General features: G+C 60.0%; 51 protein-coding genes (2 of these 51 only partly in view). 23 read left to right on the forward strand and 28 right to left on the reverse strand.

Features of this window, described 5'->3' with window-relative positions:
• Positions 1 to 605, reverse strand: the 5' portion of a protein-coding gene (locus AC5I5B_RS04920; RefSeq protein WP_129565100.1) for an aldo/keto reductase. Its footprint begins 229 nt before the window's first position; 605 of the gene's 834 nt are visible here — the first part of the coding sequence; it begins with the start codon at positions 603 to 605; its stop codon lies off the left edge, out of view.
• 62 nt (positions 606 to 667) lie between these two features.
• Entirely contained in the window at positions 668 to 1,849 is a 1,182-nt protein-coding gene (locus tag AC5I5B_RS04925) for an MFS transporter (RefSeq protein ID WP_129565101.1), read from the reverse strand.
• A gap of 191 nt (positions 1,850 to 2,040) precedes the next feature.
• Here AC5I5B_RS04925 and AC5I5B_RS04930 point away from each other — a divergent pair, with 191 nt between their 5' ends.
• Positions 2,041 to 2,940, forward strand: a complete 900-nt coding sequence (locus tag AC5I5B_RS04930) for a LysR family transcriptional regulator (protein WP_020808778.1) — start codon at positions 2,041 to 2,043, stop codon at positions 2,938 to 2,940.
• 25 nt (positions 2,941 to 2,965) lie between these two features.
• Here AC5I5B_RS04930 and AC5I5B_RS04935 read toward each other — a convergent pair whose 3' ends face one another.
• The gene (locus tag AC5I5B_RS04935) at positions 2,966 to 3,865 is read right to left on the reverse strand and encodes a LysR family transcriptional regulator (protein ID WP_003504061.1); all 900 of its coding nucleotides are present in this window, start codon (positions 3,863 to 3,865) and stop codon (positions 2,966 to 2,968) included.
• Positions 3,866 to 4,012: 147 nt separating this feature from the next.
• Between AC5I5B_RS04935 and AC5I5B_RS04940 the strand changes: the two genes are divergently transcribed.
• From AC5I5B_RS04940 to AC5I5B_RS04955, 4 genes are all read left to right on the forward strand, one after another.
• On the forward strand, positions 4,013 to 4,822 hold the full coding sequence (locus AC5I5B_RS04940; RefSeq protein WP_020011674.1) for an alpha/beta hydrolase fold domain-containing protein: 810 nt from the start codon (positions 4,013 to 4,015) through the stop codon (positions 4,820 to 4,822).
• A gap of 55 nt (positions 4,823 to 4,877) precedes the next feature.
• The gene (locus AC5I5B_RS04945) at positions 4,878 to 6,068 is read left to right on the forward strand and encodes an efflux RND transporter periplasmic adaptor subunit (RefSeq protein WP_080864148.1); all 1,191 of its coding nucleotides are present in this window, start codon (positions 4,878 to 4,880) and stop codon (positions 6,066 to 6,068) included.
• 136 nt (positions 6,069 to 6,204) lie between these two features.
• Complete coding sequence (locus tag AC5I5B_RS04950; protein WP_003504054.1) at positions 6,205 to 9,399, forward strand: efflux RND transporter permease subunit; 3,195 nt, start codon at positions 6,205 to 6,207, stop codon at positions 9,397 to 9,399.
• 292 nt (positions 9,400 to 9,691) lie between these two features.
• The gene (locus AC5I5B_RS04955) at positions 9,692 to 9,895 is read left to right on the forward strand and encodes a hypothetical protein (protein WP_162692635.1); all 204 of its coding nucleotides are present in this window, start codon (positions 9,692 to 9,694) and stop codon (positions 9,893 to 9,895) included.
• Between the two features lie 50 nt (positions 9,896 to 9,945).
• On the opposite strand, the gene AC5I5B_RS04960 is transcribed toward AC5I5B_RS04955, so the two are convergent.
• On the reverse strand, positions 9,946 to 10,791 hold the full coding sequence (locus tag AC5I5B_RS04960) for an endonuclease/exonuclease/phosphatase family protein (protein WP_111835092.1): 846 nt from the start codon (positions 10,789 to 10,791) through the stop codon (positions 9,946 to 9,948).
• Positions 10,792 to 10,840: 49 nt separating this feature from the next.
• Positions 10,841 to 12,301: a phospholipase D-like domain-containing protein gene (locus tag AC5I5B_RS04965; protein ID WP_111835093.1), complete on the reverse strand. Its 1,461-nt coding sequence runs from the start codon at positions 12,299 to 12,301 to the stop codon at positions 10,841 to 10,843.
• 224 nt (positions 12,302 to 12,525) lie between these two features.
• On the opposite strand from AC5I5B_RS04965, the gene pdxY reads away from it, so the two are divergent.
• Together pdxY and AC5I5B_RS04975 are read left to right on the forward strand one after the other, a co-directional pair.
• Positions 12,526 to 13,401, forward strand: a complete 876-nt coding sequence (gene pdxY / locus AC5I5B_RS04970; protein WP_003504045.1) for a pyridoxal kinase PdxY — start codon at positions 12,526 to 12,528, stop codon at positions 13,399 to 13,401.
• 174 nt (positions 13,402 to 13,575) lie between these two features.
• Positions 13,576 to 14,217, forward strand: a complete 642-nt coding sequence (locus AC5I5B_RS04975; RefSeq protein ID WP_003504043.1) for a carbonic anhydrase — start codon at positions 13,576 to 13,578, stop codon at positions 14,215 to 14,217.
• A 196-nt stretch (positions 14,218 to 14,413) separates the two neighbouring features.
• On the opposite strand, the gene AC5I5B_RS04980 is transcribed toward AC5I5B_RS04975, so the two are convergent.
• From AC5I5B_RS04980 to AC5I5B_RS04990, 3 genes are all read right to left on the reverse strand, one after another.
• Positions 14,414 to 15,229: a lytic murein transglycosylase gene (locus AC5I5B_RS04980; RefSeq protein WP_003504041.1), complete on the reverse strand. Its 816-nt coding sequence runs from the start codon at positions 15,227 to 15,229 to the stop codon at positions 14,414 to 14,416.
• A gap of 221 nt (positions 15,230 to 15,450) precedes the next feature.
• Entirely contained in the window at positions 15,451 to 16,485 is a 1,035-nt protein-coding gene (locus AC5I5B_RS04985) for an aspartate-semialdehyde dehydrogenase (protein ID WP_003504038.1), read from the reverse strand.
• Between the two features lie 110 nt (positions 16,486 to 16,595).
• On the reverse strand, positions 16,596 to 16,826 hold the full coding sequence (locus AC5I5B_RS04990) for a hypothetical protein (protein WP_003504036.1): 231 nt from the start codon (positions 16,824 to 16,826) through the stop codon (positions 16,596 to 16,598).
• Between the two features lie 167 nt (positions 16,827 to 16,993).
• On the opposite strand from AC5I5B_RS04990, the gene AC5I5B_RS04995 reads away from it, so the two are divergent.
• The 3 genes from AC5I5B_RS04995 to AC5I5B_RS05005 all read left to right on the forward strand — a co-directional run bounded on the left by AC5I5B_RS04995 (position 16,994) and on the right by AC5I5B_RS05005 (position 22,102).
• Positions 16,994 to 18,877: an MFS transporter gene (locus tag AC5I5B_RS04995; RefSeq protein WP_003504034.1), complete on the forward strand. Its 1,884-nt coding sequence runs from the start codon at positions 16,994 to 16,996 to the stop codon at positions 18,875 to 18,877.
• A 197-nt stretch (positions 18,878 to 19,074) separates the two neighbouring features.
• Positions 19,075 to 20,649 carry a Re/Si-specific NAD(P)(+) transhydrogenase subunit alpha gene (locus tag AC5I5B_RS05000; RefSeq protein WP_111834176.1) on the forward strand — a complete coding sequence of 525 codons (1,575 nt, stop codon included), beginning with the start codon at positions 19,075 to 19,077 and terminating at the stop codon, positions 20,647 to 20,649.
• A gap of 19 nt (positions 20,650 to 20,668) precedes the next feature.
• Positions 20,669 to 22,102 carry an NAD(P)(+) transhydrogenase (Re/Si-specific) subunit beta gene (locus AC5I5B_RS05005; RefSeq protein WP_111785240.1) on the forward strand — a complete coding sequence of 478 codons (1,434 nt, stop codon included), beginning with the start codon at positions 20,669 to 20,671 and terminating at the stop codon, positions 22,100 to 22,102.
• Between the two features lie 179 nt (positions 22,103 to 22,281).
• Here the strand turns inward: AC5I5B_RS05005 and rutF are convergent, their stop codons facing one another.
• The 7 genes from rutF to AC5I5B_RS05040 all read right to left on the reverse strand — a co-directional run bounded on the left by rutF (position 22,282) and on the right by AC5I5B_RS05040 (position 27,505).
• The gene (gene rutF, locus AC5I5B_RS05010; protein ID WP_111792391.1) at positions 22,282 to 22,806 is read right to left on the reverse strand and encodes an NADH-dependent FMN reductase RutF; all 525 of its coding nucleotides are present in this window, start codon (positions 22,804 to 22,806) and stop codon (positions 22,282 to 22,284) included.
• A gap of 26 nt (positions 22,807 to 22,832) precedes the next feature.
• Positions 22,833 to 23,423, reverse strand: a complete 591-nt coding sequence (locus tag AC5I5B_RS05015; RefSeq protein ID WP_107675966.1) for a malonic semialdehyde reductase — start codon at positions 23,421 to 23,423, stop codon at positions 22,833 to 22,835.
• Between the two features lie 16 nt (positions 23,424 to 23,439).
• The gene (gene rutD, locus AC5I5B_RS05020; protein WP_162695502.1) at positions 23,440 to 24,231 is read right to left on the reverse strand and encodes a pyrimidine utilization protein D; all 792 of its coding nucleotides are present in this window, start codon (positions 24,229 to 24,231) and stop codon (positions 23,440 to 23,442) included.
• Between the two features lie 13 nt (positions 24,232 to 24,244).
• On the reverse strand, positions 24,245 to 24,631 hold the full coding sequence (gene rutC / locus AC5I5B_RS05025) for a pyrimidine utilization protein C (RefSeq protein ID WP_111792390.1): 387 nt from the start codon (positions 24,629 to 24,631) through the stop codon (positions 24,245 to 24,247).
• Between the two features lie 26 nt (positions 24,632 to 24,657).
• Entirely contained in the window at positions 24,658 to 25,398 is a 741-nt protein-coding gene (gene rutB / locus AC5I5B_RS05030) for a pyrimidine utilization protein B (protein WP_060723695.1), read from the reverse strand.
• On the reverse strand, positions 25,395 to 26,486 hold the full coding sequence (gene rutA / locus AC5I5B_RS05035; protein ID WP_111781986.1) for a pyrimidine utilization protein A: 1,092 nt from the start codon (positions 26,484 to 26,486) through the stop codon (positions 25,395 to 25,397). Before rutA ends, rutB begins: the two co-directional genes overlap by 4 nt.
• Positions 26,487 to 26,893: 407 nt before the next feature.
• Positions 26,894 to 27,505: a biliverdin-producing heme oxygenase gene (locus AC5I5B_RS05040; RefSeq protein WP_060723697.1), complete on the reverse strand. Its 612-nt coding sequence runs from the start codon at positions 27,503 to 27,505 to the stop codon at positions 26,894 to 26,896.
• 282 nt (positions 27,506 to 27,787) lie between these two features.
• On the opposite strand from AC5I5B_RS05040, the gene AC5I5B_RS05045 reads away from it, so the two are divergent.
• The 9 genes from AC5I5B_RS05045 (at position 27,788) to AC5I5B_RS05085 (ending at position 36,752) form a co-directional block, all read left to right on the forward strand.
• Positions 27,788 to 28,672: a dihydrodipicolinate synthase family protein gene (locus AC5I5B_RS05045; RefSeq protein ID WP_003504010.1), complete on the forward strand. Its 885-nt coding sequence runs from the start codon at positions 27,788 to 27,790 to the stop codon at positions 28,670 to 28,672.
• A gap of 21 nt (positions 28,673 to 28,693) precedes the next feature.
• Positions 28,694 to 29,350, forward strand: coding sequence for a GntR family transcriptional regulator (locus AC5I5B_RS05050; RefSeq protein ID WP_495752376.1), 657 nt, complete (start codon positions 28,694 to 28,696; stop codon positions 29,348 to 29,350).
• Positions 29,351 to 29,454: 104 nt separating this feature from the next.
• Positions 29,455 to 30,786, forward strand: coding sequence for an ABC transporter substrate-binding protein (locus AC5I5B_RS05055; protein ID WP_111792387.1), 1,332 nt, complete (start codon positions 29,455 to 29,457; stop codon positions 30,784 to 30,786).
• Positions 30,786 to 31,724, forward strand: coding sequence for a carbohydrate ABC transporter permease (locus AC5I5B_RS05060; protein WP_065662131.1), 939 nt, complete (start codon positions 30,786 to 30,788; stop codon positions 31,722 to 31,724). The genes AC5I5B_RS05055 and AC5I5B_RS05060 overlap by 1 nt, the downstream gene beginning before the upstream one ends.
• Positions 31,724 to 32,560, forward strand: a complete 837-nt coding sequence (locus AC5I5B_RS05065) for a carbohydrate ABC transporter permease (protein ID WP_003504003.1) — start codon at positions 31,724 to 31,726, stop codon at positions 32,558 to 32,560. The genes AC5I5B_RS05060 and AC5I5B_RS05065 overlap by 1 nt, the downstream gene beginning before the upstream one ends.
• 32 nt (positions 32,561 to 32,592) lie before the next feature.
• Positions 32,593 to 33,651 carry an ABC transporter ATP-binding protein gene (locus AC5I5B_RS05070; protein WP_013636780.1) on the forward strand — a complete coding sequence of 353 codons (1,059 nt, stop codon included), beginning with the start codon at positions 32,593 to 32,595 and terminating at the stop codon, positions 33,649 to 33,651.
• Between the two features lie 49 nt (positions 33,652 to 33,700).
• Positions 33,701 to 34,663, forward strand: coding sequence for a sugar kinase (locus tag AC5I5B_RS05075; RefSeq protein ID WP_111834175.1), 963 nt, complete (start codon positions 33,701 to 33,703; stop codon positions 34,661 to 34,663).
• A 143-nt stretch (positions 34,664 to 34,806) separates the two neighbouring features.
• A complete protein-coding gene (locus tag AC5I5B_RS05080; RefSeq protein ID WP_111834174.1) occupies positions 34,807 to 35,865 on the forward strand; it encodes a P1 family peptidase in 1,059 nt (352 codons plus the stop codon).
• A gap of 20 nt (positions 35,866 to 35,885) precedes the next feature.
• Complete coding sequence (locus tag AC5I5B_RS05085; RefSeq protein ID WP_111834173.1) at positions 35,886 to 36,752, forward strand: D-amino-acid transaminase; 867 nt, start codon at positions 35,886 to 35,888, stop codon at positions 36,750 to 36,752.
• Positions 36,753 to 36,817: 65 nt separating this feature from the next.
• Here AC5I5B_RS05085 and AC5I5B_RS05090 read toward each other — a convergent pair whose 3' ends face one another.
• From AC5I5B_RS05090 to AC5I5B_RS05120, 7 genes are all read right to left on the reverse strand, one after another.
• Positions 36,818 to 37,714, reverse strand: a complete 897-nt coding sequence (locus AC5I5B_RS05090; protein WP_111834172.1) for a LysR substrate-binding domain-containing protein — start codon at positions 37,712 to 37,714, stop codon at positions 36,818 to 36,820.
• Between the two features lie 128 nt (positions 37,715 to 37,842).
• A complete protein-coding gene (locus AC5I5B_RS05095; RefSeq protein ID WP_111834171.1) occupies positions 37,843 to 39,354 on the reverse strand; it encodes a serine hydrolase domain-containing protein in 1,512 nt (503 codons plus the stop codon).
• A 171-nt stretch (positions 39,355 to 39,525) separates the two neighbouring features.
• On the reverse strand, positions 39,526 to 40,266 hold the full coding sequence (locus tag AC5I5B_RS05100) for an ABC transporter ATP-binding protein (RefSeq protein ID WP_111834170.1): 741 nt from the start codon (positions 40,264 to 40,266) through the stop codon (positions 39,526 to 39,528).
• Entirely contained in the window at positions 40,263 to 41,093 is an 831-nt protein-coding gene (locus tag AC5I5B_RS05105) for an ABC transporter ATP-binding protein (RefSeq protein ID WP_111834169.1), read from the reverse strand. Before AC5I5B_RS05105 ends, AC5I5B_RS05100 begins: the two co-directional genes overlap by 4 nt.
• Positions 41,094 to 41,096: 3 nt before the next feature.
• Entirely contained in the window at positions 41,097 to 41,999 is a 903-nt protein-coding gene (gene nikC, locus AC5I5B_RS05110; protein ID WP_099085871.1) for a nickel transporter permease, read from the reverse strand.
• Entirely contained in the window at positions 41,996 to 43,009 is a 1,014-nt protein-coding gene (locus AC5I5B_RS05115) for an ABC transporter permease (protein ID WP_003503982.1), read from the reverse strand. The genes nikC and AC5I5B_RS05115 overlap by 4 nt, the downstream gene beginning before the upstream one ends.
• 2 nt (positions 43,010 to 43,011) lie before the next feature.
• A complete protein-coding gene (locus AC5I5B_RS05120) occupies positions 43,012 to 44,607 on the reverse strand; it encodes an ABC transporter substrate-binding protein (RefSeq protein ID WP_111834168.1) in 1,596 nt (531 codons plus the stop codon).
• Between the two features lie 236 nt (positions 44,608 to 44,843).
• On the opposite strand from AC5I5B_RS05120, the gene AC5I5B_RS05125 reads away from it, so the two are divergent.
• Positions 44,844 to 45,884, forward strand: coding sequence for a dipeptidase (locus AC5I5B_RS05125; RefSeq protein WP_111834180.1), 1,041 nt, complete (start codon positions 44,844 to 44,846; stop codon positions 45,882 to 45,884).
• 58 nt (positions 45,885 to 45,942) lie between these two features.
• On the opposite strand, the gene AC5I5B_RS05130 is transcribed toward AC5I5B_RS05125, so the two are convergent.
• Positions 45,943 to 46,236 carry a hypothetical protein gene (locus tag AC5I5B_RS05130; protein WP_003503976.1) on the reverse strand — a complete coding sequence of 98 codons (294 nt, stop codon included), beginning with the start codon at positions 46,234 to 46,236 and terminating at the stop codon, positions 45,943 to 45,945.
• Between the two features lie 275 nt (positions 46,237 to 46,511).
• Between AC5I5B_RS05130 and mprF the strand changes: the two genes are divergently transcribed.
• The 3 genes from mprF (at position 46,512) to telA (ending at position 52,105) form a co-directional block, all read left to right on the forward strand.
• Positions 46,512 to 49,112, forward strand: coding sequence for a bifunctional lysylphosphatidylglycerol flippase/synthetase MprF (gene mprF / locus AC5I5B_RS05135; RefSeq protein ID WP_111834167.1), 2,601 nt, complete (start codon positions 46,512 to 46,514; stop codon positions 49,110 to 49,112).
• A complete protein-coding gene (locus AC5I5B_RS05140) occupies positions 49,109 to 50,479 on the forward strand; it encodes a virulence factor (RefSeq protein WP_111834166.1) in 1,371 nt (456 codons plus the stop codon). Before mprF ends, AC5I5B_RS05140 begins: the two co-directional genes overlap by 4 nt.
• 297 nt (positions 50,480 to 50,776) lie before the next feature.
• Positions 50,777 to 52,105, forward strand: coding sequence for a telomere resolvase TelA (telA, locus tag AC5I5B_RS05145; protein ID WP_111794756.1), 1,329 nt, complete (start codon positions 50,777 to 50,779; stop codon positions 52,103 to 52,105).
• 106 nt (positions 52,106 to 52,211) lie between these two features.
• Here telA and AC5I5B_RS05150 read toward each other — a convergent pair whose 3' ends face one another.
• From AC5I5B_RS05150 to tsdA, 5 genes are all read right to left on the reverse strand, one after another.
• On the reverse strand, positions 52,212 to 53,498 hold the full coding sequence (locus AC5I5B_RS05150; protein WP_162695501.1) for an MFS transporter: 1,287 nt from the start codon (positions 53,496 to 53,498) through the stop codon (positions 52,212 to 52,214).
• 218 nt (positions 53,499 to 53,716) lie between these two features.
• A complete protein-coding gene (locus AC5I5B_RS05155) occupies positions 53,717 to 54,055 on the reverse strand; it encodes a YciI family protein (RefSeq protein ID WP_020011713.1) in 339 nt (112 codons plus the stop codon).
• Positions 54,052 to 54,939, reverse strand: a complete 888-nt coding sequence (graB, locus tag AC5I5B_RS05160) for a hydroxyquinol 1,2-dioxygenase (protein WP_495752377.1) — start codon at positions 54,937 to 54,939, stop codon at positions 54,052 to 54,054. The genes AC5I5B_RS05155 and graB overlap by 4 nt, the downstream gene beginning before the upstream one ends.
• Before the next feature lie 12 nt (positions 54,940 to 54,951).
• A complete protein-coding gene (gene graC, locus AC5I5B_RS05165) occupies positions 54,952 to 56,007 on the reverse strand; it encodes a maleylacetate reductase (RefSeq protein ID WP_111834164.1) in 1,056 nt (351 codons plus the stop codon).
• Between the two features lie 3 nt (positions 56,008 to 56,010).
• Positions 56,011 to 56,978, reverse strand: partial view of a gamma-resorcylate decarboxylase gene (gene tsdA / locus AC5I5B_RS05170; RefSeq protein WP_111834163.1) — the 3' portion only. It continues 16 nt past the right edge of the window; 968 of the gene's 984 nt are visible here — the last part of the coding sequence; its start codon lies off the right edge, out of view; it ends in the stop codon at positions 56,011 to 56,013.

Raw genomic sequence — 56,978 nt, forward strand, 5'->3', positions numbered from 1 at the left:
GCGGCGATCTCCTTCAGCACCGGGTCGGCAAACACCTTGCCATCGGCCATGCCGTAATAGCCCGTTACCGACATGCCGGCAGCCTTGGCGGCAGCGATAACCACGTCCTGATCGATATAGGGGTGGTATTCGATCTGGTTGGTCACGATCGGAGCCTTGGAAAGCTTCACCGCCTCGGCCATCAGCGCCGTATTGAAGTTGGAGACGCCGATATGGCGCACCTTGCCGGCTTGCCTCACCTCGTTCAGCGCTCCGATCTGTTCGGCAAGCGAGACCGCGTCGTTCGGCCAATGCAGCAGCAGCAGGTCGACATAATCGGTCTTCAGCTTTTTCAGGCTCTCGTCGACGGAGGCGAGGAAGGCCTCGTGCTTGTAGTTCTCGACCCAGACCTTGGTGGTGAGAAACACCTCGCCGCGTGCAATGCCCGAAGCAGCAATGGCTTCGCCGACCTCGGCTTCGTTGCCATAGATCTGGGCGGTATCGATATGACGGAAACCGGCCTTCAGCGCATGCGGAACGATGCGCAGGACATCGGGGCCGGGAATGCGGAAGGTGCCGAAGCCGAGCGCCGGGATCGAAGCGCCATTTGCGGTGACATCAAACATATATTTTCTCCTTTGAGGTTGCCCGGCCAGCCTGGGACATGGCCGGGAATTTTGCGAAAAGCTCAGGCGGTTTTCAGCGTCAGCGCGGCACGGCGGTCGAGCGCGCTGCTCCAGAGGGTCAAAAGCAGGGCGATGGCGACGAGGATGGCGCCGACCCAGGGCGTTGCAGCAAGGCCCATCGGCGATTCCACCACCAGACCGCCGAGCCATGCGCCAATCGCGATGCCGAGATTGAAGGCGGCGATATTGAGCGCCGAGGCGACATCGACCGCGCCGGGACGGTGTTCCTTGGCAAGCTGCACGACATAAAGCTGCAGGCCGGGAACATTGGCGAAGGACAGGAAACCGAGCGCGGCAAGCGTGATAAGCGTCAACACCGGCGAAACGGCCGTAAAGGAGAAGACGAGCAGCACGATGGCTTGCGCGAGGAAGAGACCGATCAGCGCCTTGGCCGGGTTATGGTTGGCGATCCTGCCGCCGCCAATATTGCCGGCCGCAATGGCGATGCCATAGAGCACGAGGATCAGGCTGACGCTCTTTTCCGAAAAGCCGGTCACATCCTGCAGGATCGGCGCAAGGAAGGTGAAGGCGACGAAGGTGCCGCCGTAACCGAGCGCGGTCATGGCGAAAACGATGAGCAGGCGGCCGGAACCGAGAACGCAGACCTGATCGAAGAGGCTTGCCGGCGGCGCTTTCTTGAGCGTGTTCGGCAGAAGCGTGGCGATGCCCAGGAAGGCAATCACGCCAAGGGCGGCAACAGCCCAGAAGGTTGCGCGCCAGCCGAAGACCTGCCCGATATAGGTGCCGAGCGGAACCCCGGTGACGATGGCGACCGTCAGCCCCATGAACATCATGGCGATGGCCGAGGCGCGGCGGTTTTCCGGCACGAGATCGGCGGCGATGGTGGAGCCGACCGAGAAGAAGACGCCATGGGCGAAGGCGGCAATGACCCGGGCGACGAGCAGCATCTCATAGCTCGGCGACAGGGCCGCAGCGCTGTTGCCGACGATGAACAGGGCCATGAGGCCGAGCAGCAGCGGCTTTCTTTCGATCCGGCCGGTCAGCGCTGTCAGGATCGGCGCGCCGAAGGTGACGCCAAGCGCGTAGACGCTGACGATGAGACCGGCCAGCGGCAGGGTGATGTGAAGATCGTTGGCAACCGTCGGCAGCAGGCCGACGATGACAAATTCCGTTGTTCCGATCGCATAGGCCGCGATCGTCAGGGCAAATATGGCCAATGGCATGATGACTACCTCTCCGCCCGGAGCGGGATCGCGGGCGTTCTGGACAGCAGGACTGTCGGTTTGGATCATTTGGACAGCGGCGCTGTCCGGTTGGATCAAATCTATGGATGCAATATGGGCGAAGGGGACTTGCATGATAATCGGCAAGATCGGATAAACGCCTTTGAATTGATTTCACAGATGGTGAGGCGATGGACAACAGGGCCGGAGAAATGGAAGTCTTCGTGGCAGCGGCGGAACTCGGCAGCTTTTCCGCGGCCGGGCGCAGGCTGAAGCTTTCTCCCTCGGCGGTGAGCAAGCTTGTCACACGCATCGAAGACCGCCTCGGCACGCGACTGCTGGCCCGCTCCACCCGGCTTGTCACGCTCACACCGGAGGGCGAAGTCTATCTGGCGCGGGCAAGGCGCATTCTCGCCGACATCACTGAAACGGAGCAGATCGTGGCGAGCGGCGGCAAGGTGGTGCCGCGCGGCCTGCTGCGCGTCAATGCGACGCTGGGCTTCGGGGAACGTTATCTCCTGCCGCTTGCACCGGAATTTCTGTCGCTTTATCCGGAGATCGAGCTGGATATCTCGCTGACCGATGGCGTCATCAGCCTGATCGAGGAACGCACCGATATTGCGATCCGCTCCGGCGCCATGGGCGATTCATCCCTGAAGGCAAGAAAGCTGAAAGAAGTCCGCCGCGTCATCGTCGCCTCCCCTGCCTATATCGAAAAACACGGCATGCCGGAAAAACCGCAGGATCTGGCGCAGCACAATTGCCTGAGCTTCAATTTCAGCCGCAGCCTCAACGAATGGCCCTTCCGCGATCCCGGATCGACGGAGGTGTATCGCTTCCCCATCACCGGCAATGCATCGGTCAATAGCGGCATGGCGATGCGCAGGCTCTGCCTCACGGGTCTCGGACTAGGAAGGGTCGGGGAATTTCATATCGAACCCGATATCAAGGCCGGCCTGCTCATCCCTGTCCTTGAGGACTATAATGCCGAGGACATGGAGGTAATCCACGCGGTTTATGCCGGCCACGAGCATCTCGCCGCCCGCGTGCGCGCCTTCATCGATTTCCTCGCCACAAGGGTCGGGCGCTGATTGGGCCGGAAGGTGATTGGCCGCCTCACACCAGGCCGTGAACGAGCTTTGCCAGCCAGTCGACGAAAACGCGGACCTTGTTGGTCACATGCCGGGTTTGTGGATAGACCACATAGATCGGCATGGCTTCGCGCCGCCATTCGGAAAGCACCGGCACCAGTTCACCCCGCGAAAGCGCATCCCTCACCATGAAGACGGGAAGCTGCACGATGCCCATGCCGGCCAGTGCCGCGTTGAGATAGGTACGGCTGTCATTGACCGAGACGACATAGTTCGGGGTCAGTTCAACGCTGCGCACACCATTGTCGAAGGAGGCCGGCATGATCTGGCCGGTGGTGGCATTGAGGTAGCCCACCGAATAATGATCCTTCTCCAGATCCTCCGGTTCTCGCGGCATGCCGAAGTTTTCGATGTAGGATGGCGAGGCGAATGTTTCGAACCGGAGTTCGCCCACTTTTCGGGCAATCAGCGACTGATCGCGCAGCACGCCGACCCGGAGTGCGCAGTCGACATTCTCCGCGATGTAATCGACCAGACGGTCGCCGACACCGAGATCGAGACGGATATGCGGATAACGCTGGTAAAATTCGCAAAGATGTGGGATAACCACCAGGTCCGCGAAGACACCGGCCATTTCCACCCGCAACCGGCCGGATGGCTGCACTTGTGCGCTGGACATGCTGCCGTCAAGTTCTTCGATTTCCGATAAAATCTGTGAGGCCCGCTCATAATAGAGAGCGCCGTCCGTTGTCAGCATCACCCGGCGCGTGGTGCGGTTGAGAAGTGTGGTGTGCAAATGCGCCTCAAGCGCCTGCACCATGTTGGTGACAGTGGTTTTCGGCATGTTCAGCGCGGTGGCGGCGCGGCTGAAATTGCCGGTTTCCACAACTCGCGTAAAAACCCGCATGGCGGAGAGCTGATCCATTCACTGCCTCGGAGATATGATTATCCGTGATTTCGGAATAGTGTTTTCAAATTTGCATGCTTGATCGTTTCGATCCGAACAATAATATGGATTTCAGATTTTGCAATACGATCCGCCTATTGGTGGCGGCGCAAAGGATCTGGAGTCATGAACGCGCATTGGGAAAACATCGGCAGCAGCGAAGCGTCCGCGCCGAAGCTCTCCGTGCGCCGTTATGAAGGTTCCTGCCTCTGCAGCCATCCGCCTGTCGTGCTTTATCTGCGCGGCGGATCCTTTCTGGAACCCGGCCTCGAGCCGGGCGGCAATTGCCCCGAGCTTCCGGTGGCCCGCGCGCTTGCGGAAAGCGGTGCAGTGGTCGTGGAAGCCGATTACAGCAAGCCGTCCGGCAACGAGTTTCCGATGGTGATCGACTGCGCCTATGAGGCGCTCGATCATCTGAGCCGGGATCGCAAGCACTATGGCGGCGCGAAATCGCTGCTGTTTGTGGCCGGCGAAGAAGCAGGCGGCAATGTGGCGGCGGGGCTTGCCTTGAAGGCCCGTGACCGCATGCCGGGCAAGCTCGCAGGCCAGATTCTTCTGTCGCCCATGATCGACCCGATGATGACGACGGAATCCTTCCGCGACGCGGACAGGATCGGCATGCGCCAGCGTTGGGCCGATGGCTGGAGCCATTACCTTGCCAAGGCGTGCGGGTTCTTCCACCCCTATGCCGCGCCCTGCCAGTGCACGCGGCTGAACCGGGTGGCGCCGGCGCTGATCTTTACGGCCGAGGACGACCCTCTGCGCGACGAAACGGTCAATTATGCAGACCGCCTCATCGCCTCAGGCGTCAGCGTCCGGCAGCATGTTTTTCCCGCCGGCGTCGGCTGGACGGGGCTCTATCAAGGAGAGGGCGGCGGATGGGTCTCATCCGTCTGTTCGGAATTCAAGACCTTCGTTGACCAGTTGAAACACTGAATACCGCATTTATTGAGAAACTGACCGGCTCCTGATCCGAGCCAAGGAGAAACCCATGACGCTGAACACCAAGCGCCGGGCCCTGACGGGTGCCGGTATCGGGCTGGCTATGTCCGTTGCAGCCGCAGCATTGTTTTTCGACCTCCCCACCAGCCGCGATGCAACGGCCGCTTCCACCCCGGCTGAAACACCAGCGATCCCGGTTACCGTCGCCAAGGTGGAAAGCCGTGACGTGATGCGCTGGGAAGAATTTTCCGGCCGTCTCGAAGCCGTTGACCGGGTGCAGATCCGCTCCCGCGTCGCCGGCCAGATCAAGGCCGTGCATTTCCGCGAAGGCGCGCTGGTGAAGGAAGGCGATCCCCTCTTCACCATCGATCCGGCCCCCTATCAGGCTGCCGTTGCAGGCGCTGAAGGACAGGTCGCTTCCGCCGAAGCCAAGGTCAGCCTGGCGAAGACGGAACTCGACCGTGGCCGCAGGCTTTCCGACAACCGCACCATCTCCCAGAGCGATCTCGACCAGCGCCAGAGCTCGTTTGCGGATGCCGAAGCCCAGCTTCGCGCCGCCCGCGCAGCACTGACCACGGCCCAGCTTGATCTCGGTTATACCGAAATCATCGCACCGGTTTCCGGCAGGGTCGGCCGCATCGAAATCACCGCCGGCAACCTCGTCGCCGCCGGCTCGACCTCGCCTGCACTGACGACGCTGGTATCGGTCAACCCGATCTATGCCAGCTTCAACGCCAGCGAAGGCACGGTTGCGAAGGCGCTTGCCGAACTGCCGAAAACCGATGGCGCCCTGCCCGCTCTCGAACAGATCCCTGTCGAAATCGGCACGCTTTCGGATGAGGGCACGCCGATCAAGGGCACCCTGCACCTGATCGACAACCAGGTGGATTCGGCAAGCGGCACCATCGGTGTCCGCGCCATCTTCGACAATCCGGACGGCAGGCTCATTCCGGGCCAGTTCGTGCGGGTGCGCATGGGCGAACCGAAGCCGGAAAACCGCATCGTCATCAGCGACCGCGCCATCGGCACGGATCAGGACAAGCGTTTCGTCTTCGTGGTCGATGCCGAAAACAAGGTGAGCTACCGCCAGATCAAGCCGGGTGCACCGGCTGATGGCCAGCGCATCATCGACAGCGGCCTTGCCGCCGGTGATACGATCGTCGTCAACGGCCTGCAGCGCATTCGCCCCGGTGCAACCATCGCACCACAGGCGGAGGACAAGGTTGCTGCCTCGCAGTAAGTAACCGCCTTTTTGATCAATAAGCGTCCCGCCCTCCCGCGAGACGCCCCTTCAGACAGAACCGGCCTTCACCGGCGGCAGAAAAGCCGCCGGAACGGCCTTTGCATTCCAAAATATACCCGGAGAGGGACTGGATATGAATATTTCCAGATTTTTTGTCGACAGGCCGGTATTCGCCGGCGTTCTGTCGATCCTGATTGTGGTGGCAGGCCTTCTTGGCATGCGCGCCCTGCCGATTTCCGAATATCCGGAAGTCGTTCCGCCATCCGTCGTCGTCCGCGCCACCTATCCGGGTGCGAACCCGGCCGTTATCGCTGAAACCGTCGCCACGCCGCTTGAAGAACAGATCAACGGTGTCGAAGGCATGCTCTATATGGGCAGTCAGGCGACATCCGACGGCGTGCTGACGCTGACCGTGACCTTCAAGCTCGGTACCGACCCCGACAAGGCGCAGCAGCTGGTGCAGAACCGCGTTTCGCAGGCCGAACCGCGCCTGCCGGCGGAAGTCCGCGCACTCGGCATCACGACGGTCAAGAGCTCACCCGACTTCATCATGGTCGTCAATCTGGTGTCGAAAACCGACGCCTATGACATCACCTACCTGCGTAACTACGCAACGCTGAACGTCAAGGATCGCCTCGCCCGCATCGAAGGCGTGGGCCAGGTGCAGGTCTTCGGCGCAGGTGACTATTCCATGCGCGTCTGGCTCGATCCGCAGAAGGTCGCCGAACACGATCTGGCTGCCAGCGACGTCTCCGACGCCATCCGCCAGCAGAACGTACAGGCGGCAGCCGGTGTCATCGGCGCTTCGCCGAGCCCCAACGGCGTCGACCTGCAGCTCAACGTCAATGCCCAGGGCCGTCTGACGACGCCGGAAGAATTCGGCAACATCATCGTCAAGAGCGGCGCCAACGGCGAAATCACCCGCCTGCGCGATGTCGCCCGCATTGAACTCGGTGCTGCCGATTACACGCTGCGCTCGCTGCTCGACGGTGAACCCGCCGTGGCTGTGGCAGTTCTCCAGGCCCCCGGCTCCAACGCCATCGAAATCGCCGACAATGTCCGCGCCACGATGGACAATCTGCAGCTGGCAATGCCTGACGGCGTGAAATACGAGATCGTCTACGACACGACGAAATTCGTGCGCTCCTCCATCGAAAAGGTCGTTGATACACTCCTCGAGGCCGTTGGCCTCGTGGTGCTGGTCGTCATCCTCTTCCTGCAGACATGGCGCGCATCGATCATTCCGCTGATCGCCGTTCCGGTCTCGATCATCGGCACCTTCGCCGTCATGTATGCTTTCGGGTTTTCCATCAACGCGCTAACGCTGTTCGGGCTGGTGCTCGCCATCGGCATCGTGGTGGATGACGCGATCGTGGTCGTCGAAAACGTCGAACGAAACATCGAAAACGGGCTCTCGCCGCGTGACGCCACCTATAAGGCGATGCGTGAAGTGTCCGGACCAATCATCGCAATCGCGCTGGTTCTGGTTGCGGTCTTCGTGCCTCTTGCCTTTATCTCCGGCCTCTCAGGCCAGTTCTACCGGCAGTTCGCACTGACCATCGCCATCTCCACCGTCATTTCGGCGATCAATTCGCTGACGCTGTCACCCGCTCTCGCGGCACTGCTGCTCAAAGAGCACGGTGCACCGAAAGACTGGCTGACCCGCTTCATGGACCGGATTTTCGGCTGGTTCTTCCGCGGCTTCAACCGCGCCTTCGGCGCCGCCTCAAACGGCTATGGCAAGACCGTGGGCGGGCTGGTGACGCGCAAGAGCCTGGTGATGCTGGTCTATATGGCGCTGGTGGCTGCAACCTACGGCATGTTCACGACCGTTCCGAGCGGCTTCGTGCCGGCGCAGGACAAGCAGTACCTGATCGGCTTTGCCCAGCTTCCTGATGGCGCAACACTCGACCGGACGGAAAGCGTCATCAAGCGGATGAGCGATATCGCCATGGAAACGCCCGGCGTCAGCCACGCCATCGCCTTCCCGGGCCTGTCGATCAACGGCTTCACCATCGGCTCCAACTCCGGCATCGTCTTCGCGATTCTCGATGACTTCGAAAAGCGCAAGACGCCGGAACTGTCCGGCGGCGCCATCGCCATGCAGCTGAACCAGAAATATGCGGGCATTCAGGATGCCTTCATCGCCATGTTCCCGCCGCCGCCGGTCAACGGTCTCGGCCAGACGGGCGGCTTCAAGCTGCAGATCGAGGACCGCGCCGGTTACGGCTACCAGACGCTTGACGAAGCGGCGAAAGCCGTGATCGCCAAGGCATACCAGACGCCGGAGCTGGCGGGCATCTTCTCCAGCTTCCAGATCAACGTGCCGCAGCTCTTCGCCGATCTCGATCGCGCCAAGGCCGAGCAGCTGGGCGTTTCGGTCAGCGACGTCTTCCAGACGCTGCAGATCTATCTGGGTTCGCTCTATGTCAACGACTTCAACGCCTTCGGGCGGACATACAGCGTGCGTGTGCAGGCGGATGCGCAGTTCCGCGCCCATGCGGAAGATATCGGCCGCCTGAAGGTTCGCTCCGCAACGGGTCAGATGATCCCGCTTTCGACGCTGCTGAAGGTGGATGCGACGACGGGACCGGAACGCACCAACCGTTATAACGGCTTCCTTGCAGCCGATATCAACGGCGGTCCGGCACCGGGCTATTCCTCTGGACAGGCGCAGGCGGCGATGGAGAAAATCCTCGCGGAGAACCTGCCGGCCGGGATTGACTACGAATGGACGGACCTGACCTACCAGCAGATTCTGGCCGGCAACTCCAGCATCGTGGTCTTCCCGCTGGCGCTGCTCTTGGTTTACCTCGTGCTGGCTGCGCAATATGAAAGCCTCACATTGCCGATCGCGATCATTCTGATCGTGCCACTCGGTGTGCTCGCGGCCCTGACCGGCGTCTGGCTGACGGGAGGGGATAACAACATCTTTACGCAGATCGGCCTTGTCGTCCTTGTGGGCTTGTCGGCGAAGAACGCGATCCTGATCGTGGAATTCGCCCGCGAGCTGGAATTCGAGGGACGAACGCCGCTTCAGGCGGCGGTCGAGGCAAGCCGGCTTCGCCTTCGCCCGATCCTGATGACCTCGCTCGCCTTCATCATGGGCGTGGTGCCGCTGGTCGTCTCGACAGGTGCGGGTGCCGAAATGCGCGCGGCCATGGGTGTCGCTGTCTTCTCCGGCATGATCGGCGTGACGTTCTTCGGCATCTTCATGACACCGGTCTTCTACGTGCTGGTGCGCAAGCTGTCGGGCAACCGCCCGCTCATCCAGCACAAGCAGGAAGAACCGGCCAATTCGGACTACAAGCTCGAAAAGGCCGGCTGAGACCATACTCCCATCCACCGCCACCTTCGACGCAAGCCCGCCGCGCATCCCCCCGGATGCGCGGCGTTTTTCATGGGCGGGAACGTCTATGCAACCATCCTGAAATAGAATCAGATTCAAATGCTTAAGTGACAAATACGCCTATATTGTCCCACTTTAAAACCGTCAAAAATCAATATAGCGCCATCACACGAAGAGAACCGCAAGAAACAGCGCTATTTTATGCTTTGTATTTTGTGGTAATTTCCAAGAACAGGGTGATTCGGACTAAATGATTTAGTTCAGGGGCTACATGATGGAGCAGGACTACGAAAGCTGGGCAACGACCGTTGCCTATTCGATAGTGATGCATGAGGGTCTTGATCTCGCGCTTTCCGCGCAAAATCTCGACAGAGGCAAGACCAGAAACAATCGCGAGCGGTTGATGGAAGCCATTCGCACATCCTTGCTGGAAGCGCGCTCGCGTAGCCACTTGACGGCGGTGCAGCGGATTTAACGCCGGCCTGGCTCCGGACTTTGCCTGCGGCATAGCTTGCCGTGGCAAGATCAGATCGGAAGCAAGTCGGTCCGAACCGCGGCCTTCAGCGGCAGATGGTCCGAGGCGATACGCGCCAGCGCGCTGTCATGCGCCTCCACCTGCTCGATCAGCCCTTTTCGATTGGCGATGATCCTGTCGAGCGCCAACACCGGCAGGTTGGACGGAAAACTCGGCACCGCCGGAGGCAGGGCGCCGAAAGCATCCCGGAACGTATTGAGCGACGAACCGTTGCCGAGACGCCATTCATTCAGGTCTCCCATGAGAATGGTCGCGCATTCGTTGCGCGCTTCCAGAAGGCCGATCAGCGCTTTCGCCTGCTGGGCGCGGGAATGCCTGAGAAGGCCGAAATGGGCGGCGATGACCCGCAGCGTGCCGCCGCTTTTCAGATCCAGTTCCACGACGAGCGCGCCGCGCGGCTCCAGCCCCGGCAATTTCAGCGTATGCACATCCCTGACGGCGCCTTCCTTGAACAGGACGACATTGCCGTGCCAGCCATGGGCCTTCACACCGGCCAGCACCGGCACTGGGATGAGGCCGCTTTCCCGCTCCAGCCGGGCGAGATCAAGCAGGCCGGTGCGTTCGCCGAAACGGCTATCCGCCTCCTGAAGCGCGATGATGTCAGCACCGATTTCCTGAATGACGCGGCTGGTGCGATCGGGATCGAACTTGCGGTCACGGCCAACGCATTTATGCACATTGTAGGAGGCGATCACCGGAAAGGAGTGATCTTTCGTCGCCGGTGCCGCACTCTGCCGCTGACGGCGGTCGCGCAGCGACTGCATGACGAAAGCGGACAGGCTGGTGTTTTTCGTCAAAGCCGTTTTTTCATCCTCCAGCAAACCGTTCTTTTTCACGCGTTTATGCCTCCGGTCTCGCGCTGCGCCCTGTCGGACGCACCGCACTCTAAAGATAAGGCGAAGCGAGCCACAGGACACGCTCCACAAAACGGACAACGAATGGCCGCGCATTCAGTTCGCTGAGCCGCACGGGCAAGGCGGTCGCACGTGCATCCCGGATGCGCTTCCCGATCGTTGCTGCGAATTCCTCATCCATAACTTCGAGATCGATCTCAAAGTTCAACCGCAAAGAACGCGGATCGAGATTGGAAGAACCGATGTAGCTCCAGCGCCCGTCGATCACCAGAAGCTTGGAATGGTTGAAAGCCCCCGTCGCCCGCCAGATGCGGCAATAATTCTTCAGCATCTGGTCGAATTGCGCCGTCATCGCCCTGTCCACAAGCACCAGATTGTTGCTTTTCGGCACGATGATATCCACCACGACCCCCCGCCTCGCTGCGGTAATGAGCGCCGAAATAAGCTCCCGATCGGGGAGAAAATAGGGCGACATGATGAGAATGGAGGAACGGGCGACGGAAAATGCCCCCATCAGCATCTTGTGACTGGTCTCGATGCTCCTGTCCGGCCCCGAGGAGCAGACGCGGGCGACGATCTGCGAGCCCGGCACGCCGTCGGGAATGGCGATATCCCAGACCGGCGCATCCAGAAGCTCCTTTGTCGTGAAGCGCCAGTCCTCCGCCGCGATGGAGAAAAAATCCGATACCACCGGTCCGGTGATCTTGAAATGCGTGTCGTGCGACTGGCTTTCGCCGCCAAATTCCAGCGTGAACCCCTCGCGGATATTCATGCCGCCGCTAAATGCAATGCGCCCGTCCACCACGAGGATTTTGCGGTGGGTGCGCAGATTGGCATAGGGCAGCCGCAGCCCCATGATGACATTGCCGTTGAAGACATCGCAGACGATGCCCTTTTCCCTGAGCGTCGGCAGGATGCTCGGCACGGAATAACGCGCGCCCACCGCATCCACCAGCACACGCACCTCCACGCCGCGAAACTTCGCTCTTTCGAGCGCCGCGACAAAACGGGCGCCGATCCGGTCATTGTCGAAAATATATGTTTCGAGAATGATCGACCGCTTCGCCTCCCCGATCGCCTCCAGCATGGCGGCATAGGCCGCGTCTCCGGTCACAAGCGGCTCGATACCGTTGCCGGTCGTCAACGCATGGCGCGTCACCCGGTCGCCCAGCGTCTTCATAGCCTCGAAACGCCGTCCGAAGCGCGCGGCGATCATGTCCCCGCTCGCATCCAGACGCGCCACGCGATCCATGATCTCGTCCAGCATGAAGGACCGCTTCTGCGTGATATTGGACCGGCGGATGCGGTTGATGCCGGCAATCGCATAGATGACCGCGCCGACGATGGGCGACAGCACGATAACACCGACCCAGCCAAGCGCGGAGCGGACCTCCTCCTTCGTCATCGTGGCATGCACGGCCGCCACGGTTCCCATCAAAATCGAGAGAACGGCAAGGATATGCGGCCAATAGGCAATGACGAGATCAAGCATGGTACAACTATAGAGTACTTCGGCAATCCCGCAATGACACGCAGGTGACGCTGGCAGAGACAAAGAACCTGACCGCGCCATGCTTTTGCGGGACAGACCCTTGCGGGATTAACGGTGGAAACCGGGCTTGCGATATGTCATGAGAGCGCATCTTGATCTTTGGCAGTGGCAGGGCGAGGTGCACTTGCGGGCTTTCTGCCTCGTTTGAAAGCAAGAAGGCCGTGATGCAGGAAAATACACAGGGCGCTGTCATCGTCATTTCCAGCCATGTCATGCGTGGCTCCGTCGGCAACCGCGCGGCGGTCTTTGCGCTTGAGACGCTGGGTTATCCGGTCTGGGCGGTGCCCACCATCGTCATGCCCTGGCATCCCGGCCACGGCCCGTCCACCCGCATGCGCTTTCAGGACGACGATTTCGACAAGGCAATGACCGACCTCGAAAACGCCAAATGGATCGGCGAGGTCAAGGCTGTCCTGACCGGTTATTTCGGCAGCGCGGCGCAGGTGCGCTCCGTCGCAAGGCTGATCCGCAATCTGAAGGAAAAGAACCCGTCGCTGATTTATGCCTGTGACCCGGTCATGGGCGATCTGGGCGGGCTTTACATTCCCCTTGAGACTGCCGAAGCCATCCGTGATCACCTCATCCCGCTTGCCACGGTCGCCACGCCAAACCGTTATGAACTGGCCTGGATGAGCGGCGCCGAGCTTGAGACCAACAATGCCATCATGGATGCCGCACTTTCCCTCGGCCCGCCGAAAATGCTGGTCACCTCAGCCGTGCCGATGATGACGGGCGGCACCGGCAACCTCTACCTCAGCGGCCGCCACGCACTGCTTGCCGAACATCGCGCCATCGAAAATGCGCCGAACGGTCTCGGCGACCTGATGTCGGCGCTGTTCCTCGCCCGCCTGCTGGAAGGTCTCGATGATGAAAAGGCGCTGCAGCTGGCAACCGCCAGCGTCTTCGAAATTCTGGCCCGCACCAAAAAACGCGACATGAACGAACTGACGCTGGAGACCGACTCTTCAAGTCTCTCCACACCCATGGCCATGGTGCAGATGCGTCATCTCTTGCATCCTTCGCGCAGCAAGCGCAAATAGCGACTAGAGCATTTCCAGGAAAAGTGGCCCCCGGTTTTCCGGCTGGAAATGCGGAAACAAGGAGTTGGAGCGGCTTCGCGGTTCGAAGAAAAGCGAAAATGCTCCAAAGGATTGGTCTTCAACGCACCGAGTTCTTCTCTTGATCTTGGTCCAAGCACAACGGTACTGCGATAGATGAAAGATTTTCCGGAAAACCTTCTCAACGGCTACAAGAACTTCATGAGCGGTCGTTATGTCGACGAACGCGAAAGATATCGCGTTCTGGCCGAGACCGGACAGAAACCGCAGACCCTGTTCATTGCCTGTTGTGACTCCCGTTCGGCGCCGGAAACCATTTTCGACTGCGGACCGGGAGAGCTTTTCGTCATGCGGAACGTCGCCAACATGGTGCCGCCCTATGAGCCGGATGGACAGTACCACGCCACCTCCGCCGCCATCGAATATGCCGTGCAGGTTCTGAAGGTGAAGGACATCGTCGTCATGGGCCACGGCCGCTGCGGCGGCATTCAGGCAGCACTCGATCCCAATCTCGAGCCACTGTCACCCGGCGATTTCATCGGTAAATGGATGAACATGGTCAAGTCGGCGGCCGAACAGATCCAGAGCAACGACATCATGACCGCCTCCGAGCGTCAGACGGCACTGGAGCGCGTTTCCATCCGCAACTCCATCGCCAATCTGCGCGGCTTCCCCTTCGTCAAGGCGCAGGAAACCGCCGGCAAGGTGAAGCTGCACGGCGCATGGTTCGATATTTCGACCGGAGAATTGTGGGTGATGGACAGCAAAACGGGCGACTTTCGCCGCCCGGACCTGTGATTGAAGCGGATTGAGAGAGCGAGACGTCCTGGGTGGCCATTAATCTGCCCGGCAATCAAACCTCTCCTTCGTCATCCTCGGGCTTGACCCGAGGATGACGTCGGTTATGCGGGAAACCTCTGTCGGACGCTACGTCGCCGGATGCCGGATCAAGTCCGGCATGACGAAAGCGAAATTTTAGTCCGCAGAAACAGCCTTATTGGCCGTCGATCGCCTTGCCGATGAACGCAATGGCCTGCTGGTAGACGCTTGCAGCGTTCCAGCCCTGAATGGCGGCATAGTTCGCCTGACCCTGCTGATAGCCCGCACCACGCTGCCAGCCATGGCCGACGAGGAAGTTCGCGGTGGAAGCCAGCGCATCGGCGCGCGAGCCGACGAGATCGATACGGCCGTCGCGGTCGAAATCCACGCCATAGCGCACGACGTTCAGCGGCAGGAACTGCGTCTGGCCGATTTCACCATGGGCAGCGCCCTTGGCGTTGACGTTCAGCGAGCCGCTGCCAACGAGCTTCAGCGCCGCATAAAGCTGCTCGGTGAAATAATCCGAACGACGGCAGTCGAAGGAAAGCGTCGCAACGGCGGAAAGCGTATGCTGGTTGCCCATGAAGCCGCCAAAACCGGTTTCCATGCCCCAGATGGCGAGCAGCGGACCAGCCGGCACGCCGTAAGCGCGTTCGATGGACGCAAACAGAGCTGCATTGTTCTTCTTCATGGTCTTGCCGCGTGAAATGATCGTCTGACCACCGCGCTTCTGCATGAACTGTTCGAAGGACAGCTTGAAGCTGTGCTGACCGCGATCGGCGCGGATCGTCGCCTGGTTGTAGGAGACGCCGGAGAAGGCACGGTCAAGCACCGAGGCGCTGACGCCGCGGCCCGCGGCTTCCTGCTTGAAGGCGCCGACCCAGGCATCAAAGCCCGCCGAGGTGTTGCTGCATTGTGCAGCCATAACCGGCGTCGCTGCCAGAACCGAAACCATGGCCACACCAGCCAGAATTACCTTCATTGCCCGCATCAAAATCTGCCTTCGATATCCTTTGGGGAATTTTTCCCGAGAACCAAACCGTCAATACTGTATGATTCAGGTGCCAAAACTGTCTTTTGGCGGCCTAAATTGCCTTTCGACAGCAAGGCCTGCAAATAAACTGGCCGTGATCTCGCCAATTATAAAACCCGCCTGCCCCACACAGAACAGACGGGTTATACTTAACGAACCTTAAAAAATCGTATCGTAGATCAGGCAGCCGCCTTGCGGGGCTTGATGAGACCACGATTGACCAGGAGTTCGGCGATCTGGATGGCATTGAGGGCAGCGCCCTTGCGCAGATTGTCCGAAACAACCCAGATGTTGAGGCCGTTTTCAACCGTCGCATCTTCGCGGATACGCGAGATGTAGGTTGCGTCCTCACCGGCGGATTCGACCGGGGTGATGTAGCCGCCATCTTCATGCTTGTCGATGACGAGGCAACCCGGCGCTTCGCGCAGGATGTCACGCGCCTGATCGGCGGTGATCTCGTTTTCGAACTCGATGTTGACAGATTCCGAATGACCGATGAAGACCGGAACGCGCACAGCCGTGCAGGTTACCTTGATCTTCGGATCGAGCATCTTCTTGGTTTCCGCCAGAACCTTCCACTCTTCCTTTGTATAGCCGTCTTCCATGAAGACATCGATATGCGGAATGACGTTGAAGGCGATACGCTTGGTGAACTTCTTGGTTTCGACCGGATCGGCCACGAAGACGGCGCGGGTCTGCTGGAACAGCTCGTCCATGCCTTCCTTGCCGGCGCCGGAAACGGACTGGTAGGTGGAGACAACGACGCGCTTGATCTTGGCGAAGTCATGCAGCGGCTTCAGCGCGACGACGAGCTGTGCCGTGGAGCAATTCGGGTTGGCAATGATGTTCTTCTTGGTGAAGCCCGCTACCGCATCAGCGTTGACTTCGGGAACGATCAGCGGAACGTCCTGATCGTAGCGCCATGCGGACGAGTTATCGATGACGACGCAGCCCTGCTGGCCGATCTTCGGCGACCACTTCTTGGACACATCACCGCCGGCAGACATCAGGCAAATATCGGTGTCGGAAAAATCGTAGTTTTCGAGGTTCGAGACCTTCAGCGTGCGATCGCCATAGGAGACTTCCGTGCCCTGCGAACGGGCGGAAGCAAGAGGCACGACTTCATCGGCGGGAAAACCGCGTTCGGCCAGGATATTGAGCATTTCGCGACCGACGTTGCCGGTGGCGCCTGCAATTGCAACTTTGAAACCCATGATCAAGCTCTCTTTCTGTCTCTCCTCTTTTTGGTGAGGTGGGAACCCGCATTAGATCGCGGCTTCCACGATCCCCGGCCAAACCGGGGAGAGAGCGGTGGCCAGAGACGTCAGACGGTTTTAATCGTCGTTTTGGCCGTAATTCGGATAGAATAAGAAAGGCGCGGATCATCGCCGGCGGATTGTGCCGGTCCTTCCATGACGAACATGTCTGCAACATGCATGCGCAAGGTGATGCTCCTTCTTCGCCAGAAGCTATTAGAAGGTTTCTTGTTTGTGTCAAGAAAAAAGGCGCGTTTCAGGCCATCCGGTGCGGGCAGGCCAAAACCGCCCTGCGACATTTTTGCACATTATACATTAGACTAAAGTCATAATCCGAAAGCATCGCTCTTATTGGGGTTAATTTTCTGTCACTCTGACATCACGCGCATTGCAGCCGCAAGGTTTGCCCGGAGGAGAGAGATGGGCTCCGCAATGCGCCGATTGGGACATCTGTGGAGGACAGACAATGGCAAATGTTGCAGCCGTAAGCGGCGCAGCCCGTCCGATGACGGGTGAAGAGAAGAAGGTGATTTTCGCCTCTTCTCTCGGAACGGTCTTCGAATGGTATGACTTCTATCTATACGGCTCGCTCGCGATCTATATCGGCGCGAACTTCTTCAGCCAATATCCGGAAACGACACGTAACATCTTCGCGCTTCTGGCTTTTGCCGCCGGCTTCCTCGTGCGCCCCTTCGGCGCGCTGGTATTCGGGCGTCTGGGCGATATCGTCGGCCGCAAATATACCTTTCTGGTCACGATCCTCATCATGGGCGTCTCGACCTTCCTCGTCGGCGTGCTGCCCAGCGCATCGCAGATCGGCATTGCCGCTCCGATCATCCTGATCGCGCTGCGCATGCTGCAGGGTCTGGCGCTTGGCGGTGAATATGGCGGTGCTGCAACTTACGTGGCCGAACACGCGCCCAACGGCCGCAGGGGCTATTACACCTCGTGGATCCAGACGACGGCGACGCTCGGCCTGTTCCTCTCGCTGGTGGTCATCCTCGGTGTGCAGTTCGCACTCGGCAAGGAAGCCTTCGCCGCCTGGGGCTGGCGCATTCCCTTCCTCGTTTCCGTTCTGCTGCTCGGCGTATCCGTCTGGATCCGTCTGAAAATGAACGAATCCCCCGCCTTCAAGAAGATGAAGGAAGAGGGCAAGACCTCCAAGGCCCCGCTCAGCGAAGCCTTCGGCCAGTGGAAAAACGCCAAGATCGCCCTGCTTGCCCTCGTCGGCGCCGTCATTGGCCAGGCCGTCGTCTGGTACACCGGCCAGTTCTACGCGCTGTTCTTCCTGCAGAGCATTCTGAAGGTGGACGGGCAATCGGCCAACATCATGGTCGCGGCAGCGCTCATCCTCGGCACCAGCTTCTTCGTGATCTTCGGCTGGCTTTCCGACAAGATCGGCCGCAAGCCGATCATCATGGCCGGTCTCGTTCTCGCAATGCTGACCTACTTCCCGCTGTTCAAGGCGCTCACCTGGGCGGGCAACCCGGCACTTGCGCAAGCGCAGGCCAGCGTTCGCGCCACCGTGACCGCAGCTCCGGGCGACTGCAAATTCCAGTTCAATCCGACAGGCACGGCGAAATTCACCACATCCTGCGATATCGCCACCTCGTTCCTGACGCGCAACTCCGTTCCCTATGACGTCGTTGCGGGAGCGGCCGGCGAACCGGCGAGCGTCAAGATCGGCGACGCCACCATCGCCAGCTACGACGCCATCGCAGCCGGCGCGGATGCATCTGCAAAGGACAAGGCCTTCCAGAAGCAGGTCAACACCGCGTTGCACAACGGCGGCTACCCGCTGGTGCGCGGTGCGGCACAGGTGCCGGATGCGAAACTGGACGCCTTCATCGCAGCCAACCCGGAGCTCAACCTCAATGCGGTAGCCGTTCGTGCCGCCGACAAGAAGATGGTCGCAACCGACAAGCTGGTGGCGGACAAGCTGCTGACGCCGGCCGAGACCGCCGGAGCGACTGAGATGGCCGTCTACACCATTGCCGGCGGCGGCGCCTTCGCCATGGTGGCCGATCCGGCCGCCGTGAACTGGGTCGTCATCATCGCGGTCCTGACCGTGCTCGTCATCTATGTGACGATGGTCTATGGCCCGATCGCGGCCCTGCTGGTCGAACTGTTCCCGACCCGCATCCGCTACTCCGGCATGTCGCTGCCCTATCACATCGGCAACGGCTGGTTTGGCGGCCTTCTGCCTGCCACCGCCTTCGCGATGAGCGCGGCGAAAGGCGACATCTATTACGGCCTCTGGTATCCGATCGTTTTCGCAGGCATCACGCTCGTCGTCGGCCTGCTGTTCCTGCCGGAAACCAAGGATCGCGACATCCACACCATGGATTGAGCGACAACCTGAAGGACATTTTCGGAACCCGGCGCGCAGGCGCCGGGTTTTTTTATTGCGCCACGGGCCAGCATATCGAACGAGCCTGTCGCAGGGGGCTGTCATTCCGTCGCAGGCAAGACAAAATCAATATGGAGACAAAGCCCCCCTGAATGGGTTATGACCCCCCTGTATTTTCAGGCAGAGGGAGAGCCATTTTGAAGATCGGGACGCCTAAGGAATTATATGAGGGCGAAGCGCGCGTCGGCATGACGCCCGACAGCGCCCAGGCATTGCAGAAACTCGGATATGATTGCATCCTCGAAACCGGTGCAGGCAAGGCGGCGGGATTTTCCGACGACGCCTATCGCGCAGCCGGTGTCACCATCGTCGATAGCGCCGAAGCGCTTTACGCCGGCGCTGATATCATCGCCAAGGTTCGCCCGCCGGAAACGTCGGAGATTGATCGCCTGTCTTCGGACAAGACGCTGATCTCGTTCTTCTATCCCGCCCAGAACAAGGACCTTCTGGAGCAGGCCAAGGAAAAGGGCGCAAATGTCATCGCCATGGACATGGTGCCGCGCATTTCCCGCGCCCAGAAGATGGACGCGCTGTCCTCCATGGCCAACATCGCCGGTTATCGCGCCGTCATCGAGGCGGGCAATAATTTCGGCCGCTTCTTCACCGGTCAGGTGACCGCCGCCGGCAAGGTGCCGCCCGCCAAGGTGCTGGTCATCGGCGCTGGCGTTGCCGGTCTTGCCGCCATCGGCACGGCCACCTCGCTCGGCGCCATCACCTATGCCTTCGACGTGCGCCCGGAAGTAGCCGAACAGATCGAAAGCATGGGCGCTGAATTCGTCTATCTCGATTTCGCCGAACAGAGCCAGGATGGTGCCGCCACCGGCGGTTATGCCGCCCCCTCCTCGCCGGAATTCCGCGAGAAGCAGCTCGAAAAGTTCCGCGAACTCGCTCCGCAGATCGATATCGTCATCACCACCGCGCTCATTCCGGGCCGCGACGCCCCGAAGCTGTGGCTGGCCGACATGGTGGCGGCAATGAAGCCGGGTTCGGTCATCATCGACCTTGCTGCCGAGCGCGGCGGCAATTGCGACCTGACGGTTCCCGACCAGCGCGTCGTTTCCGACAACGGTGTCATCGTCATCGGCTACACGGATTTCCCGAGCCGCATGGCGACGCAGGCCTCGACGCTCTATTCCACCAACATCCGTCACATGATGACCGACCTGACGCCCGCAAAGGACGGCAAGCCGGTTCACAACATGGAAGACGACGTCATCCGCGGCGCGACCGTCACCTATCAGGGCGAGATCACTTTCCCGCCGCCGCCGCCGAAGATCCAGGCCATTGCCGCGCAGAAACCCAAGGAAAGAGCAAAAGAGCTTACGCCTGAGGAAAAGCACGCCAAGGAACGCGCCGAGTTCAAGGCGCAGACGAAAAGTCAGGTCGGCCTGCTGGTCATCGGCACGGCGGTTCTGCTTCTTGTCGGCCTCTATGCGCCGGCAAGCTTCATGAGCCATTTCATCGTCTTCGTGCTCGCCTGCTTTATCGGCTTCTCTGTCATCTGGAATGTCAGCCACTCGCTGCACACGCCGTTGATGGCGGTGACAAACGCGATTTCCGGCATCGTCATTATCGGCGCGCTGCTGCAGATCGGTTCCGGCAACTGGCTGGTGGTGCTCCTTGCCTCGCTTTCCGTCCTGATCGCGACGATCAACATCGTCGGCGGTTTCCTCGTGACACGGCGCATGCTCGCCATGTTCCAGAAGTCCTGAGCCGTGTAGGGGACACTTTATGACCATTGGTATCGTTTCCGCGGCCTATGTTGCCGCAGCCGTTCTTTTCATCCTTTCCCTCGGCGGCCTTTCCGGACAGGAAAGCGCCAAACGCGCCGTCTGGTACGGCATAACAGGCATGGGTCTCGCCATTGTCGCCACCGTCTTCGGACCTGACGTCGGCAACTGGTTCATCGTGCTTCTGATGCTGGCGGGTGGCTCCGTTCTCGGTTACTTCGTCGCAAACCGCGTGCAGATGACCGAGATGCCGCAGCTTGTTGCCGCACTCCACTCCTTCGTCGGTCTTGCCGCCGTCTTCATCGGCTTCAATGCCCATATCGAAGAAGCGCATGTCGCTTCGCTCGATGAGACGGCGCGTTCGTTGTTGACCGGCTTTTCCGCCCTCCTCGCCCACAAGACGCCGGTAGAACTGGCCATCATGAAGGTCGAGGTCTTCCTCGGCGTCTTCATCGGTGCCGTCACCTTCACCGGTTCGGTCGTTGCCTTCGGCAAGCTTGCCGGCAAGGTGGACGGCAAGGCGAAGAAGCTGCCGGGCGGACATGTCCTCAATGCAAGCGCTGCGATCCTGTCGCTCGTGCTGCTCCTCATGTATTGCAACGGTGCCGGCGCATGGACGCTGGTGCTGATGACGCTGGCCGCCTTCTTCATCGGCTATCACCTGATCATGGGCATCGGCGGCGCCGACATGCCTGTCGTCGTCTCGATGCTGAACAGCTATTCCGGCTGGGCAGCCGCCGCCATCGGCTTCACGCTCGGCAACGATCTCCTGATCGTGACAGGCGCGCTGGTCGGTTCCTCGGGTGCGATCCTGTCCTACATCATGTGCAAGGCCATGAACCGCTCCTTCGTCTCTGTCATCCTCGGCGGCTTCGGCGGCACGACGGGTCCGGCGATGGAAATCGATGGCGAACAGGTAGCGATCGATGCCGAAGGCGTTGCTTCGGCGCTGAACGATGCCGACAGCGTTATCATCGTGCCCGGTTACGGCATGGCGGTGGCACAGGCACAGAGCGCGGTCTCCGAACTGACCCGCAAGCTGCGCGCTGACGGCAAGACCGTGCGTTTCGCCATCCACCCGGTGGCGGGCCGCCTTCCCGGCCACATGAACGTGCTGCTGGCCGAAGCAAAGGTGCCTTACGACATCGTGCTGGAAATGGACGAGATCAACGACGACTTCCCCAATACCGACGTCGTTATCGTCATCGGCTCCAACGACATCGTCAACCCGGCGGCACAGGACGATCCGAACTCACCCATCGCCGGCATGCCGGTTCTGGAAGTGTGGAAGTCCAAGCTGGTCATCGTCTCCAAGCGCGGTCAGGGAACGGGTTATTCCGGCATCGAGAACCCGCTGTTCTACAAGGACAATACCCGCATGTTCTACGGCGACGCCAAGAAGTCGATCAACGATCTTCTGCCGCTGATCAAGTAACGGAAAGGGCGTTTCCGGGAGACCGGAAACGCCCTTTCGAATTCTGAGAACGCATTCCACCTTGACGTCATCCTCGGGCTTGACCCGAGGATCCATCGCGCGTCGGGTTGTGGATCCTCGGGTCAGGCCCGAGGATACGACGGTGGGGTTCGGGCTGGTAATCAGCCAAAACGGTCGCCTCAAAGCACCCGGTAACGCCGGTTGAAATACAGCAGCGCTTCTTCGCCCTCATTGATCTTCATATCGACGACATCGCAGATCAGGATATCGTGCGTGCCGCCATCATGCGCCTCGCGGATGCGGCAATCGAAGGAAACGAGCGCGTCTTCCAGAACCGGAGCGCCGGTTTCGAGCACGCCCCAGCGCCCGGCGGCGAAACGTTCTTCCACCGGCGTCTTGCCGCCGAACAGGGTGCTCAGCGCCTCGTGCTTCGAGGCAAGCGTGTTGACGCAGATGACGCCGTTGCTCTTCACCACCCTGTAGGCGGAAGCATTGCGATTGAGGCAGACGAGCAAGGTAGGCGGATTGTCGGAAACGCTGCAAACGGCCGTCGCTGCAAAACCCGCACGTCCAGCCACACCATCAGTGGTGACGATGTTGACCGCCGCACCGAGCCGCGCCATGGCGTTTCTGTATTCGAGGCTGCGCTGCTCAGCAGTCTTCGTCTCCATTTCCGCTTCCTTTTCAAGAGACATCATCCGCATCTAACCCATCCTTCCTTAACAGGCCATCAAGCCAGTACACAGGCGTCTTCAAAGCCAAGGCGTGGCAGGCGGCCAAAGAGCTTGGACGGATCGCCGTAGCCGAGATTGATCAGGAAATTGGATTTCCACGTCGTGCCCGCGAAAAACGCCGTATCCACTTTGCCTTTGTCAAAACCGGACATCGCCCCGGTATCCAGTCCCAACGAGCGGGCCGCAATAATGAGATAACCCGCCTGCAAAGTGGCATTGCGGAAGGCCGTTTCCTCGGCGACGGCCGGGCTGGAGGTAAACCACGAACGCGCGTCAGCATGTGGAAACAGCACCGGCAGTTTCTCGTAAAATTCGCGGTCGATAGCAGCGATCACCGTCACCGGTGCAGCCATGGTCTTTTCGAGATTGCCCGAAGAAAGCGCGGGCCTCAGCTTTTCCTTGGCTTCCGGGCTGCGCACGAACACGAAACGCGCCGGCGAGCAATTGGCCGAGGTCGGCCCCATCTTCGTCAGATCGTAAAGTGCTCTCAGTGTCTCGTCGCCGACCGGCTTGTCAGCCCAGCCATTATGGGTGCGTGCCGCGGTGAAAAGTGCTGCAAGTGCCTTGTCGTCGAGTGCTGTCGTCATCGTCTTAAAAATCCTGTCAGAATGGCCGTGTTGCCGGCAGCAGAAACCGCAAAAGCCGCGTGTTGAAAAGGTCAGTCTCGGTGATATTGACCGCATGCGCCCCGAAATCGAGGAGGCAAAGTTCGCTTTGCGGCAAACCCTCCGCAAGACGCAACGACCGGGTGTAGGGCACCAGAAGATCGTCCTTCGTCGCCACCAACAGCACCGGATTGTCGATCTCGCCAAGATGGGTATCGATATCGAAGGCCCTGAGCGCCGCGATGCGCCGAAGCACATTTGCCTTGCCCTGAAAATGCGCGACACCATGCGCGTCGTCCCGCGCCAGCCTCTCCTGATGGTCCGACATCCACGCCGCCGGATAAAGAAACAGCGGCTGGGCTTTCACGAAAGCCTCGACGCCGGATTTTTCCAGAAGCTCGATCCGCACATCGAAACAACGCCCCGAATGCGGATCGGCCTTGCTCCAGGCATTGATAAGAACAAGCCGGTCGATCAGATTAGGCTTGCGCAGCGCGATATCGAGGCCGATCAGACCGCCGAGCGCATGGCCCATGAAATGAAACTTTTCGAGCTTCAGAGCCGAGACGATCTCCAGCACATCATCCGCCATCGCCGATATACCGCCATCCGCCGGCACTTCGCCGCCGGTCCTGCCGGTTCCGCGATGGTCATAGGTGACGATCCGGAAATGATCGGAAAGAGCCTCGATCTGCGGCGTCCAATAGGTGCCCGATCCACCCAGCCCCGAAGACAGCAGGATAGTCGGCGCCTCGACGTCGGTCCGGCCATGAACCTTGAAATGCATCATCTGCCGTTTCGCCCTATTTGCCGATATGGGCGACGGTGGCGATTTCCACCAGCGCATCGGGCTTTACCAGCCCGCACTGGATGCAATAGCGCGCCGGCTTGTCGCCGGGGAAATATTCGGCATAGACGGCGTTGACGGCCTGATAATTCGCCCAGTCGGTGATGAAGATGTGGTTCATCGTCACGTCTTCCATCGTGCCGCCGGCAGTTTCGATGACCGACTTGATGGTTTCAAGAACATGGCGGGTCTGCGCACTGGCATCACCCACATGCACAACATTATTGTCCTTGTCGAAGGGCAGCGTGCCGGAAACATAAACCACGCCATCGGCAAGGGTTCCCGGCGAAAAGGGAGCGATGGGTTTGCTGGTACCGGCAGGCACCACGATCTTCTTCGGCATTTCATTCTCCTCTTTGTGTTTCTCAATCAATCGGTGACGGGTGCGGCCTGCGAAATCACGCCGCAGAAATCATTGACGGTTGCCACCCAGCCGAAAAATTTCTCGACATTGTAGACCGTCGCCTGCTGGATATAGTCCGGCCCCAGATGATGCGTGGCATCCTCCAGCATCACCCCGAAATATTCGAGATGGAAGGCGTCGCGCAGCGAGCTTTCGACGCAGACATTGGTGGCGATGCCGACGAACACCAGATTGCGGATGCCGCGGGCACGCAACACGCTGTCCATATTGGTGTTGAAGAAACCGCTGTAACGTGTCTTCGGCACCAGAATATCGCCGGGCTGCGGCTGCAACTCATCGACGATGGCATAGTCCCACGTTCCCTTGGCCAGCAGCTGGCCCTGCAGTTCCGGCCTTTTGCGCATCGTCTTCAGCGCATTGGACTTGTGCCAGTTGGGCGAACCCGGCCCGCCCGCCTCGACATAATCCTTGTCCCAGCCGTTCTGGAAATAGATGACCTGAACGCCCGCCGCCCGCGCCGCATCCAGCGTCTTCTTGATGTTGGCGATGGTGCCCTTGGCCCCGGAAATATCGAACCCGGCAAGGTCGACATAACCGCCCTCGGTCGAATAGGCGTTCTGCATGTCGACCACGACAACGGCGGTCTCGCTGGGCTTCAGGGTAATCGGCTCAGGCCTTGCGGGAAGCGTCACGCTTTCCGAACGGCTTTCCGGCCCCTTGTAACCCGCCACGACGGCTTCGCTCATTCCGCAGCCTCCAGTTCGGCCTGAACATGCGCCCTACTCTTCATCAGCGGCTGCACATATTTGCCGAATTTTTCGACGCCTTCGAGGAAGTCGTCAAAGGTCAGCATCACGCCGCCCGTTCCCGGCACTTCGCTCATCTCGTCCAGCATGGCCGCCACCTCCTCATAGGAGCCGATCAGCGTTCCCATGTTGATGTTGACCGCCGAGACGGGGTTGGACATGTGCCGGACATTGGTGTCGGAGCCGGATTTGGTGTCGACAGAACTTTGCAGGCCGAGCCACTTGATCGCCTCCTCATCCGCGCCCGCCTTGTAGTGCTCCCACTTCGCCCAGGCATCCTCGGATTTTTCCTCGGCAAGGATCATGGTCAGCACCACGGATTTGACGTCGCGGCCGGTCTTTTCGGTTGCCGCCAGAAGTCGCTCATTGGTGGGCGCAAAAGCCTTGGGCGTATTGACGCCGACGCCGAAGCAGAAGCTGTAATCGGCGAACTTGGCCGAGAACGCCATGCCCGAATTGGAGGAGCCGGCGCAGATGAGTTTTACATCCCCCTGCGGCACTGGCTTCATGCGGCAATCCTCCATCTTGAAGAACTTGCCGTTGAAATCCGATTGGCCGTCGGCCAGAAGCTCTTTCAGAACGGTGGTGTACTCGCCGAGATATTCGTAGCGATCACCGAAATAATCATCGCCCGGCCAAAGCCCCATCTGGCTGTATTCAGGACGCTGCCAGCCGGTAATCAGGTTGATGCCAAAGCGGCCGCCGGAAATGGAGTCGATCGTTGTCGCCATGCGGGCAACGATGGCCGGCGGCATGACCAACGTGGCGGCCGTGCCGAACAGCTTGATCTTGGAGGTGACGGCGGCAAGGCCCGCCATCAGCGTGAAGGATTCCAGATTATAGTCCCAGAATTCGGTCTTGCCGCCGAAGCCGCGCAGCTTGATCATCGATAGCGCGAAGTCGAAACCATATTGCTCCGCCTTCAGCGTGATCGCCTTGTTCAAGTCGAAGCTCGGCTTGTATTGCGGCGCGTTTTCGGAGAGGAGCCACCCATTGTTTCCGATCGGTATAAAAACACCAACTTCCATTTTGCTGTTCCCTTTTTAGCGTCAGGTGTCTCCTGACTTGACAAAAGAGTAGCAGGTTCTGTGCCAGACCAAATAAAATAATTTTATCAAATGGATAAAATTTTGGGACACATTGAGCCTTGACCAAAAGATAAAAAATTTATCATTTGGTCAAAATATTTGCCTGTTTATTCGGCAGTTATAAATAGAAAAAGGACGGCCCTCGAGCCGTCCCCAATATACGCGACGAAAAAGCTCCAACCTCTCCGCCGTCATCCTCGGGCTTGACCCGAGGATCCATAACCCACTGAAATCAATGGATCCTCGGGTCAAGCCCGAGGATGACGTCGAATGCTGAGCGAGTTCTGTCGGCAAATTTTAGCTAACCTACCGGCCGCCATTTTCAATCACGGAGCTATGCCAAAACCTCAGACGAGACGCTGCTGCGCATAGGCATGCACGGCGCGGAAGGCAGCCTCGGCGCCTGCGACAACACGCTCTTCCTCTTCGACCGTCAGCGAAATTTCATCGAGCGCGGCGGTGAAGGTGCGCCAGTGCAGGCCACGCCCTTCCGGAGCGCCGGCCAGATGGCGCGCGCCGAATTCTTCGCTGAGGCCAAGCTTCGCCGCATCTTTCAGGAGGAAAGCCGCACCGAGATTGGAACCTTCGACCACGTAAAGCCAGCCCATGGCCTCCGGCAGATCGAACGGCGTTTCGTCAGTAAAGCGTGGGGCTTCCGTTTCGGGAATAGCGTGACCGAGATCGGCAAGGTCCTGCTCGATCATGGAGAGACGGCGGCGGCCTTTGAGATCAGGCAGCAGGCCATCGAGCGTTGCGTTGGAGAAGAAGGCATCGAGGTCGCGATGGAAAAGATATTGCGTTTCCACGAATTTGCCGAAGTTCTCCCGGCTCTCGAACGGCTTGGCTGCCATGATGAAGGTATCGAGACCGCCATGCGCGCCGCGCGTTGCAGCCCTCAGGCGCTTCACTCGGCTCTGCTCGATCTCTTCCACAGGCGCTGACGGCTCCACAACGGTCATGATACTTCCCTTTATCCCACAAACAGATTGCCTGATAAAAATCTTTACTGAAACAGTCAAATTTTATTTTCGCATTTTTTGGTGTTCCGCGGAAAAATGGCATCTGCGAAAACCGCCGCAAACATACCATGCCCCACCGGACGCAACACACCCCATCAAGCAGCCTCCGGAACCAATCCGCCCACCATTCCAGCCTACCGAACAATCATCTTGCAATTACCGCTTTACAACTAACATGTCAGTGTGCCATCAATCTGCAGCCATCTTGGAGGAGCATCTTAATTGACCCAGAAATTCGGCCTTTCGGCAGCACTGACGACCCCTTTCAAAACTGACGGAACCGTCGATACAGACGCCATGATCGCGCATGCCCGCCGTTGCCTTGCAAATGGTTGCGACAGCGTGACACTCTTCGGCACCACCGGCGAGGGATGCTCCGTCGGCAGCCGCGAACGGCAGGTCATTCTCTCCCGCTTCATTGAGGCAGGCATTGCGCCTTCCCGTCTGGTCACCGGCGTTCTCGTGGATTCCATCGAGGATGCAGCCGACCAGTCCGCCGAGGCCCTGAACGCAGGTGCCCGCAATATTCTTCTCGCCCCACCATCCTATTTCAAGAATGTCAGCGATGACGGCCTGTTTGCCTGGTTCTCGGCGGTTTTCGAAAAGATCGGCAAGGGCGCGCGCGACATTCTCGTCTATAACATCCCTTCCGTGACCATGGTAACACTGTCGGTCGAACTGGTGGGGCGGCTGAGACAAGCGTTTCCGGGCATCGTCACCGGCGTGAAGGACTCCTCAGGCAACTGGAGCCACACAGAGCGCCTGCTGAAAGAACACGGCGATCTCGCCATTCTGATCGGCGATGAGCGTGATCTGGCCAAGGGCGTTCGCCTGGGCGGTCAGGGAGCCATCTCCGGCGTTGCCAATTTCCTGACGCAGGAAGTCCGCGCCATGGCCGTTGACGGCAAGGACGATGCGCGCATCGTCGATCTTGTTGTGGAACTTCTGAAATTTCCGGTTACGCCCGCCGTCAAGGTGCTGGTATCACACACGACAGGGGAAAATATCTGGTCTGACGTGCGCGCGCCGCTCGTTGCCATTTCACCGGAGGGCCGGCGGCAGATCGAAGGCGCTTTCGACGCGCTGTTTCGCAAACAGGCCGCCTGAACAGACCTTGAAAGGTTGAGCATGGACGATACCGGCGAACAGACATTGCGGGAACGGGCGTATGAAAGCTTTACGCATCACCTTCTCTCGCGCGACGTTCGCCCTGGGCAATTCATCTCGCAACGCCGCCTCGTGGAATTGACGGGTCCGCCGCTGGGCGCGATCCGGGAAGCAATTCCACGGCTGGAGGCGGAAGGTCTGATCAAGACCGTGCCGCAGCGGGGATTGCAGGTCGCCCATATCGACATCAACCTCATCCGCGAGGCGTTCCAGTTCCGGATCTTTCTCGAGAAGGAGGCCGTGGCGCTCTTTACGCGTTCGGCCTCGGACGAGACCATCGCCAAGCTGTTGAAACAGCACCGCGATATCGTCGAGGCGACGGAAAACGGTGGGGAATCGCCGGAGCTGGACCAGCACGCGCAGCAGGTGGACTGGGGCATGCACGACGCCTTCATCGATAGTCTCGGCAATTCGATCATCTCGAACGCCTACAGGGTCAATTCCATCAAGATGCGCCTCATCAATCAGGAGCGCTTTCGCATCGCAGGCCATGTCAAATCGGTGATGAAAGAACACCTCGCCATTCTCGAAGCCATTGAGAAGCGATCCGTCGAAGACGCCGTGGAGCGGCTGACCGCCCATATCCGCAACGCAAGGGACAGGGCGCTGGCAGTATAGGGCAATTCCGGTAGGGCAGAAGAAAGGTCCTGCCCGGAATTGCATGAAAATAAGCAACAAGCCGGAGGTGAGGAGAATTTCCGGCTAACTGGAGGAGAACTGACATGACGCATTCATTGCTCAACCCCACGCGTCGCGCCTTTCTGGCAGGCACGGCAGCGATCGGTGGCAGCGCGGTGCTCGGCATCCGCCCCGCATCGGCGGCGGTGAACTGGAAAAAACACGCCGGCACCACGCTTGAAGTCAACCTGGTCAAAAGCCCGCGCAGCGAAACGCTGATCAAATATCTGGGCGAATTCGAGGAACTGACCGGCATCAAGGTCAATGCCGAAGCAACACCTGAACAGCAGCAGCGCCAGAAGGTGGTAATCGAGCTTTCCTCCGGCAAGCCGAGCTTCGACGTCGTTCATCTGAGCTACCACGTGCAGAAGAGACAGTTCGAAAAGGGCAAGTGGCTGGCCGATATCAGCGGCTTCCTGAAGGACCCGTCGCTGACCGATCCGTCCCTCGTCGAAAAGGATTTTGCCGAAGCCGGCATGCTGTTTGCCAAGGATAGCGACGGCGTGCTGCGCTCGCTGCCATTCTCGGTGGATTACTGGATCGTCTACTGGAACAAGGAACTCTTCGAAGCCAAGGGCCTGAAATACCCTGAGACCTTCGAGGAACTGGTGACGGCAGCGGAAAAGATCACCGATCCCGCAACCAACACCTACGGTTTCGTCGCCCGCGGTCTGAAAAATGCCAATACCCCGGTCTGGACTTCGTTGATGCTGGGTTACGGCGCAAAGCCGATCGGCGCGGACGGAAAGGTCGACACCGAATCCAAGGAAGCGGTCGAGGCAGCGAAACTCTATCAACGCTTGATGACCAAAGCCGCCCCTCCCGGCGTTTCCGGCTTCAACTGGGCCGAAGCGCAGTCTGCCTTCCTTCAGGGCAAGATCGGCATGTGGTTCGATGGCGTCGGTTTTGCACCGCCGATCGAAAACCCGGAAAAATCCCGCGTTGTCGGCAAGGTCGGTTACGGTGTCATGCCGAAGGGCCCGGCAGCACAGGCGGCCGGCACCTTCGGCGATGGCCTCGGTGTCGTCGAAGCCAGCAGCAAGAAGGAAGCGGCCTACCTCTTCTGCCAATGGGCGATTTCGCACGACATGGGTGCGCGCCTGCTGCAGGCAGGTGCGGGTGTTCCATTCCGCCAGTCCATCCTCGAAGACCAGAAGGTGCGGGAAGGCGTGAAGATGCCGGCCGCCTGGCTGGATGCGGTCGTCGGTTCCGGCAAGGTCTCGCAGCTTGCCCTGCCGGTCATCATTCCAGTCACGGAATTCCGCGACATCTACGGCGTCGGCCTCACCAACATGATCGGCGGCGCGGACCCGGCAGCTGAGCTGAAAAAAGCGACGGAACAGTTCGCACCCGTTCTGGCGCGTAGCGAGGGATAATGGCCTCCGTGAGCATCGAAAACACCAAAACAAGCGTCAGCCGGAAAGAAGGGAGCAGGCCCGCAAGGCTTGCTCCCAACTACTGGCCTTTCGTCATACCGGCACTTGTCGTCATCTCGGCGGTTATCGTTTTTCCGTGGGTCTTCACCCTGTGGATGAGCGTCCATCGCTGGACGCTCGGACAGGAGCAGAGCTTTATCGGTTTCGATAACTATATAAGGCTCGCAAGCGACGTGAGGTTCTGGGAATCGCTCTGGCACACCCTCATCTATACCGTGCTGTCGGTCGTCGCTCCGCTGTTTCTGGGAACATTGGCGGCGCTGGTTTTCGATGCGCAGTTTCCGCTGCGCGGTTTTCTGCGCGGCGTGTTCGTGATGCCGATGATGGCGACCCCGGTCGCCATCGCGCTCGTCTGGACCATGATGTTCCACCCGCAGCTCGGCGTTCTGAACTATCTCTTGTCCTTCATCCATATCGGACCGCTGGAATGGATCTACAACCAGTCCACCGTCATCCCCTCGCTGGTGCTGGTGGAAACCTGGCAATGGACGCCGCTCGTCATGCTGATCGTGCTCGGCGGACTGGCTGCAGTACCCCGCGAACCCTATGAGAGCGCCGAAATCGATGGTGCCAACGCCTGGCAGAAGTTTCGTTACCTGACCATGCCGATGATCGCGCCGTTCCTGATGATCGCCGTCATCATCCGTTCCATCGATGCCGTCAAAAGCTTCGACATCATCTACGCGATGACGCAGGGCGGCCCTGGCACGGCCTCGGAAACCATCAACATCTACCTCTACAACACGGCGTTTTCCTACTACGATATCGGTTACGGCTCGGCCATGGCCGTCGTCTTCTTCATCATCATCGTGGCGCTGTCCTTTGTGCTGTTGATGGTGCGCCAGCGTGCGCAATGGAACGAGATGGAGGATCGCTGATGGCTCGCCAATTGCTCAAACGTAAAAACCTCGACCGCATCGGCCTGTTTTTCGTGGCGCTGGTGATGATTTCGCCTGTTATCCTGTTCTTCATCTGGATGATCTCGCTGTCGCTGAAATATGAAATCGACAACGGCGCTTATCCGCCGATCCTCATCCCCGAGCGTTTCGCATGGTCGAACTATGTGAAGGTGTTCGAGGAGAATAATTTCTTCCTCTATTTCTGGAATTCGGTGCTCGTCACCGGTGCGGCCACCATTCTGGCGCTGGTGATCGGCGTGCCCGCCGGTTACGGCATCGCCCGGCTGAAGGCGGAAAAGTCGGCTGTCGTCATCATGATCGCCCGCATGACGCCCGGCCTCTCTTTCCTCATTCCGCTATTCCTGCTGTTCCAATGGCTGAACCTGCTCGGCACGCTCTGGCCGCAGATCATCATCCATCTCGTGGTGACGGTTCCGATCGTGGTCTGGATCATGATCGGTTATTTCGAAACCACGCCGAAGGAACTGGAAGAAGCGGCAAGCATCGATGGCGCATCCTCCTGGCAGGTGTTCCGGCTGGTGGCGTTGCCGATTGCCAAGCCCGGCATCGTCGTCTCCTTCATTCTGGCGGTCATCTTCTCGTGGAATAACTTCGTCTTCGGCATCGTGCTGGCAAGCCGTGAAACGCGCACCCTGCCGGTGGCGGTCTACAACATGCTGTCCTTCGAACAGGTGAGCTGGGGACCGCTTGCCGCAGCCGCGCTGATCGTGACGCTGCCGGTGCTGCTGCTCACCATGTTCGCGCAGAAACAGATCGTGGCGGGCCTCACCGCCGGCGCCGTCAAGGGCGGCTGAATCAACCAATTAAAAATACGGGAACCAAAAACATGGCACCGGTCAATATTCTAAACGTCCAGAAGCGCTTCGGCGCGGTCAATATCATCCACGGCATCGATATCGATATCAAGGATGGCGAATTCGTCGTGCTGGTCGGCCCGTCCGGCTGCGGCAAATCCACCCTGCTGCGCATGATTGCGGGCCTAGAAGAAGTCAGCGACGGCGAAATCCACATCGGCGCGCGTGAGGTGAGCAACCTGCCCGCCCGCGACCGCGATATCGCCATGGTCTTCCAGAACTACGCCCTTTATCCGCACATGACGGTGAAGGATAATATGGGCTTCGCGCTGAAGCTGAAGAAGGTGAGCGCCGACGAAACCAAGGCCAAGGTCGACAAGGCTGCCGCCATTCTGGGACTGGACAAGCTGCTCGACCGTTATCCGCGCCAGCTTTCCGGCGGCCAGCGCCAGCGTGTGGCCATGGGACGCGCGCTGGTGCGCGATCCGCAGGTCTTCCTGTTTGACGAACCGCTGTCAAACCTCGACGCCAAGCTGCGCGTGCAGATGCGCGGCGAGATCAAGGCCATGCACCAGCGCATCGGCACCACCACCATCTACGTCACGCACGACCAGGTGGAAGCCATGACCATGGCCGACAAGATCGTGGTGCTGCATGACGGCGTGATCGAGCAGATCGGCGCGCCGCTCGAGCTTTACGACCGTCCGGCCAACCTCTTCGTTGCCGGTTTCATCGGTTCGCCTGCGATGAATTTCATTCGTGGACGCGTCGAAGAAGGCGTGTTCCGCACCGTGAAGGGTTTAAGCCTCCCCCTGCCCGCCAACAGCGACATCGCCGCACTGGGCGGCCGCGACCTCGTCTACGGCGTGCGCCCGGAACATATCCGTGCAGCAAGCGGCGGTATCGAAGGCCGGGTCGAACTGGTCGAAGGCACCGGCTCGGAAATCTATGCCAAGCTGAACTGCAAGGGCGACGAGATCGCCTGCCTGTTCCGTGAGCGGCTGGACGTGCGGTTCGGCGATACGATCCATATCGCCATCGACCCGGAAATGGTTCACCTTTTCGACAAGGCAACCGGCAAGCGCATCTAAGGCGCATGCCGAGTAAAATTGCGTAAGACAATGACATAGGGTGACGGGCATGGACAGCCAACACGAGAGCCGCAAACATGTGCTGTGCGTGGGTGCAGCCGTGCTCGACACCCTGTTTCGCGTCCATGACATGCCAAAGGGCGAAGGCAAGGTCCTGCCCTACGAAATGTTGCAGATCGCCGAGGGCATGGCATCCAGCGCAGCCTATGCGGTGCACCGCATGGGCGGGCACGCCAGCCTTTGGGGTGCTGTGGGCGACGACGAGACCGGAACCCGTATCCTGCGCGATCTCGCCGAAAGCGGTATCGACACCACAGGTATGACAGTCGCCGCCGGCGCACGCTCCGCACTCTCCACAATCATTATCGATGATCGCGGCGAGCGGCTGATCGTGCCTTTTTATGATCACAGGCTGCATGAGAAGAAGCGCTCCTGCACATCAGCGGACCTCGCCGCTTACGACGCCGTGCTGGTGGATGTGCGCTGGCCGGAACTGGCGCTCGATGTTCTTGATGTGGCACGCGCGCTCGGCAAACACGCCATTCTCGACGGCGACGTTGCGCCGGTTGAAATCCTCGAAAAGCTCGCACCCGCCGCGACCCACATCGTTTTTTCTGAACCCGCCGCCGCCCGGCTGGCGGGGGTTGAGACGGTAGAGGACATGCTGCCGGTGCTGCACGCCCGCTACCCGCAAACCTTCATCGCCGTCACCGCCGGACCGGCAGGCTGCTGGTGGACGGAAGCTGGCGATCCCACTGTCCATTTTCAGGAAACGATGCAGGTCAAGGCGGTGGATACGCTGGCGGCAGGCGACATTTTCCACGGCACCTTTGCGCTTGCCATAGCCGAAGGCATGGAAAGCCGCGCGGCCATCCGGCTCTCCTCCGTTGCGGCTGCCCTGAAATGCACCGTCTTCGGTGGTCGCATCGGGGCGCCCACGAGAGCAGAGACCGAAGACGCGATGCGGCAATGGCTGGAGCGTGAACGGGGACCGGCGCTACGCGCCTTCTGAGCGCATCCATTGCCCGCATAAAACTATTCCATTTTTGCGATGCCGTTTCCCGGCGAACTAGGCTAACGTCAAGTCAGAGCAAAGCTTTTCGCAAGCCGCGCTTGTTCCACCTTGAGCCTGCATTCCGCAAAAGTGATCGCCCGATGCATCAGACGACCCGCCCGAGACTGCGCGATATCGGCTTGCCGCCCGGCCATTTCGAGACCGGCCCACTCAATGCCATCACCGATGTCGAAGGCGTGACGATCGGCCATTCGACCGTCATCGAAGGCGACACGATCCGCACCGGCGCAACCGCGATCCTGCCGCATGGCGGCAATCTTTTTCAGGACAAGGTGCCTGCGGGTTTTGCGGTCTATAACGGCTTTGGCAAATTTGCCGGCTCGACACAGATCGAGGAACTTGGCGAACTCGAAACGCCTGTCATCCTCACCAATACGCTTGCAACCGGCCGGGCAATCGAGACGATCAACCGCCACACACTGGCGCAGCCGGGTAACGAAAAAGTGGTGTCGATCAATGCGGTCGTCGGAGAGACCAACGATTCCCGCCTCAACGACATCCGCGCCGGTCGCCCGACCATCGAGGAAATCTCCACCGCGCTGAAAAACGCTGCCACAGGCCCGGTGGCCGAGGGCGGCGTTGGAGCCGGAACCGGCACGGTGGCTTTCGGCATGAAGGGCGGCATCGGAACTGCATCCCGCATCGTCACCATCGCCGGGGAGGCCTACACGCTCGGCGTTCTCGTGCAATCCAATTACGGCGGCCATCTGCTGGTCTGCGGCAAGCCCTATGTCAGCCCTGATCATAAAGACAAGGATGGCTCCATCGTCATCATCGTCGCAACCGATGCGCCGCTCTCTTCCCGCAATCTGAAGCGCCTGGCCGCCAGAAGCTTTGGTGGGCTGGCCCGAACGGGCGCAGCACTAAGCAATGGATCTGGCGATTACGCGCTGGCATTTTCCACCAACGAGCGCCTTCGCCGCACGCCTGCACGCCGCAAGGCCGTCACAGACTATCCCGAGCTTTCCAACGATGCGATCTCGCCGCTCTTCGAAGCGGCAATAGAGGCAACCGAGGAGGCGATCCTCAACTCACTCTGCACGGCCACAACGACATCAGGCTTCAATGCCGGCACCGGCAAGGCCTCCACGGTCGAAGCCATTTCCATCGACGCCCTTAAAACCCTTCTTTTAGCCTGACTTTTCCAGACGGAGTTTTCATGACTAGCCCATCCGGTCGCATCGTATACGTCAACGGCGAATTCCTGCCCGAAGCGGACGCCCGCCTTTCCATCTTCGACCGCGGTTTCCTGTTCGGCGACGGCATTTATGAAGTCACCTCGGTTCTGGAAGGCAAGCTGATCGACAGCGACCTGCATATGGCCCGGCTGGAACGCAGCGCCCGCGAAATCGACGTGGCCCTGCCGGTCACGACGAAGGAAATCGTCGAGGCCGAACGCCGCCTGATCGCCGACAACAACCTCGTCGAAGGCATGATCTACCTGCAGCTGACGCGTGGTGCGGAAGACCGCAACTTCCTGTTCTCCGCTGATATCAAGCCGACGCTTGTCATGTTCACGCAGGCCAAGAAGCTCATCGGCACCCCGGTCGAAGAGGCAGGCATCGCCGTCAAATCCGTTCCCGACCAGCGCTGGGAACGCCGCGACATCAAGACCGTCTGCCTGCTGCCGCAGGTCATGGCAAAACGCATCGCCAAGGCCGAAGGCTGCGACGAGGCCTGGATGATCGAGGATGATTTCGTGACCGAAGGCGCTTCCTCGACCGCTTATATCGTCACCGCCGATAAAAAGATCATCACCCGCGGCAACAGCAACAAGACCCTGCCCGGCTGCACCCGCCTTGCCGCCCTGCAGCTGGCCAAGGAAGCCGGCTTCACGCTGGAAGAACGGCCTTTCACGCTGGAAGAGGCGATGAACGCCGATGAAGCCTGCCTGACCAGCGCCTCCAACTTCGTGGTGTCCGTGACGAAGATCGACGGCAAGCCGGTGGGTGATGGCAAGCCCGGCCCGATGGTGAGCCGCCTGCGCGCGCTTTATCTGGAAAACGCCCGCCGCACGGCGATCTGATCGAAAGCGTTTTGTTTGTCGCATTTCCGGACGGAAAATCGGGGTCCACTTTTCCTGGAAATGCTCTAACCCTCGAGAACCGCCCAGATGCGCTCGACCACGGGCCGGCGGTTCTCCTTCGAACGATAGAGCCTGATATCGACGGCGATATCGAAGGTGGGATCGGCGGCGCGAACCAGCGTGCCGGTATCCAGCTCGTGCCGCATCAGGCTTTCCGGCACCCAGGCGACACCCCAGCCCGCCATCGCCATGGCTTTCAGCCCCACCGACATGCTGCCTTCATGCACCCGCTCGAATTGCGGCAGGCGCGCGCTCAGGAGATCGCGCAGCAAAGGCCCGAAGAACGAGGCCTTTTCATAATCGAGATAGGCGAAGGGTTTTCGCGCATTTTCCACCAGCGCATGCAACGGCGAACCATCTTTCGCCGGCGCGGAAACGGGAATGATGTTTTCCGCGCCGAGCACGCGGAACTCGAAGGTCTGCGCATCAAGCAGCATCGGCACTTCGGGATGGGCATAGGTCAGAAGAAAATCGCTTTGCCCGTCCACCAGCGAATTGAGGTTTTCCTCCATGCTGCCGGAATCGGGGCGCAATACTGAAAATAGCGGCCCGGCCGTCTCGTTCACCCGTTTCAGCCAGTCGGGAAAGAAAGTGAAGGACAGGGTATGAAGGGCCGTCAGCCGAACAGTCCTGGCATCGGCCCCTTCTTCCTGCAGCAGGGTGCGCCGCGCATGATAAAGCTGCTTCAGCGTTTCCTGCGCCACCGGCACGAACTTCACGCCCGCCTCGGTCAGCCGCGACGGATAGGAGGCGCGATCGACCAACGTCGCGCCTACCCAGGCTTCAAGCTGCTTGATACGCCGGCTGAAGGCGGATTGCGTGACATGCCGCTCCTCCGCCGCTTTCGAGAAATTGAGCGTTCCGGCCAGCGCCAGGAAATCCTCGAGCCATTTGACTTCCACGGCTCACACTCCCAACAAAAATATCTTTCCGGTTATTCAGAAGCGTCTTTATTAGGTGCAATGAGGCGTGAATGAAACCCTCTTGTAAGGCGCGGGGCTGCGGCCAATCGCCGGATCGGCCTGACGACCTAGCGGCTTCGATAATATTCGATCATCCGCGCCCGACTGGAGACCAGCTCGATCCGGTCATCGCCCAGCCGGTTGAGGCAGACGCGCTTCGTCCAGGGGCCATCTGTGAGCGTGAAGAGAAAACGGCCGTTACCGAGCGCCTTCAGGGCCATACTGCGGCGGGTCGGACCGATGCCCATCGTCAGCGACGAACCGCTGATCGAAAATTCTGCCCCCTCATCGGAACGCCACGTTCCCGAAAGATCATCCGGCACGGCATGATCGGCGACAGGCAGGAAGCAGCGGGCGGCGTGACCGGCCTCGCCGACAATGGCATCGCCCTCAAGCCTGAGACGCATCGGAGAGGATGCGGAGCGGGAAGAGACCCAGCCATCGGCATCTTCATAAAGCGTGTCGTCGCCATCGATGAAAGTGGAGGTGCTGCCCTTGATCTCCAGCCACCACGGCCCGCTTTCTGTCACGTAAAGACCATCAGGCAGGCTGGCGGCGGGCTTGGGCAGCGGCAGACCGGTCAAAGCCGCCATGCTTTCCAGCGCGATCTTGAAGCCGTTGGTATCCTCGCGATTGGACACCACGACGAAGCCGGTGCCGTTTTCAGGATCGAGCAGGAAATAGGTTTTGTAGCCGGGATGCGAACCGCCATGACCGACGAAACGCGTATCCCCCAAATGCGACCAGCGCAGGCCGAGGCCATATTTGCTCATCCGCCCGTCGGCAAGCGGCCGCTCAGCCGAAAGCCTGTCAAGAACACCCGCAAAACTGCCCTCGCCCCGCATCAGCCCCTGCAGCCAGCGGGTCAGCGCTTCGGCACTGCCGGCAAGACTGCCGGAAGCGGAGATATGCAGACCGGCCGCCGACAGCTGCCAGTTGTCTTCCGACTTCCAGTAACCCGGCACAAGGCCGTCGACCGGATCGTTCCAGACATCCGGCGCCTTCAGGAACACGCCGAACGGACCGGCAATTTGCGTCTGCACGAAATCATCGAACCGGAAACCGCGACGCTCCAGCGCCGCTTCCACCAGACGATAACCGGTATTGGAATAGGACACCTCACTGCCGGCATCGAAATTCAGTCGGGTCAGCCGGGACAGATAGTCGAGAAGCGGTCCGGCCTTCGTTTCGGTGTAAACGGAAAGGCCAAGCAGCGAGAGGCATTCCCGCGTATCCGGCAACCCGCCGCTCATATCCAGCGCCTGCCCGACCGTCACCTCGCGGAGCGACGATTGCAGCTCCGGCAGATGCTTGCCGAGTGGATCGTCAAGACCGATCAGATCGGAATGGGCAAGCACCATGGCGCAGAAGGCATGTTTAGTGACGGAGGCATAACGCACCACGCTTTTCGGCGTGAACGGCGCAAAGGTCGAAAGGCTCTCAACCCCACCCGCATGGGCAAACCGGATGCCGCTGAGATCGAAACCAATCACCGCCCCGCCCGGCTCGTTGCCCGCCCATTGCGAGACGAAGCTCTCGGCAAGCGTTGAAGCGGCGTTCCAGTCGAGTTGCTGTGACATTGTTCGGTCTCTTGTGTCTTCATTGAATGCCGGACGGACATAGGAACCGACACGGCATATTCGGGCTTGACCCGAGGATCCACCTCTCACGGGTGCATGGATCCTCGCCTCAGGGGCGAGGATGACGGAGGAAAGCTTGTGCTGCCTCTCCATCATCCCCAAAGACCTATCTCAGGCCGGCTCTTCCAGCCGGATGCTCAGGCTGCGCAGCTCTTCCGTATGCGGATGTTTGATGCGGCCCTCGCGCAGATCACCGGCGCTCAGTTTCTCGACCATGTCGCCATTCAGCATCACGCCCACCTGTGGGCACAGATGCGCGATAACAGCCAGATTGTGGCTGACGAGGATATAGGTGAGGTTGCGCGCCGCCCGCAAATCCTGCAACAGGTTCAGGATTTCCGCCTGCACCGAAACGTCGAGCGCCGAGGTCGGCTCATCGAGCAGCAGAACCTCAGGATCGGCGATCAGGGCGCGCGCGATGGCGACACGCTGGCGCTGGCCGCCGGAGAGCTGGTGTGGAAACCGGAAGCGCACCGCCTGCGGCAAGGCCACGTCAGACAAAGCCTGCTGGATGCGTTTTTCGATATTGTCCATGCCGTGCACCAACGGCAATTCGCTGAGAATGCGGTCGATGGTCTGGCGCGGATGCAGCGAACCATAGGGGTCCTGAAACACCATCTGCACCTGCCGGAAGAATTCCGGCGTGCGCTTCAGCGGTGCATCCTTGCCGGCAAAGGCGACGCGGCCTTCCCAGCTTTCATTAAGGCCGGCCATGGCGCGCAGGATGGTGGACTTGCCCGAGCCGCTTTCGCCAACGATGCCGAAGCTGCCGCCCTTTTCCACCGAAAAGGACACGCCCTTCACCACTTCACGGTCGCCGAACTTGATACGGAGATTTTCGACGTCGATCATAGGCTGGACCACGCTGCATCACGGTTGAGAACGGGAAGACGCTCGCGCGGATGCGTCAGCGAGGGAATGCAGTTCAAGAGACCCTGCGTGTAAGGATGCTGTGCTTTCAGGAGTTCGGAAGCCTTCAGTTCCTCCATCACCCGGCCGGAATACATGACAGCCACGCGGTCGCAGAAATGCGAGACAAGCGGCAGGTCGTGGCTGATGAGGATAAGGCCCATGCCGCGTTCCGACACCAGTTCCTCGATCAGCCGCAGGATTTCCGCCTGCACCGTGGCGTCGAGAGCGCTCGTCGGTTCGTCGGCGATCAGAAGCTCGGGATCGGGCGCCAGCATCATGGCGATCATGACACGCTGGCCCATGCCGCCGGAAACCTCATGCGCGTAGGACGAGGCGACCTGGCGCGGATTGCGGATCTTCACCTGATCGAGCAGGGCGATTGCCGCTTCCATGGCCGCACGCTTGCTGCCACCCTTGTGGGCGCGCCAGGCTTCCGCGATCTGCGCACCCATGGTCTTGACCGGGTTCAGCGAATATTTCGGGTCCTGCAGGATGAAACCCGCCCGCTTGCCACGGATCTGGCGCATCTGCCTTTCGCTGGCGGACAGCACGTCGATACCGTCGAAGGAGAGCTTGTCGGCGCGGATATCCGCATTGGAAGGCAGAAGCTTCATCAGTGCGCGCGCCGTGAGGCTCTTGCCCGAACCGGATTCACCGACGATGCCGAGCTTTTCTGTGCCCAGTTTCATCGACACACCACGCACCGCCTCGAAACGGCTGGTACGGGTCTGGAATGCGATCTTCAGATTTTCGATTTCGACCAGCATGGCTCAATGTCCCTTCGGGTCGAGCACGTCGCGCAGACCATCGCCAAGGAAGTTGAAGGCGAGCGAAACGAGGAAGATGGCGATGCCCGGAATGGTGGCGACCCACCATTGTTCGAAGATGAAGCGCTTGGCGGTAGCAATCATCGCGCCCCATTCCGGCGACGGCGGCTGCGCGCCCATGCCGAGGAAGCCGAGGCTGGCGGCGGTGATGATGATCGAACTCATGTCGAGCGTGATGCGCACGATAAGGCTCGGCACGCAGAGCGGCGCGATATGGCGGGCGATGATGCGCCAGGCGGAAGCACCCGTCAGCCGGTAGGCCGCGACGAAATCGCTGCCGCGAACCGTCATGGTTTCGGCGCGTGCAAGGCGCGCATAGGGCGGCCAAGCGGTGAGCGCGATAGCGAGAACGGCGCTTTCGACGCCCGGCTTCAGCGCCGCGACGAAGGCAAGCGCCAGGATAAGGCGTGGGAACGCCAGAAACACATCCGTCACCCGCATCAGCACCGTATCGACGATACCGCCGAAATAACCGGCGATACAGCCGATGGCGAGCCCGATCGGCGCGACCAGAACAACGACGGCAATGACCATGCCGAGCGTGACGCGGCCACCATAGAGGATACGCGAAAGGATATCGCGACCCAGCTCATCCGTGCCGAACCAGTGCTCGGCACTCGGAAAGGCGAGGCGGTTGCCGAGGTTCTGCGTCGCCGGATCATAGGGCGCGAGCCATGGCGCCAGCAGCGACAGTGCGATGAAGAGGACGATGATGGTCAGACCGACCACCGCCAGCGGGTTGGACTTGAGGTTGAGCCAGATGCGGTACCGGTTTCCCCAGGCAGCCTGGCTGCGGGAATGCGGCGTCTCATCCAGAGCCCAGTTTCTAAAATTAGCTAACATCATCGAACGCGAGGATCCATAACTCTGTAAAGCACGTCTGCGAGCAGGTTGAGGGCGACATAGATGAAGCCGATCAACAGGGTTGCTCCGACGACCGGGTTCATGTCCGCGTTCATGAGCGAGACGGTGAGATATTGGCCAAGGCCCGGCCAGCTGAACACGGTTTCCGTCACCACGGCGCCTTCGAGAAGGCCGGCATAGGTGAGCGCGAGAACCGTGATGAGCTGCACGGCGACCGTGGGGAAGGCATGGCCCCAGATAACGGTCATGGCGGACAAGCCCTTGGCGCGGGCGGTGATGACATATTCGCCCTTCAGCGCATCGATCATGAAGGCGCGCGTCATGCGGGTGATATAGGCCATGCTGAAATAGGCGAGAATGCAGACGGGCTGCACCATATGGGCGATGGCGTCGTAAAAGGCGTCCCAGTCACCCGCAAGCAGCGTGTCGACCGTCATCAGGCCGGTGACCGGCGAGATCATGCCGTCATAGATGATATCCTGCCGGCCCGGTCCCGGTGCGACGCCGAGCGTGGCGTAAAAGACGAGCAGTGAAATCAGCGCCAGCATGAAGACCGGCACGGAGTGACCGGCAAGGCAGACGACGCGGATGACCTGGTCGGTCAGCTTGCCTTGCTTAACCGCCGCCCAGACACCGAGCGGAATGCCGATCAGCGCAGCAAGGATGAGGGCTGCGGTGGCAAGTTCGAAAGTGGCGGGGAAGACGCGTTTGATGTCGATCCAGACCGGATTGCGGGTCAGGATCGAATTGCCGAAATCGCCATGCAGAACCTGCGAGACATAATGGAAGAACTGCACGACCAGCGGCTGGTCGAGACCCATTTCGGCCCGCACCCGCACGATGACGTCTTCGGGCGCATTGTCGCCGACCGCCGCAATGACGGGATCGACGGGCATCACGCGCCCGATCATGAAGGTGATGATCATCAAACCGAACAGCGTCAGGATGACGCTGCCCAGTATCGACGATATGCTTTTAACGCGCTTGTTCAATGTCACGCTTTCTTCGCATCGTGGTAGGAATTGCCCTCGGAGAGAACGCCCAGTTCGAAACCGGAAACGCCCTTGCGGAAGGCCGCCGTCTTGGTGGTCTGGAACATGAACACGAAGGGGCTGTTTTCCATGTGCTCGCGCTGCAGGGCTTCATAAAGCTCCACGCGCTTTGCCGGGTCCTTCTCGTCACGGGCGGCTTCCGCCTTGGCGGCGAAATCATCGTTCTTGAAACGCGAACGCCACAGGAAGGGCTTCGACTTGGCGTCGTCGCCATTGTCCTTGTTGATGTTGAAGACATCGGCGTTGGAATGCGGATCGAAATAATCCGTGCCCCATGCGGAAAGCGCCATCTGGTGTTCGCGAGCGCGCATCTTGGTCAGGACCTGACGGTTCTCAGCAGACTGCAGACGCACCTTGATGCCGATATCGGCAAGGTTCGCCTGAATGGCCTGCGCCAGATCCGGGTAAGGCTGGGCGGAATAATGATCCATGGTGATCTCGAAACCATCGGCAAGGCCGGCTTCCGCCATCAGCGCCTTGGCCTTTTCGACATCGCGCTGGAACGGCGTATCGTCGACGGCGCCGGGGAAACCTTCCGGCTCGAAGCTCTGGTGAACCTTATGGGACAGCGGCACGATGTTTTCCTGCATACCCTTGTAGTCCAGCGCCCATTTGATCGCCTGCCAGACCTGCGGCTTGGCAAGGTTCTCATTGCCCTGATTGAGCGAGATCAGCACCAGCGAGGCAATGCTCTTGCGCTCCAGCTCAATGTTCGCATCTTTCTGGGCGCTGCGCAGCTGTTCCGAGGTGAGGTCGCGGGCAATGTCGATATCGCCCTTCTGCAGCATGAGAAGCTGGGAAGACGGATCTGTGACGTGGCGCAGGATGACGCGCTTGATGTTGCCCTTGTAGGGGCCGTTCGGGTTGACGGTGAGTGCTACGCTTTCGCTAGGTTTCCAGGCCTGCAGTACGAAATCGCCGGAACCGGCGCTGTTCTTCTGCAGCCAGCCATTGCCGAGGTCTTCGCCCGAAGCATTGGCGAGAACCGCCTTCTTTTCGACGATCGCGCCGATATTGGCAGACAGGCAATAGAGCAGGAAGGAGATGGCGGTCGGCTTTGCCGTCGTCAGCTTCACCGTCTTGTCGTCGGCGGCAACGATGGTCGTCTCGGCATTTTCAGGCGTGAAACCGAACTGGCTGATGATGAAGGCCGGGCTCTTGTTCATCTTGATGGCGCGCTGCAGCGAGAAGGCAACGTCTTCCGCCGTGACTTTCGCACCGCTCGAGAAGGTCGCCTCGTCACCGATCACGAAGGTGAAGACCTTGCTGTCCGCATCGGCTTCCCAGGATTTCGCGATGACGGGATCGACCTTGGTGGAGTCTTCGCGGTTTGCACGCACCAGCTTCTGGTACATGTTGGAGATGATTTCACCGCCCACGGCTTCGAAACCTTCATGCGGATCAAGGCTCGTCATATTGTCCAGCTGCTGGGCGACCACCAGAATATCCTTGGGCGTTGCGGCAAAGGCCGGAATGCGCGCATAGGACAGGAACGGAACGGCAGCGCCGGCAATCAGCAGGTTGCGTCTTGAAATCATCGAAAATCCCCTTTCGGACCTTATTTTTCAGAAACGGTGTGGGTTTGCCCCAATCCAGTCATTTTTTTTATGTTTTCCCGCGATTACCACGAGCAAACGAGGCCCGACCAATTCCAAATTTGGCAGAGCCTATGCACGGATTGCATTTGCTCCCGCCTTGACCTTTCCTCTACCAATTCTCAAAACTCTGAATAGGTGCGCGCCCGCGCCCTCCCCCTATCCGAAGGTGAATGACCATGACCGATCAAAAACCCGTACCCGTCTTCGACGGCCACAACGACGTGCTTCTGCGGTTATGGCGATCGGGCAATGCCTCTCCCGAAACGCTCCTCATCGAAGGGGATACCGTCGGCCACATCGATCTTCCGCGCGCGAAGAAAGGCGGCCTCGCTGGCGGCCTCTGCGCCGCCTATGTGCCTTCACCCAGCATGGACAAGGACGCTAACGGCGACTATCCGACACCCACCGAGGCGGACGCGCTGAAGGCGACGCTCGCCATGGCCGGCCTTTTGTTCCGGGCCGAGAAACAATCAGCAGGCGCGCTCAAGGTCTGCCGCACGGTCGCCGATATCCGCGATGCCATGGCGAAAGGCGCTTTCGCCTCCGTCTTCCATATCGAGGGCGCGGAAGCGATCGGCGCTGATCTGGATGCGCTTTACGTTCTCTACGAAGCGGGTCTTCGCACGCTTGGACCGGTCTGGAGCCGCCCGAACATCTTCGCTTACGGCGTGCCCTTCCGTTTCCCCTCGACGCCGGATATCGGCCCCGGCCTGACGGAGGCCGGCAAGCGGCTGATAAAGACCTGCAACGAACTGAAAATCATGGTCGACCTGTCGCACATGAACGAGCAGGGTTTCTGGGATATCGCCAAGATTTCGGATGCGCCGCTGGTGGCATCCCATTCCAACGCCTATGCGCTCTGCAATCACAGCCGTAACCTGACGGATCGTCAGCTGGACGCCATCCGTGACACGGGCGGTCTCGCCGGCATCAATTTCGGCGTTCTGTTCCTGCGCCAGGACGGCGTGAAGAACCCGAATACCGATCTGAACGAGCTGGTGCGCCATGTAGACTACATCGTCAACCGTATCGGCATCGATCATGTCGCACTCGGCTCGGATTTCGACGGCACCACCATTCCCGCCGCCATGAAGGATGCAGCCGACCTGCAATTGCTGGTCCAGGCCTTGCGAAACGGTGGTTACGACGACGAGGCGCTTGCCAAGATCTGCCACGGCAACTGGATCCGCGTGCTCGAAAAAACCTGGGGCGCGTGAGGCGTAAATTGCAATTCATCTCCGGCGCTGAGCGCCGGAGACAGGAAGCGGCAGGCCCTTAAGCCTTTGCCGCTTTTTTCTTGCCGCTCGCCCGGAAAGCCAGAAGCCCGGCGACAACACCGATCATCGCCCATTTCATCGGCAGCACATCCGCCGTCTCGCTGCGGATCGGCAAAACGGTCACGGTGCCCGGACGGGATTCATAACCCATCTGCCCTTTCGCCTTGGCCTCCGCAATCTGTTGCGGCGAAACGACCCATTCGGCACCGCGCATCTTGTCCACCGCCATGTATCCGCCACCGGCCACGAGGGCGACGACGAGTGAAACAACTATTCTTGTGGGCATGTTCATTGGCATCTCCTTCAATCGAAAGGAGCGTGTAATCGCATCAAACGGCACCACCAAGCAACCACAACGGTCAATTTGCCGCCTTTCGGAACAATCCCGCAAACCATGCATTCCATAGTTGCATTTCTCACTCCAGACTTGTTGAAATTCGCGCATGATCGGACACAAACTTCACATCGACACTTCATGCTTTTCTGCTAATCACATTTCCGCAACAGAAACGAATTAGCGACACAATCCTATGGTTCGCCAACAGGAACGGGCGCTGGGCAAAGTAAATGGCAGACAAGAGCGAAATTACACAAACCGATGTTACTGAATCCGCGGTTGAAAGCTTTTTTGCCAGAAACCGTCCTTATCTGACCGCGATTGCCATCACGCTGGTCTTCGTGATGATGACCTTCGCCATCTATCACCTGACCTCCGAAGTCCGTTATGACGACGTCATCGATGCGCTGACGCAGACCTCGGCTTCGGCGGTGCTGCTCGCCATCGTTTTCACCGCGCTCAGCTTTCTGGCGCTGATATTCTATGATGCCAATGCGATCGAATATATCGGCCGCAAGCTGCCCTTTCCGCCCATGGCGGCAACAGCCTTTGCGGCCTATGCCATAGGCAATACCGCCGGTTTCGGTCCCTTGAGCGGTGGCGCCATCCGCTTTCGCGCCTATTCGCGGCTGGGTCTGTCGCCCGGCGAAATCGCCCGCGTCATCGCCTTCGTCACACTGTCCTTCGGGCTTGGCCTGCTTTCGGTCAGCGCCATCTCCACCTTCATCGTTGCGCCGCGCATCGCCGCCATTATCGGCGTTGATGCCGTCATCCTCAGAGGTGCGGCGCTCGCCGTCATCGCGGTTCTCGCGGTGGCGGCCTATGTCGGGCGTAACGGGCACGCGATCCGGCTCGGCAAATGGCGCCTGCGCCTCCCCGACAGCCGAACCTCTTCCCGCCAGTTCCTCGTCTCCGCCTTCGATATAGCCGCCTCCGCCTCCGTGCTTTATGTCCTCCTGCCCGACACGCATCTCGGCTGGCCGACATTTTTTGCAATCTACGCCACCGCGGTCGGCCTCGGCGTCCTCAGCCATGTACCGGCCGGTCTTGGCGTCTTCGAAACCGTGATGGTCGCGGGGCTTGGCAACGCCATCAGCGTCGACCAGCTGCTCGGAAGCCTCGTTCTCTACCGCGTGATCTATCACGTCCTGCCGCTGGTGGTGGCCATTCTGGTCATGCTCGTCTCGGAGATGAAGCAGTTCGCGGCAAAGCCTGTTGTCTCCGATATCAGCCAGCTTGCCGTGCGGCTCGCGCCGCCGCTGTTATCGACCTTCGCGATGATCCTCGGCACCATGCTGATCTTCTCGAGCGTGACGCCGACACCCGACAGCAATCTGGATTTCCTGTCCAATTTCGTGCCGCTGCCGATCGTTGAGGCGGCGCATTTTCTGACCAGCATTCTCGGCCTCGTGCTTGTCGTCGCCTCGCGCGGCCTCGGGCAGCGGCTGGATGGCGCCTGGTGGATTGCGCTGGTCGCCGCCTCGCTGGCGCTGGTTCTCTCCCTCCTCAAGGCCATTGCCGTGTTCGAAGCCGCCATTCTCGGCGTCTTCATTGCGGCACTTTCCGTCAATATGCGCAGCTTCAACCGTCATGCCTCGCTGGTGAAACAGGCGCTGGGCCCAAGCTGGCTCGCCGCCATGGCCGTCATCATTGCCGGCGCAGCGACAATCCTGCTCTTCGTTTACCGCGACACGGATTACAGCCAGACATTATGGTGGCAGTTCGAATTCTCCGGAGAAGCGCCGCGCGGATTGCGCGCCCTTTTGGGCCTCGTGCTTGCCTCCTCCACCATCGCCATCTTCAGCCTGATGCGGCCGGTAGCCTTCCGGCCGGACGCCATCAAGGCCGACGACGTCACGAGCGCAACCGGCATCGTCATGACACAGGATGCGGCCGACGCCAATCTGGTGCGCATGGGCGACAAGCATGTGATGTTTTCCGAAAGCGGCAACGCCTTCATCATGTACGGCATTCAGGGCCGCTCCTGGATCGCGTTTGCCGATCCGGTCGGCGATGAGGATGATTTCCCGGATCTGGTCTGGCAATTTGTGGAAGCCGCCCGCGCTGCTGGTGCACGCGCCGCCTTCTATCAGATTTCACCTTTCCTCCTCTCCCATTGCGCCGATGCGGGCCTGCGCGCCTTCAAGCTGGGCGAACTGGCGCTGGTCGATCTCACCGCATTCGAGCTGAAGGGCGGCAAGCTCGCCAATCTTCGCCAGTCGCTGAGCCGCGGCGCGCGCGACGGACTGACCTTCGAGGTGATCGAGCAAGCGCAGGTGGCGGATATTATGGATGAGCTGAAACAGGTCTCCGACGGCTGGCTCGCCCACCACAATACCCGGGAAAAGCGCTTCTCGCTCGGCGCTTTCGAGCCGGATTACATCCTGTCGCAACCCGTCGCCGTGCTGCGCAAGGATGGAAAGATCACCGCTTTCGCCAATCTGATGGTGACCGCCACGAAAAAGGAAGCCACCGTCGATCTCATGCGTTTTTCGCCGGATGCGCCACGCGGCTCGATGGATTTTCTCTTCGTCAGCATCATGCAATATCTGCGCGAGGCCGGCTATGAGAGCTTCAATCTCGGCATGGCGCCGATGTCCGGCATGTCGAAGCGCGATGCGGCACCCGTCTGGGACCGCATCGGCAGCACGCTGTTCGAACACGGCGAACGTTTCTACAACTTCAAGGGACTTCGCGCCTTCAAGGCAAAGTTCCACCCGAAATGGGAACCGCGTTACCTTGCCGTGCAGAACGGCGCAGACGCCGCTCTGGCGCTGATGGACGCGACGGTTCTGATTAGCGGCGGCGTCCGAGGAGTGATCGGAAAATGAGAAAATCCAGCATGTTGAAAGCGGTCCTTGCCGCCTCCGCCCTGTTTGCCTCCACCGCAGTTTTTGCTGAGGAAAAGCCCGCTTACGAGACTGGCATGATCCCCGCCGAGCACATCATGGTGCCGGATGGCGAAATTCTCGCCAGCGTCTTCCTGATTTCCGACGCGGACGGATGGACGAGCGCCGACGAGACCCGCGCCAAGGCGCTCGTGGAAAAAGGCGCCGCCGTGGTCGGCATCGACTTCAGGGAATATCTGAAGGCGCTCGAGGCCGATGAAGACGAATGCATCTATATGATCTCGGACATCGAGTCGCTGTCGCAGCAGATCCAGCGCACCGCCGGCACCAGCAGCTATCGCCAGCCCATTCTCACCGGCATCGGCAAGGGCGGAACGCTGGCACTGGCGATGATTGCGCAGAGCCCGGTCTCGACCATCAGGGAAGCCATAGCCGTCGACCCCAAGGCCGGCCTGCCGCTGGAAAAGATCCTCTGCACCCCCGCCACCAAGGACAAAGCCGATGGCGAAACGGTCTATGGCCTGACCGATGGCCCGCTGCCCGCCCCCGTGAGCGTGCTGTTCACGCCGGCTGCGGACCAGAAGGGCCGCGACCACGTCAACGCGCTCGTCAAGCTGCATCCCGATATCGACGTGACGGATGTGGATGACAAGGCGGACGAGGTTCTGACCCAGACCCTGTCCGATCAGGTCGATGCCGCAGGCGACACCGACAGCCCGCTCGGCCTGCCGATCAAGGTTCTGGAAACCAGCCCGGTGATGGACACCATGGCGGTGATCTATTCCGGCGACGGCGGCTGGCGCGATCTTGATGAAGAAGTGGGCGGCGCATTGCAGAAGCAGGGTATTCCCGTGATCGGCGTCGATGCGCTGCGTTATTTCTGGAAAGAAAAACAGCCACAGGAAGTGGCGGGCGACCTTGCACGCATCATCGACACCTATCGCAAGGAATGGAAGGCTCGCAACGTCGTGCTGATCGGCTATTCCTTCGGCGCCGACATCATTCCCGCCACCTATAACCTCCTGCCGGAACGGGCGAAATCACATGTCGTGCAGCTCACTCTCATGGGCCTGTCCACGGAAGTGGATTTCGAAATTTCCGTTCAGGGCTGGCTCGGCGTTGCCGGAGAGGGCAAGGGCGGCAAGACCGTAGATGATATCGCCAAGATCGATCCGAGACTGGTGCAGTGCATCTATGGCACGGAGGAAGAGGATGAAGACCCCTGCCCCGGCCTGAAGGCGAAGGGCGTGGAAACGCTCGGCATCGAAGGCGGCCATCATTTCGACGAGGATTACGAGGCGCTTGCCAACAAGATCGTGGCAGCGCTGAAGACCCGACTGCCGAAGTAAGCCGGCCAATCGCGGCAGGCTTGGCAGACATTCCGAAGCCGCGCGAATAATTCCGCTGGATTTTACCGGTATGAACCATGGAAGCCGGCAGCATTTTCCAGCTTCCTGGGCGAGCGACGCCGCTCGGAAACCGTTTCCCATATTTTCCTAAATCACCGCCATGCTTGCGGAATCGGTCAAACTATTATTCAAAAGAAATCGGCCTGCGGCGAATGTTCATCATATTCCCGCAACCATGCTGTTGTTGATCGCCAAAGATGGATTTTATATTTCCCGACCGGTTCAGGGAGCCGCCGCATGCCCGCCTTAAAACGAAAAACAAAAACACCGGTCCTCGTCGAACGCATCGATCAATTCGTTGGTGAGGTCAGGGAGGCGATGAAAAGCGATGAGACGCTGCGAAACAGAAAAATCCGTGATCTGTGGGATGCCGAGGTCCGCTACCATTTCGACAATGGCCGCACCGAAAAGACGCTCGAACTCTACATCATGAAATACCGCTATGCCCTGAAGGCTGAATTCGGCGCAAAGAGCACCCCGCTTGCCATCTGCAACATGAAGAAGCTGCGCGAGCGGCTGAAAACCTATATCGAACGGGCCGACTATCCGAAAAACGGCGTCGCGACATCGATTGTCGAAAAAATCGAGCGGGCGGAATTCAATACCGCCGGCCGCAAGCCGACCGTTCTTCTGCGCATCGCGGATTTCATTTCGGCGATGAATGGCATGGGAACGAAAGACGAGATGCAGACCCTGTGGAATGCTGAAATCAGCACCATGAAGGGCAGAGCCCAGACCACGATCATCTCCTATATCACCAAATATCGTAACGCCATCCGCGAGGCCTTCGGCGACGATCACCCGATGTTGAAGATCGCCACCGGCGATGCCGCGATGTATGACGATGCACGCCGGGTGAAGATGGAGAAGATCGCCAGAAAGCACGGCGCACTGATCACCTTCGAGAATTACCGGCAGGTTCTGAAGATCTGCGCCGATAAACTCCTGTCCGCCGATCCCCTGATGATCGGCATCGGCCTGATCGGCATGACCGGACGCCGCCCCTATGAGGTCTTTACCCAGGCGGAATTTTCACCTGCCCCCTATGGCAAGGGCGTTTCCAAATGGAGCCTCCTGTTCAACGGCCAGGCCAAGACGAAGCAGGGTGAGGGAACGAAATTCGGGGTGACCTATGAAATCCCGGTGCTTGCCCGCTCGGAAACCATTCTGGCGGCCTATAAGCGCCTGCGCGAAAGCGGGCAGGGAAAATTGTGGCACGGCATGTCGATCGATGATTTTTCATCGGAAACCCGCCTGCTGCTCAGGGACACGGTTTTTAACCTGTTCGAGGATCTCTGGCCGAAGGAAGAACTTCCCAAGCCCTATGGCCTCCGGCACCTCTATGCCGAGGTGGCCTTTCACAATTTCGCGCCGCCCCATGTAACCAAGAACAGCTATTTCGCCGCCATTCTCGGACACAACAATAACGACCTCGAAACCTCGCTTTCCTATATGACCTACACCCTGCCGGAAGATCGCGACGATGCGCTGGCACGGGCCAAACGCACGAACGAACGGACGTTGCAGCAGATGGCGACGATCGCACCGGTTTCCCGTAAGGCATGATGAGTTAGAGTTTTCTAGTATTCTCCGGGCGTAAAACCGCTCCGCAGCTTTGCCGGAAATGCTCCGGCCGCGGATTTCAGTCCTCCGCGGCCAGCCGTTTCATTCATCAAACCCGCGCGTCACCGGAGGTGCGGTAAAGCAGGGTCAACACCGTCAGCATCAGCCCCACGAGTGCGACCGACCCGAAAATGTAGAAATTCCACTCGGGCGCCAGACCCCGCTGCAGCACGAGGCCGCCGATCATCGGGCCGGCAATGCCGCCGAGCCGACCGACCGCCAGCGAAAAGCCGAGACCCGTACCGCGAATATGGACGGGGTAAAGCCGTCCCACCAGAACATTGGCGAGAATCTGCGTGCCGATGGTGCCCGCACCCGCAAGGGCGACGAAGGCATAAAGAAGCGGACCCTTGTTCACCGTCAGGGCAAAGATCGAGGCGGCGCCGATGGCAAACAGGATCGCCACGACCACCTTGACGTTGCCTTTGTCAGCAAATCGCCCGCCGATGAGGATGCCGATCGCGGCCCCGACATTGAGCATGACGGAAAAGCTGAGCGCCGAACTGATGTCATAACCCATCCTGTTCATGATGGTGGGCAGCCAGTTGACCATGCCGAAGGTGAGAAGCAGCGAGCAGAAGTGGATGCCCCAGGCATTCAGCGTCGAGAGCAGCCGGCCTTCCGAGAACAGCGCGCCGACGCCGCCCTTTTGAATTTTCGCATGCGGCATGATGCGTTGCAGACCGTAGCTGTCGCAAATGCCGTCAGCCTCCGCCTGCCGCCCCTTGCTTGCCAGCCATTCGGGCGATTCCGGCAGGAACCGCATGAAGATAGGCAGAAGAATAAGCGGCAGGCCGCCGATCAGCATCAAGGGCCGCCAGCCATAGGTCTCCAGAAGAAGGATGCCCATGACGCCGGAAATGATGCCGCCGATAAGATAACCGAGGAACGACAGGGAATTGGCCTGCGCCCTGCGATGCGGCGGCGAAAATTCCAGCACCAGCGCGGTGACCGTCGGCAAAAGCGCGCCAAGCCCGAGACCGGCGAAGAAGCGCGTGATTTCGAAGGCGAGAAAATTCGGCGTCATGGCCGAGGCGATCATCATCGCCGAAAAGCCGGCGAGGCTGAGAAGAACCACTTTGCGGCGGCCGATGCGGTCGGCCATGGTGCCGGCAAATAGCGCCCCCAGCAGCATGCCCACCAGCGTCAGCGCGGCGGCGCGCCCGACCATGGCGGGATTGAGCGCCCATGCGCTTTCTTTCAAGAGTGCCGGTGCGACGGCGCCGTAAACGACCAGATCGTAACCGTCAAACATGATCATCAGGCCGCATGTCGCGATAACGCCGGCCGGGTTCTTCGTCCGCGCTGACGCGGCGCTCAGATAATTCGTGGACATGTTCCTCCCTTTCACGCATGAACGCGCCATCCGGTATGGATAAGCGTCTCCCGTTCCTGCGATATCCTCCGTGAGTGCCCGGCGCGCTCCACACTGATATGTGTCCTGCTCCTGTCAAGCACATATCGCCAGCATCACCCGCCTTCGATTAAATGTTGCATTTGCAAAAATTGCAAATGAAATATTAACAAATGCCAGGCGCATCGCGCCGACGAAATTCAGCCGGGCCCCAGCCCGGAAATCGTCGACAGCGTCGGCGTCCAGCTCAAAATATGAATGCGGTTATAAACACCGTGAATGACGAATGGATCGGCATCGCTGAAGGCGATGACGTCTTCGATCGAGCGCGCCTGCGCGATAATGAGAGCGGCGGATGGGCCGTCGGCAACCGCACTCATCGGACCGGACACAAGAATCTTGAACCCTTCCGCCATCGCCTCGCCATTGCGCAGATGGGCCTTGTGAGCCTCTATCTGCGCCGCCCGTTGCACGGCCGCAGCGGGATCGCTTTCGGCGAAACGCACGTAAAGCCGGGTTCGGTCGCTCCCGCCTCTCATCGGGCGAGCACGAAATCGTGGTTCACCGACCAGAACCAGTCGCCGATGAAACCCAGATCCCGCGCCTTCTGCGCATCCTCCACCCGCTGGAAATCGGCGAGCAGACTTTCTTTTACGCCGAAGACCGCATCCGAACGGATATAGGGATCGTCGGGATCGAAGATATGGGTGACGAGCGTGGTAAAGCCTTCCGCCGAAACGATATAGTGCAGATGCGCCGGCCGGTAGGGATGCCGCCCCATGGCGCGCAGCAACTGCCCAACCGGACCGTCATCGGGGATCGGATAATATTTCGGCTTGGCGGCCCGGAACCAGTAGCGCCCGTCCTCGCCGGTGATGAAGACGCCGCGAAGGTTGAAATCGGGCTGGATGCCCTTCTGCTGCACGTCATAAAAACCTTCGTCATTGGCCTGCCAGACATCGATACGCGCGCCGGCGACCGGCGCTCCCTCGGTATCGAGAATGCGGCCGGTGACCACCATATCCTCATCCTTGCCATCGAGGCAGATATTCGCACCCATCGGCATTTCCGGCGCATCTGCGACATGGAAGGGGCCGAGAACGGTCGATTCCGACGCGCCGCTCGGCTTGCGATGGTTGATGGCGTCGACCAGCATGGAGACGCCGAGAATATCGGAAAACAGGATCCATTCCTGCCGCCATTCATTGCAGATCTGGCCGACCTCGGTGAGGAAATGAATGGCCTTCATCCACTCCTCCTCGGTCGGTTCGATTTCCTTCACCGCCTCGTGCAGCTTGCGCGTCACCACCGCCATGATTTCCTTCAGACGCGGATCGTCACAGTCGCGCATCCGCGCAATCACGGTTTCAGCCGAACGTTCCTCGACGAAATAGCCGTCATCATTGCTCATCTTCATATCCATCGTCTCCTCCCATCACTCCGGCCGCGCGCCCTCGAAGGCGCGTTGCAAAAGGTCGCGGATCGCAGTTTTTTCGATTGGCCGCGGGCACCAGTAAGGATTGGCAGTCGCCAGCGCTGCCATGGGGTCGAGATCGTCCGACCGGACCCCAAGAGCCGCAAGGCTTGCCGGCGCGCCAAGCCGGGCGGCAAAATCATAGAGCCCGGCCCCTGCCCTGCCGCCGACAAGAGCGGCGAGCGGTGCGAGCAGATCCGGCACCGCCTGTTCCACATAGGCGATGGTGTGTGGCAGAAGCACCGCATGGGTTTCCGCATGCGGCAGATCGAGACTGCCGCCCAGCGTGTGACAAAGCTTGTGATGCAGCGACATGCCGACGGCGCCAAGCACCGAACCGCACAGCCACGCACCATAAAGCGTGGTTTCGCGCGCCTTGATATCCCGCGGCTCGGCCTTCACGCCGGGAAGGGCCTCGATCATCGCCCGCAGCCCCTCGACCGCCATCAGGCTGGCGATGGGATTGCGATCCCGCGCGTAGAGCGCCTCCGCCGCATGGGCCATGGCGTTGAGGCCGCTCGTCATGCTGATGGCGACAGGCAGCCCAAGCGTCAGTTCCGCATCGTAAATCACCACCTCCGGCAGGATTTCCGGCCCGCGCATGGTGGTCTTCACCCCGTTTTCCGTCTGGCCGAGAATGGGCGTCACCTCGGAACCGGCATAGGTGGTCGGAATGACGATCTGCGCCGTATCGGTGCGCAGCGCAATGGCCTTGCCGAGGCCGGTGGTGGAACCGCCGCCGAGCGCCACGACGCAATCCGCACCGGCGGTGCGATAGGCTTCGACCGCGTTTTTCGTCACCTCGACCGGCGTATGCATGGTTGCATCGCCGAAGACACCGGCAGCAAGCCGGCCGAGCCGGGCCGCAAGCGCCTCCGCGTCGCCCTTCTGCTGCGGCGTGGAAAGCACCAGTGCCCGCGACAGGCCAAGGCGGCGGATTTCCTCCACCAAGCCCGCCGAGCTGCCCGTGCCGAAAACGATACGGGCGGGAGCGGCCGCATAGACGAACGACTGCATGGTTCAGTGTCCGCCGAGCTTGAACAGGCGGCGCGCATTGGTGCGGCCGATCTTCACCCGGTCGGCCTCGGCAATGGTGGTCGCATTAAACCAGTCGGAGGCGTGGTCGATATTCTCGAAGGGCCAGTCGGTGGAAAACAGGATGCGATCCGCACCGATTTCCAGAATGGCGTCGATCAGCGTCTGGGTGCGGAAATTACCAGAGGTGGTGATGTGGAAATTCTCGTTGAAATAATCCACGAAACGACGCTTGGCCGGATAACGCGGCGGCAGCTTCACCCAGGCATTACGATGGTCGATGCGCCACATCATGTAAGGCAGGCCTTCGCCCATATGGCCGAGAATGATGTTGAGGCGCGGATATTCGTCAAACAGGCCTGAGGCCATGAGACGCAGCGCATGGACCGCCGTTTCCTGCGCGAAAGCCCAGGTGGGGCCGAGCAGCCAGGGATGGCCGTCATAGATGCGCGAATCCTGCGGCAGCGGATTGCGCGGATGCAGGTAGAAAGGCACGTCGAGCTTTTCGACTTCACCCCAGAACGGGCGATATTGTGGCAGATCGTAATAAAGCGGCGTCTGGCCATCGCCCTCCTGGCTGAAGCCGTTGACGAGCGCGCCGACGAAGCCGAGATCGTTGACGCAGCGCTGCAATTCCTCGGTTGCCGCATCGGGGTCCTGCAAAGGCAATGCTGCGAAGGCAAGGAAGCGATCCGGCCGCTTGGCGCATTCTTCGGCGAGAAAGTCATTCGCCCGTCGCGCGATTTCGATTGCCTTCTTCCTGTCAGGAATAGCCTGCACCGCCGGCGCATTGAGCGACAGGATCATGGTTTCGATGCCGTGCGCATCCATCAGCTTCAAGCGCGTATCCTGAATGTCGAGCAGGCGATGCTGCAATTCCTTCCAGTAGTCGCCGGGCACGAAACCGGCCGAATCCTGAAGTGTTTCCGGGATTGCGAAATGCTCCTCGAGAG

The organism is Agrobacterium sp. (assembly GCF_059499945.1).

What these genes read in the sequence shown, in the direction of transcription:
- AC5I5B_RS04925 (WP_129565101.1), bottom strand. Translation starts at nt 1,849, where the DNA reads ATGCCATTGGCCATATTTGCCCTGACGATCGCGGCCTATGCGATCGGA.
- AC5I5B_RS04930 (WP_020808778.1), top strand. Translation starts at nt 2,041, where the DNA reads ATGGACAACAGGGCCGGAGAAATGGAAGTCTTCGTGGCAGCGGCGGAA.
- AC5I5B_RS04935 (WP_003504061.1), bottom strand. Translation starts at nt 3,865, where the DNA reads ATGGATCAGCTCTCCGCCATGCGGGTTTTTACGCGAGTTGTGGAAACC.
- AC5I5B_RS04940 (WP_020011674.1), top strand. Translation starts at nt 4,013, where the DNA reads ATGAACGCGCATTGGGAAAACATCGGCAGCAGCGAAGCGTCCGCGCCG.
- AC5I5B_RS04945 (WP_080864148.1), top strand. Translation starts at nt 4,878, where the DNA reads ATGACGCTGAACACCAAGCGCCGGGCCCTGACGGGTGCCGGTATCGGG.
- AC5I5B_RS04950 (WP_003504054.1), top strand. Translation starts at nt 6,205, where the DNA reads ATGAATATTTCCAGATTTTTTGTCGACAGGCCGGTATTCGCCGGCGTT.
- AC5I5B_RS04955 (WP_162692635.1), top strand. Translation starts at nt 9,692, where the DNA reads ATGATGGAGCAGGACTACGAAAGCTGGGCAACGACCGTTGCCTATTCG.
- AC5I5B_RS04965 (WP_111835093.1), bottom strand. Translation starts at nt 12,301, where the DNA reads ATGCTTGATCTCGTCATTGCCTATTGGCCGCATATCCTTGCCGTTCTC.
- pdxY (WP_003504045.1), top strand. Translation starts at nt 12,526, where the DNA reads ATGCAGGAAAATACACAGGGCGCTGTCATCGTCATTTCCAGCCATGTC.
- AC5I5B_RS04975 (WP_003504043.1), top strand. Translation starts at nt 13,576, where the DNA reads ATGAAAGATTTTCCGGAAAACCTTCTCAACGGCTACAAGAACTTCATG.
- AC5I5B_RS04980 (WP_003504041.1), bottom strand. Translation starts at nt 15,229, where the DNA reads ATGCGGGCAATGAAGGTAATTCTGGCTGGTGTGGCCATGGTTTCGGTT.
- AC5I5B_RS04985 (WP_003504038.1), bottom strand. Translation starts at nt 16,485, where the DNA reads ATGGGTTTCAAAGTTGCAATTGCAGGCGCCACCGGCAACGTCGGTCGC.
- AC5I5B_RS04990 (WP_003504036.1), bottom strand. Translation starts at nt 16,826, where the DNA reads ATGTCGCAGGGCGGTTTTGGCCTGCCCGCACCGGATGGCCTGAAACGC.
- AC5I5B_RS04995 (WP_003504034.1), top strand. Translation starts at nt 16,994, where the DNA reads ATGGCAAATGTTGCAGCCGTAAGCGGCGCAGCCCGTCCGATGACGGGT.
- AC5I5B_RS05005 (WP_111785240.1), top strand. Translation starts at nt 20,669, where the DNA reads ATGACCATTGGTATCGTTTCCGCGGCCTATGTTGCCGCAGCCGTTCTT.
- rutF (WP_111792391.1), bottom strand. Translation starts at nt 22,806, where the DNA reads ATGCGGATGATGTCTCTTGAAAAGGAAGCGGAAATGGAGACGAAGACT.
- AC5I5B_RS05015 (WP_107675966.1), bottom strand. Translation starts at nt 23,423, where the DNA reads ATGACGACAGCACTCGACGACAAGGCACTTGCAGCACTTTTCACCGCG.
- rutD (WP_162695502.1), bottom strand. Translation starts at nt 24,231, where the DNA reads ATGATGCATTTCAAGGTTCATGGCCGGACCGACGTCGAGGCGCCGACT.
- rutC (WP_111792390.1), bottom strand. Translation starts at nt 24,631, where the DNA reads ATGCCGAAGAAGATCGTGGTGCCTGCCGGTACCAGCAAACCCATCGCT.
- rutB (WP_060723695.1), bottom strand. Translation starts at nt 25,398, where the DNA reads ATGAGCGAAGCCGTCGTGGCGGGTTACAAGGGGCCGGAAAGCCGTTCG.
- rutA (WP_111781986.1), bottom strand. Translation starts at nt 26,486, where the DNA reads ATGGAAGTTGGTGTTTTTATACCGATCGGAAACAATGGGTGGCTCCTC.
- AC5I5B_RS05040 (WP_060723697.1), bottom strand. Translation starts at nt 27,505, where the DNA reads ATGACCGTTGTGGAGCCGTCAGCGCCTGTGGAAGAGATCGAGCAGAGC.
- AC5I5B_RS05050 (WP_495752376.1), top strand. Translation starts at nt 28,694, where the DNA reads ATGGACGATACCGGCGAACAGACATTGCGGGAACGGGCGTATGAAAGC.
- AC5I5B_RS05055 (WP_111792387.1), top strand. Translation starts at nt 29,455, where the DNA reads ATGACGCATTCATTGCTCAACCCCACGCGTCGCGCCTTTCTGGCAGGC.
- AC5I5B_RS05060 (WP_065662131.1), top strand. Translation starts at nt 30,786, where the DNA reads ATGGCCTCCGTGAGCATCGAAAACACCAAAACAAGCGTCAGCCGGAAA.
- AC5I5B_RS05065 (WP_003504003.1), top strand. Translation starts at nt 31,724, where the DNA reads ATGGCTCGCCAATTGCTCAAACGTAAAAACCTCGACCGCATCGGCCTG.
- AC5I5B_RS05070 (WP_013636780.1), top strand. Translation starts at nt 32,593, where the DNA reads ATGGCACCGGTCAATATTCTAAACGTCCAGAAGCGCTTCGGCGCGGTC.
- AC5I5B_RS05075 (WP_111834175.1), top strand. Translation starts at nt 33,701, where the DNA reads ATGGACAGCCAACACGAGAGCCGCAAACATGTGCTGTGCGTGGGTGCA.
- AC5I5B_RS05080 (WP_111834174.1), top strand. Translation starts at nt 34,807, where the DNA reads ATGCATCAGACGACCCGCCCGAGACTGCGCGATATCGGCTTGCCGCCC.
- AC5I5B_RS05085 (WP_111834173.1), top strand. Translation starts at nt 35,886, where the DNA reads ATGACTAGCCCATCCGGTCGCATCGTATACGTCAACGGCGAATTCCTG.
- AC5I5B_RS05095 (WP_111834171.1), bottom strand. Translation starts at nt 39,354, where the DNA reads ATGTCACAGCAACTCGACTGGAACGCCGCTTCAACGCTTGCCGAGAGC.
- AC5I5B_RS05100 (WP_111834170.1), bottom strand. Translation starts at nt 40,266, where the DNA reads ATGATCGACGTCGAAAATCTCCGTATCAAGTTCGGCGACCGTGAAGTG.
- AC5I5B_RS05105 (WP_111834169.1), bottom strand. Translation starts at nt 41,093, where the DNA reads ATGCTGGTCGAAATCGAAAATCTGAAGATCGCATTCCAGACCCGTACC.
- nikC (WP_099085871.1), bottom strand. Translation starts at nt 41,999, where the DNA reads ATGATGTTAGCTAATTTTAGAAACTGGGCTCTGGATGAGACGCCGCAT.
- AC5I5B_RS05120 (WP_111834168.1), bottom strand. Translation starts at nt 44,607, where the DNA reads ATGATTTCAAGACGCAACCTGCTGATTGCCGGCGCTGCCGTTCCGTTC.
- AC5I5B_RS05125 (WP_111834180.1), top strand. Translation starts at nt 44,844, where the DNA reads ATGACCGATCAAAAACCCGTACCCGTCTTCGACGGCCACAACGACGTG.
- AC5I5B_RS05130 (WP_003503976.1), bottom strand. Translation starts at nt 46,236, where the DNA reads ATGAACATGCCCACAAGAATAGTTGTTTCACTCGTCGTCGCCCTCGTG.
- mprF (WP_111834167.1), top strand. Translation starts at nt 46,512, where the DNA reads ATGGCAGACAAGAGCGAAATTACACAAACCGATGTTACTGAATCCGCG.
- AC5I5B_RS05140 (WP_111834166.1), top strand. Translation starts at nt 49,109, where the DNA reads ATGAGAAAATCCAGCATGTTGAAAGCGGTCCTTGCCGCCTCCGCCCTG.
- telA (WP_111794756.1), top strand. Translation starts at nt 50,777, where the DNA reads ATGCCCGCCTTAAAACGAAAAACAAAAACACCGGTCCTCGTCGAACGC.
- AC5I5B_RS05150 (WP_162695501.1), bottom strand. Translation starts at nt 53,498, where the DNA reads ATGTCCACGAATTATCTGAGCGCCGCGTCAGCGCGGACGAAGAACCCG.
- AC5I5B_RS05155 (WP_020011713.1), bottom strand. Translation starts at nt 54,055, where the DNA reads ATGAGAGGCGGGAGCGACCGAACCCGGCTTTACGTGCGTTTCGCCGAA.
- graB (WP_495752377.1), bottom strand. Translation starts at nt 54,939, where the DNA reads ATGGATATGAAGATGAGCAATGATGACGGCTATTTCGTCGAGGAACGT.
- graC (WP_111834164.1), bottom strand. Translation starts at nt 56,007, where the DNA reads ATGCAGTCGTTCGTCTATGCGGCCGCTCCCGCCCGTATCGTTTTCGGC.